This window comes from Bradyrhizobium erythrophlei, from assembly GCF_042430365.1.
GTDB lineage: Bacteria > Pseudomonadota > Alphaproteobacteria > Rhizobiales > Xanthobacteraceae > Bradyrhizobium > Bradyrhizobium erythrophlei.
Genome location: NZ_JBHMET010000252.1, coordinates 1 through 56003 on the forward strand (window position 1 = coordinate 1; position 56003 = coordinate 56003).

56 protein-coding genes (1 of these 56 running past the window's edge) are annotated in these 56003 nt (G+C 64.0%); 26 read left to right on the top strand and 30 right to left on the bottom strand.

What is annotated here, in order from left to right; all coding sequences use genetic code 11:
- Positions 1-322: 322 nt before the first annotated feature.
- Complete coding sequence (locus tag ACFFWD_RS37660) at positions 323-1306, top strand: putative zinc-binding metallopeptidase (protein ID WP_376974368.1); 984 nt, start codon at positions 323-325, stop codon at positions 1304-1306.
- A complete protein-coding gene (locus ACFFWD_RS37665) occupies positions 1303-2337 on the top strand; it encodes a D-alanine--D-alanine ligase family protein (RefSeq protein WP_376974370.1) in 1035 nt (344 codons plus the stop codon). The genes ACFFWD_RS37660 and ACFFWD_RS37665 overlap by 4 nt, the downstream gene beginning before the upstream one ends.
- A 330-nt stretch (positions 2338-2667) precedes the next feature.
- Here the strand turns inward: ACFFWD_RS37665 and ACFFWD_RS37670 are convergent, their stop codons facing one another.
- Both ACFFWD_RS37670 and ACFFWD_RS37675 read right to left on the bottom strand, forming a co-directional pair.
- Positions 2668-3063 (bottom strand): hypothetical protein, encoded by a 396-nt coding sequence (locus ACFFWD_RS37670; protein WP_376974372.1) that lies wholly within the window; start codon positions 3061-3063, stop codon positions 2668-2670.
- Between the two features lie 484 nt (positions 3064-3547).
- Positions 3548-3739, bottom strand: a complete 192-nt coding sequence (locus ACFFWD_RS37675; RefSeq protein WP_376974374.1) for a hypothetical protein — start codon at positions 3737-3739, stop codon at positions 3548-3550.
- 493 nt (positions 3740-4232) lie between these two features.
- Here ACFFWD_RS37675 and ACFFWD_RS37680 point away from each other — a divergent pair, with 493 nt between their 5' ends.
- On the top strand, positions 4233-4856 hold the full coding sequence (locus ACFFWD_RS37680) for a hypothetical protein (RefSeq protein WP_376974376.1): 624 nt from the start codon (positions 4233-4235) through the stop codon (positions 4854-4856).
- A gap of 96 nt (positions 4857-4952) precedes the next feature.
- Positions 4953-5645, top strand: coding sequence for a response regulator transcription factor (locus ACFFWD_RS37685; RefSeq protein WP_376974378.1), 693 nt, complete (start codon positions 4953-4955; stop codon positions 5643-5645).
- A gap of 264 nt (positions 5646-5909) precedes the next feature.
- Here the strand turns inward: ACFFWD_RS37685 and ACFFWD_RS37690 are convergent, their stop codons facing one another.
- The 13 genes from ACFFWD_RS37690 to ACFFWD_RS37750 all read right to left on the bottom strand — a co-directional run bounded on the left by ACFFWD_RS37690 (position 5910) and on the right by ACFFWD_RS37750 (position 16443).
- The gene (locus ACFFWD_RS37690; protein WP_376974380.1) at positions 5910-6557 is read right to left on the bottom strand and encodes a pyroglutamyl-peptidase I; all 648 of its coding nucleotides are present in this window, start codon (positions 6555-6557) and stop codon (positions 5910-5912) included.
- Positions 6554-7540 carry a methylmalonyl Co-A mutase-associated GTPase MeaB gene (gene meaB / locus ACFFWD_RS37695; RefSeq protein WP_376974382.1) on the bottom strand — a complete coding sequence of 329 codons (987 nt, stop codon included), beginning with the start codon at positions 7538-7540 and terminating at the stop codon, positions 6554-6556. The genes ACFFWD_RS37690 and meaB overlap by 4 nt, the downstream gene beginning before the upstream one ends.
- A gap of 48 nt (positions 7541-7588) precedes the next feature.
- On the bottom strand, positions 7589-7924 hold the full coding sequence (locus ACFFWD_RS37700) for a HepT-like ribonuclease domain-containing protein (RefSeq protein WP_376974384.1): 336 nt from the start codon (positions 7922-7924) through the stop codon (positions 7589-7591).
- Positions 7925-8239 (bottom strand): nucleotidyltransferase family protein, encoded by a 315-nt coding sequence (locus ACFFWD_RS37705; RefSeq protein ID WP_376974386.1) that lies wholly within the window; start codon positions 8237-8239, stop codon positions 7925-7927. It lies immediately after the preceding gene.
- Positions 8240-8313: 74 nt separating this feature from the next.
- Complete coding sequence (locus tag ACFFWD_RS37710) at positions 8314-9075, bottom strand: RsiV family protein (protein WP_376974470.1); 762 nt, start codon at positions 9073-9075, stop codon at positions 8314-8316.
- 77 nt (positions 9076-9152) lie between these two features.
- Positions 9153-11309 (bottom strand): methylmalonyl-CoA mutase, encoded by a 2157-nt coding sequence (scpA, locus tag ACFFWD_RS37715; RefSeq protein WP_376974388.1) that lies wholly within the window; start codon positions 11307-11309, stop codon positions 9153-9155.
- A 41-nt stretch (positions 11310-11350) separates the two neighbouring features.
- Positions 11351-11821 carry a GFA family protein gene (locus ACFFWD_RS37720; protein WP_376974390.1) on the bottom strand — a complete coding sequence of 157 codons (471 nt, stop codon included), beginning with the start codon at positions 11819-11821 and terminating at the stop codon, positions 11351-11353.
- Positions 11818-13692: a methylmalonyl-CoA mutase family protein gene (locus ACFFWD_RS37725; RefSeq protein ID WP_376974392.1), complete on the bottom strand. Its 1875-nt coding sequence runs from the start codon at positions 13690-13692 to the stop codon at positions 11818-11820. The genes ACFFWD_RS37720 and ACFFWD_RS37725 overlap by 4 nt, the downstream gene beginning before the upstream one ends.
- A 105-nt stretch (positions 13693-13797) precedes the next feature.
- The gene (folK, locus tag ACFFWD_RS37730; protein WP_376974394.1) at positions 13798-14289 is read right to left on the bottom strand and encodes a 2-amino-4-hydroxy-6-hydroxymethyldihydropteridine diphosphokinase; all 492 of its coding nucleotides are present in this window, start codon (positions 14287-14289) and stop codon (positions 13798-13800) included.
- A complete protein-coding gene (gene folB, locus ACFFWD_RS37735; protein ID WP_376974396.1) occupies positions 14282-14662 on the bottom strand; it encodes a dihydroneopterin aldolase in 381 nt (126 codons plus the stop codon). The genes folK and folB overlap by 8 nt, the downstream gene beginning before the upstream one ends.
- Positions 14659-15513 carry a dihydropteroate synthase gene (gene folP, locus ACFFWD_RS37740; protein ID WP_376974398.1) on the bottom strand — a complete coding sequence of 285 codons (855 nt, stop codon included), beginning with the start codon at positions 15511-15513 and terminating at the stop codon, positions 14659-14661. Before folP ends, folB begins: the two co-directional genes overlap by 4 nt.
- 88 nt (positions 15514-15601) lie before the next feature.
- Positions 15602-16009: a DUF4332 domain-containing protein gene (locus ACFFWD_RS37745; protein ID WP_376974400.1), complete on the bottom strand. Its 408-nt coding sequence runs from the start codon at positions 16007-16009 to the stop codon at positions 15602-15604.
- A 68-nt stretch (positions 16010-16077) separates the two neighbouring features.
- Positions 16078-16443 carry a DUF2267 domain-containing protein gene (locus ACFFWD_RS37750; RefSeq protein WP_376974402.1) on the bottom strand — a complete coding sequence of 122 codons (366 nt, stop codon included), beginning with the start codon at positions 16441-16443 and terminating at the stop codon, positions 16078-16080.
- 341 nt (positions 16444-16784) lie between these two features.
- Between ACFFWD_RS37750 and ACFFWD_RS37755 the strand changes: the two genes are divergently transcribed.
- Positions 16785-18404, top strand: coding sequence for a helicase HerA-like domain-containing protein (locus tag ACFFWD_RS37755; protein ID WP_376974404.1), 1620 nt, complete (start codon positions 16785-16787; stop codon positions 18402-18404).
- Positions 18405-18517: 113 nt separating this feature from the next.
- Positions 18518-19918 (top strand): M20/M25/M40 family metallo-hydrolase, encoded by a 1401-nt coding sequence (locus ACFFWD_RS37760; RefSeq protein ID WP_376974406.1) that lies wholly within the window; start codon positions 18518-18520, stop codon positions 19916-19918.
- A 146-nt stretch (positions 19919-20064) separates the two neighbouring features.
- On the opposite strand, the gene ACFFWD_RS37765 is transcribed toward ACFFWD_RS37760, so the two are convergent.
- Positions 20065-20844, bottom strand: coding sequence for a class II aldolase/adducin family protein (locus ACFFWD_RS37765; protein WP_376974408.1), 780 nt, complete (start codon positions 20842-20844; stop codon positions 20065-20067).
- Positions 20845-21028: 184 nt separating this feature from the next.
- A complete protein-coding gene (locus ACFFWD_RS37770) occupies positions 21029-22678 on the bottom strand; it encodes a glycosyltransferase family 39 protein (protein ID WP_376974410.1) in 1650 nt (549 codons plus the stop codon).
- 335 nt (positions 22679-23013) lie between these two features.
- On the opposite strand from ACFFWD_RS37770, the gene ACFFWD_RS37775 reads away from it, so the two are divergent.
- Both ACFFWD_RS37775 and ACFFWD_RS37780 read left to right on the top strand, forming a co-directional pair.
- Positions 23014-23913: a DUF308 domain-containing protein gene (locus tag ACFFWD_RS37775; protein WP_376974412.1), complete on the top strand. Its 900-nt coding sequence runs from the start codon at positions 23014-23016 to the stop codon at positions 23911-23913.
- 184 nt (positions 23914-24097) lie between these two features.
- Positions 24098-24511: a Ros/MucR family transcriptional regulator gene (locus tag ACFFWD_RS37780; protein ID WP_376974414.1), complete on the top strand. Its 414-nt coding sequence runs from the start codon at positions 24098-24100 to the stop codon at positions 24509-24511.
- Between the two features lies 1 nt (position 24512).
- On the opposite strand, the gene ACFFWD_RS37785 is transcribed toward ACFFWD_RS37780, so the two are convergent.
- Both ACFFWD_RS37785 and ACFFWD_RS37790 read right to left on the bottom strand, forming a co-directional pair.
- A complete protein-coding gene (locus ACFFWD_RS37785; RefSeq protein WP_376974416.1) occupies positions 24513-24941 on the bottom strand; it encodes a SufE family protein in 429 nt (142 codons plus the stop codon).
- Positions 24942-25031: 90 nt separating this feature from the next.
- Positions 25032-25415, bottom strand: a complete 384-nt coding sequence (locus ACFFWD_RS37790; RefSeq protein ID WP_376974472.1) for a DUF5330 domain-containing protein — start codon at positions 25413-25415, stop codon at positions 25032-25034.
- Positions 25416-25844: 429 nt separating this feature from the next.
- On the opposite strand from ACFFWD_RS37790, the gene ACFFWD_RS37795 reads away from it, so the two are divergent.
- Positions 25845-27662 carry a sensor histidine kinase gene (locus ACFFWD_RS37795; RefSeq protein ID WP_376974418.1) on the top strand — a complete coding sequence of 606 codons (1818 nt, stop codon included), beginning with the start codon at positions 25845-25847 and terminating at the stop codon, positions 27660-27662.
- Complete coding sequence (locus ACFFWD_RS37800) at positions 27655-28365, top strand: peptidoglycan-binding domain-containing protein (RefSeq protein ID WP_376974420.1); 711 nt, start codon at positions 27655-27657, stop codon at positions 28363-28365. Before ACFFWD_RS37795 ends, ACFFWD_RS37800 begins: the two co-directional genes overlap by 8 nt.
- A gap of 9 nt (positions 28366-28374) precedes the next feature.
- Here ACFFWD_RS37800 and ACFFWD_RS37805 read toward each other — a convergent pair whose 3' ends face one another.
- On the bottom strand, positions 28375-30018 hold the full coding sequence (locus ACFFWD_RS37805; RefSeq protein WP_376974422.1) for an ankyrin repeat domain-containing protein: 1644 nt from the start codon (positions 30016-30018) through the stop codon (positions 28375-28377).
- A 219-nt stretch (positions 30019-30237) separates the two neighbouring features.
- Between ACFFWD_RS37805 and ACFFWD_RS37810 the strand changes: the two genes are divergently transcribed.
- Entirely contained in the window at positions 30238-30582 is a 345-nt protein-coding gene (locus tag ACFFWD_RS37810; RefSeq protein WP_376974424.1) for a DUF1491 family protein, read from the top strand.
- Here the strand turns inward: ACFFWD_RS37810 and ACFFWD_RS37815 are convergent.
- Positions 30579-31505, bottom strand: coding sequence for a DUF2336 domain-containing protein (locus ACFFWD_RS37815; RefSeq protein ID WP_376974426.1), 927 nt, complete (start codon positions 31503-31505; stop codon positions 30579-30581). The genes ACFFWD_RS37810 and ACFFWD_RS37815 overlap by 4 nt on opposite strands.
- A 297-nt stretch (positions 31506-31802) precedes the next feature.
- On the opposite strand from ACFFWD_RS37815, the gene ACFFWD_RS37820 reads away from it, so the two are divergent.
- Positions 31803-31997 (top strand): hypothetical protein, encoded by a 195-nt coding sequence (locus tag ACFFWD_RS37820; RefSeq protein WP_376974428.1) that lies wholly within the window; start codon positions 31803-31805, stop codon positions 31995-31997.
- Positions 31998-32013: 16 nt separating this feature from the next.
- A complete protein-coding gene (locus tag ACFFWD_RS37825) occupies positions 32014-32784 on the top strand; it encodes a hypothetical protein (RefSeq protein ID WP_376974430.1) in 771 nt (256 codons plus the stop codon).
- Here the strand turns inward: ACFFWD_RS37825 and ACFFWD_RS37830 are convergent.
- A complete protein-coding gene (locus tag ACFFWD_RS37830; protein WP_376974432.1) occupies positions 32781-33641 on the bottom strand; it encodes a LysR family transcriptional regulator in 861 nt (286 codons plus the stop codon). The two genes, ACFFWD_RS37825 and ACFFWD_RS37830, sit on opposite strands and share 4 nt — an antisense overlap.
- 93 nt (positions 33642-33734) lie before the next feature.
- Between ACFFWD_RS37830 and ACFFWD_RS37835 the strand changes: the two genes are divergently transcribed.
- Together ACFFWD_RS37835 and ACFFWD_RS37840 are read left to right on the top strand one after the other, a co-directional pair.
- Positions 33735-34565 carry an MBL fold metallo-hydrolase gene (locus tag ACFFWD_RS37835; RefSeq protein ID WP_376974434.1) on the top strand — a complete coding sequence of 277 codons (831 nt, stop codon included), beginning with the start codon at positions 33735-33737 and terminating at the stop codon, positions 34563-34565.
- 204 nt (positions 34566-34769) lie between these two features.
- On the top strand, positions 34770-35873 hold the full coding sequence (locus ACFFWD_RS37840; RefSeq protein ID WP_376974436.1) for an IS5 family transposase: 1104 nt from the start codon (positions 34770-34772) through the stop codon (positions 35871-35873).
- Between the two features lie 108 nt (positions 35874-35981).
- Here ACFFWD_RS37840 and ACFFWD_RS37845 read toward each other — a convergent pair whose 3' ends face one another.
- Genes ACFFWD_RS37845 through ACFFWD_RS37855 form a run of 3 tightly spaced genes read right to left on the bottom strand, consistent with a single transcriptional unit; the run spans position 35982 to position 39458 of the window.
- The gene (locus tag ACFFWD_RS37845; protein ID WP_376974438.1) at positions 35982-36593 is read right to left on the bottom strand and encodes a DUF1254 domain-containing protein; all 612 of its coding nucleotides are present in this window, start codon (positions 36591-36593) and stop codon (positions 35982-35984) included.
- Positions 36590-37168: a DUF1214 domain-containing protein gene (locus ACFFWD_RS37850; protein WP_376974440.1), complete on the bottom strand. Its 579-nt coding sequence runs from the start codon at positions 37166-37168 to the stop codon at positions 36590-36592. The genes ACFFWD_RS37845 and ACFFWD_RS37850 overlap by 4 nt, the downstream gene beginning before the upstream one ends.
- Before the next feature lies 1 nt (position 37169).
- Positions 37170-39458 (bottom strand): transglycosylase domain-containing protein, encoded by a 2289-nt coding sequence (locus ACFFWD_RS37855; protein WP_376974441.1) that lies wholly within the window; start codon positions 39456-39458, stop codon positions 37170-37172.
- Between the two features lie 272 nt (positions 39459-39730).
- On the opposite strand from ACFFWD_RS37855, the gene ACFFWD_RS37860 reads away from it, so the two are divergent.
- From ACFFWD_RS37860 to ACFFWD_RS37875, 4 genes are all read left to right on the top strand, one after another.
- Positions 39731-40246 carry a YcgN family cysteine cluster protein gene (locus ACFFWD_RS37860; protein ID WP_376974443.1) on the top strand — a complete coding sequence of 172 codons (516 nt, stop codon included), beginning with the start codon at positions 39731-39733 and terminating at the stop codon, positions 40244-40246.
- A gap of 156 nt (positions 40247-40402) precedes the next feature.
- Positions 40403-41989 carry an MDR family MFS transporter gene (locus ACFFWD_RS37865; RefSeq protein WP_376974444.1) on the top strand — a complete coding sequence of 529 codons (1587 nt, stop codon included), beginning with the start codon at positions 40403-40405 and terminating at the stop codon, positions 41987-41989.
- A 790-nt stretch (positions 41990-42779) separates the two neighbouring features.
- Positions 42780-44156, top strand: a complete 1377-nt coding sequence (locus ACFFWD_RS37870) for a 3' terminal RNA ribose 2'-O-methyltransferase Hen1 (RefSeq protein ID WP_376974445.1) — start codon at positions 42780-42782, stop codon at positions 44154-44156.
- An 8-nt stretch (positions 44157-44164) separates the two neighbouring features.
- A complete protein-coding gene (locus tag ACFFWD_RS37875; protein WP_376974446.1) occupies positions 44165-46726 on the top strand; it encodes a polynucleotide kinase-phosphatase in 2562 nt (853 codons plus the stop codon).
- Positions 46727-46818: 92 nt separating this feature from the next.
- On the opposite strand, the gene ACFFWD_RS37880 is transcribed toward ACFFWD_RS37875, so the two are convergent.
- Positions 46819-48453, bottom strand: coding sequence for a thiamine pyrophosphate-requiring protein (locus ACFFWD_RS37880; protein ID WP_376974447.1), 1635 nt, complete (start codon positions 48451-48453; stop codon positions 46819-46821).
- 332 nt (positions 48454-48785) lie between these two features.
- Between ACFFWD_RS37880 and ACFFWD_RS37885 the strand changes: the two genes are divergently transcribed.
- The gene (locus ACFFWD_RS37885; RefSeq protein ID WP_376974448.1) at positions 48786-48950 is read left to right on the top strand and encodes a Flp family type IVb pilin; all 165 of its coding nucleotides are present in this window, start codon (positions 48786-48788) and stop codon (positions 48948-48950) included.
- 27 nt (positions 48951-48977) lie between these two features.
- On the opposite strand, the gene ACFFWD_RS37890 is transcribed toward ACFFWD_RS37885, so the two are convergent.
- Complete coding sequence (locus ACFFWD_RS37890; protein WP_376974450.1) at positions 48978-49199, bottom strand: hypothetical protein; 222 nt, start codon at positions 49197-49199, stop codon at positions 48978-48980.
- Positions 49200-49252: 53 nt separating this feature from the next.
- Positions 49253-50230 carry a non-homologous end joining protein Ku gene (gene ku, locus ACFFWD_RS37895; protein ID WP_376974452.1) on the bottom strand — a complete coding sequence of 326 codons (978 nt, stop codon included), beginning with the start codon at positions 50228-50230 and terminating at the stop codon, positions 49253-49255.
- Positions 50231-50479: 249 nt separating this feature from the next.
- On the opposite strand from ku, the gene ACFFWD_RS37900 reads away from it, so the two are divergent.
- Positions 50480-50638, top strand: a complete 159-nt coding sequence (locus ACFFWD_RS37900; protein ID WP_376974454.1) for a hypothetical protein — start codon at positions 50480-50482, stop codon at positions 50636-50638.
- Positions 50639-50700: 62 nt separating this feature from the next.
- On the opposite strand, the gene ACFFWD_RS37905 is transcribed toward ACFFWD_RS37900, so the two are convergent.
- The gene (locus tag ACFFWD_RS37905) at positions 50701-50859 is read right to left on the bottom strand and encodes a hypothetical protein (RefSeq protein ID WP_376974456.1); all 159 of its coding nucleotides are present in this window, start codon (positions 50857-50859) and stop codon (positions 50701-50703) included.
- A gap of 55 nt (positions 50860-50914) precedes the next feature.
- Between ACFFWD_RS37905 and ACFFWD_RS37910 the strand changes: the two genes are divergently transcribed.
- From ACFFWD_RS37910 to ACFFWD_RS37925, 4 genes are all read left to right on the top strand, one after another.
- The gene (locus ACFFWD_RS37910; protein ID WP_376974458.1) at positions 50915-51067 is read left to right on the top strand and encodes a hypothetical protein; all 153 of its coding nucleotides are present in this window, start codon (positions 50915-50917) and stop codon (positions 51065-51067) included.
- A 473-nt stretch (positions 51068-51540) separates the two neighbouring features.
- Entirely contained in the window at positions 51541-51825 is a 285-nt protein-coding gene (locus ACFFWD_RS37915) for a hypothetical protein (protein WP_376974460.1), read from the top strand.
- A 49-nt stretch (positions 51826-51874) separates the two neighbouring features.
- A complete protein-coding gene (locus ACFFWD_RS37920; protein WP_376974462.1) occupies positions 51875-52288 on the top strand; it encodes a hypothetical protein in 414 nt (137 codons plus the stop codon).
- Positions 52289-52526: 238 nt separating this feature from the next.
- Positions 52527-53537, top strand: a complete 1011-nt coding sequence (locus ACFFWD_RS37925; protein ID WP_376974464.1) for an NAD-dependent epimerase — start codon at positions 52527-52529, stop codon at positions 53535-53537.
- An 87-nt stretch (positions 53538-53624) separates the two neighbouring features.
- Here ACFFWD_RS37925 and ACFFWD_RS37930 read toward each other — a convergent pair whose 3' ends face one another.
- Positions 53625-54365 (bottom strand): metallophosphoesterase family protein, encoded by a 741-nt coding sequence (locus tag ACFFWD_RS37930; protein WP_376974466.1) that lies wholly within the window; start codon positions 54363-54365, stop codon positions 53625-53627.
- A 1114-nt stretch (positions 54366-55479) separates the two neighbouring features.
- On the opposite strand from ACFFWD_RS37930, the gene ACFFWD_RS37935 reads away from it, so the two are divergent.
- Positions 55480-56003 carry the start of an undecaprenyl-phosphate glucose phosphotransferase gene (locus tag ACFFWD_RS37935; RefSeq protein ID WP_376974468.1) on the top strand. It continues 916 nt past the right edge of the window, so 524 of the gene's 1440 nt are visible here — the first part of the coding sequence; its start codon is at positions 55480-55482; its stop codon lies beyond the right edge, outside the window.

Genomic DNA, 56003 nt, shown 5'->3' on the forward strand with positions numbered 1-56003 from the left:
GGGGCGTCAGGACCACACGACTTCACCGTCCGCCTCGCACGCACTCGTCAGTTGCGCGCTTAGCGACCACCGCATCCCACACCACGTTCGTGACGATCGCGATACGCCCCTCTTGCCGGGCGGGACGGCGGATTGATAGGCGTGATTTGGGGCGCGTGTCAAGATAATTTCTGAGAATCGGAAATGGCGGCGGCGGGCCGCGAAGACTCGGCGGTTGTTGCCAACAGCAACCTATGACACCATCCAAATGCCGACTTGTCATGACGTCTGGATAGCTATGCCGCGCCGGAAATATGCTTGGGAAAAGCTGTCGGATGAGCAGTTGCTCGAGCAACGCCTCAGTAGTCTGAGGGTTGGGGTCGAAGGCACCTGGCTCGAGGATTGTCTCAGCGCTCTCTATGAAGAGCTCGAAGGGCGGGGCATCCGGCTGCGGCCACACGCATGGATATCGAGCGAATGGTTTAGCCCGGCCGATGTGCCCGGCATTGCCATCCCATTCTATCTCGCCCATCCCCGCCTGATGAAGCTCGAGAAGAAAATGATGCTCGACGTCGAGGGTGGCACCTGGTCGCAGTGCATGGCCATTCTCCGTCATGAGGCGGGCCATGCGGTGCAGCACGGCTACCAGCTGCAACGCCGCCGGCGATGGCAGCAGCTGTTCGGCCCGTCTTCGAAACACTACCCGCGCTACTACCGGCCCAATCCGGCCAGTCGGCACTATGTCCAGCATCTTCGGCTCTGGTACGCGCAGAGCCACCCGGACGAAGATTTCGCCGAAACCTTCGCGGTGTGGCTGCGGCCGCGTTCGAACTGGCGGACGCGATACGCCGGTTGGCCGGCACTGAAGAAGCTCGAATATGTCGACGAGCTGATGGACGAGATTGCAGGGAAGCGACCGCTGCTTGCAACGCGAGAGCGCGTCGATCCGCTGCATGAGCTCAGCCAAACGCTTGGCGAGCACTACAAAAAGAAGCAGGCATTCTACGCCTTCACGCCACCGAAGACTTACGACCGCGACCTTTCCCGGCTCTTCTCCGCCGATCCGCGGCACCAACGGCAGCCGCCGGCGTCGGCCTTCATCAGGCGGCACCGCGCTCAAATCAGGCAGCTGGTCGCGCGATGGACGGGCGAGAACCAATTGACGCTTGATGCTGTGCTTGACGACATGATCTCGCGCTGCCGCGAGCTCAATCTGCGTGCTGTCGGCCCTGAACAGAAGCTCGTGATCAACTTCACCATCCTTTTGACCGCCAAGACCATGCACGCGCTGTTCGGCCCGTCACGGCGCAAATGGATTGCGCTATGAGACGCCTTCGCATTCTCGTGCTCATGCATCCCGACTGCGTGCCCCCGGACTCGACCGACGGATACACCGCGCAGCAAATCAACGCATGGAAAACGGAATACGACGTCGTGAGTACCTTGCGTGCAGCCGGCCATGAGGTTCGCCCACTCGGCGCGCAGGAGGAAATCAAGCCGGTGCGCGACGAGATCGAAGGGTTCAAGCCGCATGTTGTCTTCACGCTGCTTGAGGAATTCCACTATGAGGTCGTGTATGACCAGCACATCGCAAGCTATCTCGAGCTGATGCGGATCCCGTATACCGGGTGTAACCCGCGTGGCCTGATCCTGGCGCGCGGCAAGGACCTGTCCAAGACGCTGGTGCATCATCGCCGGATCGCGGTGCCCGCCTTTGCGGTGTTCCCGATGCGCCACAAGGTTAAACGGCCGGCGCGTCTTGCGTTGCCGCTCATCGTCAAGAGCCTGAACCTGGATGGATCGTTTGGTATCTCGCAGGCATCCATCGTCGATACGGACGAGAAGCTCGCAGAGCGGGTCGCCTTCATCCACGAGCGGATCGGGACTGCCGCTATCGCCGAGCAGTATATCGAGGGACGCGAGCTCTATGTCGGAGTGCTTGGCAACAATCGGCTGCGGGTTCTGCCGGTTTGGGAATTGAAATTTGGCAGCATGGGCGGTCGCGGGGCACGGCAAATAGCCACCGAGAAAGTCAAACACGATCCCAGTTATCAGGAACGCCTCGGAATTGAAGATGGGCCAGCCAAGGACCTCACACCGGAACTATCCGGCCGTATTCAGCGACTAGCGAAACGCATCTACCGAACACTGGGGCTCGATGGATATGCACGTATCGACTTTCGCCTCTCCGCCGACGGCACTCCGTATTTTATTGAAGCGAATCCCAATCCCGAAATCGCGAAGAGCCAAGAGTTCGCGACAGCGGCTCGGCATGACGGACTAGACTACCCGGATCTACTGCAGCGCATTCTGGCCCTCGGAATAAGCCGCGCAAAGGCAGGCGTATCCCTCGGCTGAAAGGCGACACGAGGCGGGCATGGACGGCGAAGGTGCGCGCTCACAAGTTGATTGCTGAGATGCCCGGACAGCATCGCATGGGATGGGAAGCAGTAAGGCCGCGTGCTTGGGGGCGTCGCTTACCCCGTTAACAGGCAGCCGACATATTGCCAAAAGAGTCGAAATCGTCCTTCGGCTTGTAGCCGGAATCGTGAAGGTTCCGGATACGCATCGCTCCCGCGGCGAAGCCTCGGAGTTCGCCCAGCCGCGTAGTGGCACAAACTGCATACCGCTGATCTAGGTGTGTCGGGAAAAACCAGCGCTCCGGTCGCAGTGATTCAAAGCTGTGACCTAGCTCATAGCGGCCGGGAAGACGCTGCGATATTTGAATTGCATCGCCATGTACTGAACGACTGCAATGTATTGACCATCACCTAACGCTTTAACGAACGAGGCAGGGATATGCTCACCGCCCTCATCCTCATTTGCTCCGTCGCGACAGCGCCCAGCCCCGACGACTGCACGCGCGACACTGCTGGGTCGATCATGCGTATTCCGGCAGAGTTTGGCAGCCCAGCCACATGCTTTATGCAAGCGCAAGCTTACTTCGCACAGAGTCCGGTCGGCCAAGAGCTCGACGGAAGCGAGCGTGTCAGGGTGATCTGCCTGCGGAGCGAAACTGTGGCCGGCGTGCATGTACAGCGCCTCAATAGCCCGTAGTTCTCCGGACATGAACGCCAGCGTCACCGGCCATCATCCCAAACGCGCGAGCCGCACTCGCATTTGAACAGGTGGACCAGCTCGCCCGTGCCGAGGTCCACAAATGTCCGCACCAATTCTAGCTGTCGGTTGCAGAACTGACATTTCCTGTCAGAAGTGCTTCGGAGTTCGACGACCTTCTCGGCTTTGTACAGATCCCATTGGCTCATCCCGTGACATAACCGAACTGCGGTTTTCTACTCCGTCCTCTTGGCGTCCCTCGACCTATCAGCCGACGCCGCGCATGCGCTACTGAAGTCACGCTGCATCCGAGCGTAGTTCACTCTCTGTCGGGAAAGTGTGGCAAAACGCGAGGGGCAACATGCCCAAATGTTCCTTACGTTAACGCATACAATAAATGGAAACTTGAGCAAGAATTTTATTCGTAGCTCTCCGCGCACCCAAGCGCGCTCGGCAGAGCGAACACGGGTCGCGCGATTGAGGCGAACGAGGCGCCTATGCCGGACCACTGTTACTTTTTCGGACCAGCCTTGTGATCGATATCTTTGTCGCGGCTGGGGATGATGAAAGCGAGCGAATACTCCGGTGCCGGATATTTCTGCCGCAAGAGACGCAGCGCCTCCGCTGCGGAATCCGCAGTTACATGCACTTGGAAAATGCTCTGATCGCCTTTCTTCTGAAGGCCCACTGCAAAGACTGGCATGCGTTCTCTGTCGCTCGCTGGGACGCGACCCGTTCGCTTCCTCCTGGAGAGCATGCGCCGTGCCAGAGTTTGGTGTGCCGGATTGAGGCGGTCTGCACCGGGTCGGTGCACATCGTGCCTAATCGGTTCGATCGCGTCGGGAACGCGGTGCAGTTCACAAGGACTGGAGGGCATGACGCATGTGATCGGCTTCATACGTCTGTGGCACATCCCTTGCTACGCTTTGGATGCTGGGATTGCAGGGCCAGCTTGAAACAGGTCGCCGTCGGGACAGTGTATTTCGAGCCCGGCGGCGTAATTTTTTGAGACGAGCGGGACAAGCTGCCCCGACGTCCCGCCGCGCGTCGTCAAGCCGATCCTAGTAACACTAACTTGGATGTCAGAATCTGTCACATTAGTCATTTGACGTTTCAGAAATAGTTTCGGCCTCCTCATTGTTGTTCTTCCTGCGACAGGCATTCTCGCTGTCGCGTCAACAACGGAGGATTCTTCGATGAGCAACAAGTTGTTTGGTTACCTCATCGCAGGTGCGCTCGCCTCCGCGCTCGCCATTGCCTCGCCGGCCCTCGCCCAGCGCGGCGGTGGAGGCGGTGGCGGCATGGGTGGCGGTGGCGGGCATGGCTTCGGTGGCGGTGGCGGCTTCGGTGGCGGGCATGCTATCGGCGGCGGTGGTGGCTTCGGTGGCGGGCATGCTATCGGCGGCGGTGGTGGCTTCGGTGGCGGGCATGCCATCGGCGGCGGTGGTGGCTTCGGCGGCGCCCGCTTCGGCGGCGCGGGCCTAGGCCCTCGTACCGGAGGCATGATAGGCCCGCATTTCGGCGGCGCCCGCTTCTTCGGCACGGGCATAGGCCCGCGCACCGGAGGCATGATAGGCCCGCATTTCGGCGGCGCTCGTTTCGCGGGGGCGCCCTTTGCGGCACGTGCGGCATTCGTGCCGGGTCAACGCTTCGCGTTCCACCCCGGCTTCCATCACCGCTTCCATCACCGCTTCCATCGCTTTGCGTTCATCGGCGTACCTTTCGTCTACGCCGCCTACAACTACGACTATTGCTGGCGCAGAGTATGGACGCGATATGGACTGCAGTGGGTCAACGTCTGCTACGACTACGGCTACTAACCGCTGGCGAACCGACGTCATTGTGATGATCGCCATTGGCGCATTTTTTGGCGCAGAGAAACCGGACAGGCTGGTGGCGATCGTCGGAGAAAGACCATGACGGGTGGCCACCGCCGCATTCTGGTCGTCGAGGACGACCCGGAAACCGCCGGTCAGCTCCTGGAACAGCTCACGACCAGCGGCTACCAGGTGGATTTGGCTTCCAGCGGCAACGAAGCGCTAAGCCACGGGGTGGCACACGACTATGCCGTGATCACGATCGACCGCATGCTTCCCGACATCGATGGCATTGCGGTGATGCGCGAGTTGCGCGAAGGCGGCGTTGCCGCGCCCTTCCTGATCATCAGCGCGCTCGGAGAAGTCGACGACAAGGTCCGTGGCCTGCGGGCCGGCGGCGACGACTATCTGGTCAAGCCTTTCTCCTTCCTCGAGCTGTTGGCGCGACTGGAAGCGCTTGGCCGCCGCAGCGACACCGTCGCCAGGGATACGATCCTGCGCGTCGGCGATCTCGCAATCGACCTGATCTCGCGGACCGTCAGCCGGCGCGGCGAGGAGATTCTCCTTCTGCCCAAGGAATTCCAGCTTCTGGAATATCTAGTGCGCAACGAAGATCGCATCGTGTCGCGGGCGATGTTGCTGCAGCACGTCTGGGATCTTCATTCCGATCAATCGATGAATATCATTGACGTCTATGTCGGACGCCTGCGCCGCAAGGTGGACGACCAGCAGGCCTATCCGCTGATCCATACGATTCGCGGTGTTGGATACTGTCTCCGTGCTCCTGGCTAAGACGCTCAGCTCAACGACTTTCAAGCAGGCGCTGATCGCGATCGGCGGGAGATTGAGGTCCTGGTGCCTCCATCCCTGCTCGCCAGCGCCCACGAGCTGATCGAATAGAAGGTAATTTGCTGCGATGCATGAGTCCGGAAGTGGCCCGACTCGGACCTCCGGCGATGTCCGCTTTCGCGCCGCCGTTGAGGCATTAGCAGACCTCAAACGACGCCCTGATGCACAGCGTCCCGGTTTGTGAGTACACGGCCCAATCCGCATCGCTCACGCGAGCGTGGCCTGCCGGGTCAGTTTCACCAATTCAAGCAGCATTGCTTCGCCGGCATCGACCAGATGTTCCAGCGTGATGTGCGAGAGGCCGCGCGCAGCCGTGCCTTCACGCGCGAGCGGCGGAACATGGACGAACTGCGCCAAGCGAGGGCCGCCATCCGCTGCCACGGCTTCGATCGCGCGCCAGCTCAAATAGTTGCAGAGATAGCTGCCGGCATCGCGCGACAGCCGTGCATCGATCCCGGTCGCGCGCGCCGCGCGCAGGAGCTTCTCGGTGTGCGGGCCGAAGGCTCGCGCATCGGCGCCGTCGACGATCGATCCCTTGCGCGCATGCTGGCGGCCGGCATCGGGAAAGCGGGTCGTCACGGCATTGCGCGCCCGGGTCTCGATCCGCAAATGCGAGCTGCGACCGGCGAGGCCGAACATCAGCAGCGCCTGCGGGCGGTGCCTCGTGATGAGTTGAGGCAATTCGCGGTCCACCGTGTCGTAGGTGACGTGGAAGATATGGCTCGTCAGCGCGACGTCGTCGAAGGCCGGGCGGCGCAGGCCGGTCAATCGCTTCACCAGCGGCATCGTCGGGTTGAATGGCGCGCCCGGGAACGGGCCGAACCCAGTAACCAGGATGCGCAGCTTCCCGCTCACCTCAGCATCTCCGCGATCTGCTCGGCGGCGACGGCCGGAGAGATGCGGCCGTCCGCGACCTCGGCCTCCATCTTCTTCACCTTGGCGCGGATCGCGGCGTCCGCGCGCAACCGCGCCATCATCCGCTGCTCCAGCATCGACCACATCCACTTCACCTGCTGCTCGCGGCGGCGGCCGGCGAATTCGCTCGAGGCGATCATCGCGGTGCGATGGTCGAGGATCTTCTGCCAGAGCCGGTCGAGCCCTTTGCCCGACAGCGCCGAATAGGTCTCGACCGGCGGATGCCAGTGCTCGGAGCGCGGCGAGAGGATGTGCAGCGCGCTGCGATATTCGGCGGCCGCAAGATTGGCACGCTTGATGTTGTCGCCGTCGGCCTTGTTGATCGCGATCATGTCGGCAAGCTCGACGAGCCCCTTCTTGATGCCCTGCAACTCGTCGCCGGCGCCCGGCAGCATCAGCGCGAGGAAGAAATCGGTCATGTCGCAGACCGCAGTCTCGGACTGGCCGATGCCGACGGTCTCGACCAGCACGACGTCGAAGCGGGCGGCCTCGCACAGCAGCATCGCCTCGCGGGTCTTGGCGGCGACGCCGCCGAGCGTGCCCGAGGAGGGCGAGGGCCGGATAAAGGCGCCGTCGGAGGCGGCGAGCTGCGCCATGCGCGTCTTGTCGCCGAGGATCGAGCCGCCGGTGCGGGCCGAGGAGGGATCGACCGCCAGCACCGCGACCTTGTGGCCGCGCTCGATCAGGAACATGCCGAGCGCATCGATGGTGGTCGACTTGCCGACACCAGGCGAGCCGGTGATGCCGACCCGCACCGCCTTGCCGGTGTCGGGCAGCAACGCCTGCACCAGCTCGCGCGCCGCCGCCTGGTGGTCGCTGCGCCGGCTCTCGATCAGCGTGATCGCCCGCGCCAGCGCGGCGCGGTTGCCGGCACGGAGGTCCTTGGCGAGGGCGCGGATGTCGATGGGCTTCGGCAGGTTCATGCCTTGATCTACTATGGTCAGATGCCCGAGGCGAGGGGAGTGGGTCGGCTAGGGGCCTATCTTGCGGCTCACAAAGGCCTTTAGCGCGGGCAGGTCGGTACGAACAACGTCCCAGACGATATCGACTTTGGTCGCGTGATAGGCATGCCGCAATACGTTGCCAAAATCGATCATCTTTCGCCAGTTGATACCGACGTCAGGATCCTTGACGCTATCTGGAATTCTTCGCGACGCTTCGCAGACGATCTCAAGCAGACGTTCGGTCGCCAGACGCCGCATCTTGTCGGCGGAGAACTGCTCAAAGTTGCTGCCGGCGACAATGCCCTCGATTTCGATGATGGCTTCCAGAATGTCCCTCAGCCGATCCTCTACGGTAGGCGGCATTCAGAAGACCTCGATCAGATCATCGGCGATCCGCTCCGCGACGCGCGGTTTGAGCAGCTCACGCATGGATAGCTGCACCTGAAGGCCGGTCGCATCTTCGATCAAATGCAAGACCTTGAAGAAATCGAACGGCGGCAATTCACCGCGAGCCGTCGTCTCGACAAGGACATCGAGATCGCTATCGGGACGCGCATCGCCGCGGGCGCGTGATCCGAACAGGGTCAGTCGCTTGACGCCCTCGGCTCTCAGCGCGGGGGCAATCTCACGCAACTGGCCGATGACGGTATCAAGGGGAACGTCCGCGACGTCGATCATGGATTAACACTAGCACATCTGCGGGGAACCGCACAGCATCCAGGCCGGGGGGGGGCCGCCGCCGGGACGAGGGACTATTGCTGCTCCTCATCGCCCTTCGGCCGCGTGCCGCCGAATATCCTGGTGCCTTCCGGCGTCAGATATGGCTTGAGCGTCTCCCAGGGTACGAAGGCGACATACTGGCCTTCGGCATAGGGGCCGACGGCATAGGGCGGGTAGTGGAACGTCAGGCCCGAACTCTTGCCCGCCGCCGTCGATGGCGCGAACGTGACAGCGCCGATCTTGAGCAGGGTCGGCTTCAGCTCCTTGTACCACTCGGCGGTCGCAGTCTCGCCGGCGTCGCGCTTCCGCTTTTCCACATTCAGGGAGGCGATGACGGCTTTCAGCATCGCCTTCATGGTCGGGCCATCGTCTGATGTCTCGGTGAAGAAGGGGCGGATGCTGATGCGCTTCTTGTCGGTCGCATCCCACAGGATGGTGTTGACGTCGGAGTTCGGATGCGCGCCGCGGGTGTCCACATAGTCGTCGCGCAGCACGCTCACATAGCGGCCGTCGACGACGGAGCGCACGGAGTATTTGCGCTCAAAACTCCAGCCGCCGTCCTTGAAGAGCTGCGGGTCCTGCTTGCGGGAATCCGCGGCGTCGGCCGCGTTCTTGTCGATCCACTTCCTGCCCTCGGCGAGGCAATCGGCGGCCAGCGCCGCGTCCGCCTTGATCTTGCTGTCGAGCACGACATTGGCCTCGACGCTTCTGTTCTTGACCGAGGCGTCGGGCTTGGGATCGGCGGCGAGGGCCGGAAGGCTGAGGCAGACAATCGCGCCGGCAACGCAGAGAATGCGGGCAGGCGTCAGTGAGCGAACGGCGCGCACGGAGAATTTCCTTCGGGTTGTGAAAGAGGCTGACAGCGGCGGAGCTATTCCGCCGCCTCGCTGTGGCCGAGTCGGGCGTTGAGCTTGCGGATCAACTCCTCGGCGGCATCAGAGATCACGGTGCCGGGCGGGAAGATCGCCTCAGCCCCGGCGGCATAGAGCGCCTCGTAATCCTGCGGCGGGACGACGCCGCCGATGATGATCATGATGTCCTCGCGGCCGTGCTTCTTCAGCGCGGCCTTGAGCTCCGGCACCGCGGTGAGGTGAGCGGCGGCGAGCGAGGAGACGCCGAGGATGTGCACGTCGTTCTCGACCGCTTGCCTCGCGGCTTCGTCGGCGGTCGCAAACAGCGGTCCGATATCGACGTCGAAGCCGACATCGGCAAAGGCCGATGCGATCACCTTCTGGCCGCGGTCATGGCCGTCCTGGCCGATCTTCGCCACCAGGATGCGGGGACGGCGGCCTTCGGCCTCCTCGAACGCATCGATCAGCGCCTGAACCTTTTCGACCCGGTTGGACATGGTCGCAGCCTCTCGCTTGTAGACGCCGGTGATCGACTTGATCTCGGCACGGTGCCGGCCGAACACCTTTTCCATCGCGTCCGAAATCTCGCCGACGGTGGCCTTGGCACGCGCAGCGTCGATGGCGAGCGCCAGCAAATTGCCGTTGCCTTCGCCCGCGCTGCGGGTCAGCGCGGCGAGCGCCTGCGCGACATCCTTCTCGTTGCGTTCCTTCTTGAGCCTGGCGAGCTTGTCGATCTGCAGCCGCCGCACCGTGGAATTCTCCACCTTCAGCACCTCGATCGGCTTCTCGTTCTCGGGCTTGTACTTGTTGACCCCGATCACCGCCTGGCGGCCGGCATCGATGCGCGCCTGGGTCTTGGCGGAGGCTTCCTCGATCCGGAGCTTCGGCACGCCGGCCTCGATCGCCTTCGCCATGCCGCCGAGCGCCTCGACCTCCTGGATATGGCCCCAGGCCTTCTCGGCGAGATCGCGGGTCAGCCGCTCGACGTAATAGGAGCCGCCCCAGGGATCGATGATGCGGTTGGTGCCGCTTTCCTGCTGCAGGAACAATTGCGTGTTGCGGGCGATGCGCGCGGAGAAATCGGTCGGCAGCGCCAGCGCCTCGTCGAGCGCGTTGGTGTGCAGCGACTGGGTGTGGCCTTGGGTCGCCGCCATCGCCTCGATCGTGGTGCGCATCACATTGTTGAAGACGTCCTGCGCGGTCAGCGACCAGCCCGAGGTCTGGCAATGCGTGCGCAGCGACAGCGAGCGCGGATCCTTCGGGTTGAACGGCTTCAGGAGCTTGGCCCAGAGCAGCCGCGCGGCGCGCATCTTGGCGACTTCCATGAAGAAGTTCATGCCGATCGCCCAGAAGAACGACAGCCGCGGCGCGAACCGATCGACGTCGAGGCCGGCGGCAAGGCCGGCACGCAGATATTCGACGCCGTCGGCAAGCGTGTAGGCGAGCTCGAGGTCCTGCGTCGCACCCGCTTCCTGCATGTGGTAGCCGGAGATCGAGATCGAGTTGTATTTCGGCATCTTCTGCGAGGTGTAGGCGAAGATGTCCGAGATGATCCGCATCGAGGGCGCCGGCGGATAGATGTAGGTGTTGCGCACCATGAACTCTTTCAGAATGTCGTTCTGAATGGTACCCGACAGTTTCTCCGGCGGCACGCCCTGCTCTTCGGCGGCGGCGACGAACAGCGCGAGGATCGGCAGCACCGCGCCGTTCATGGTCATCGACACGCTCATCTGGTCGAGCGGGATGCCGGCAAACAGCGTGCGCATGTCGTAGATCGAATCGATCGCGACACCAGCCATGCCGACGTCGCCGGAGACGCGCGGATGATCCGAGTCATAGCCGCGGTGGGTGGCGAGATCGAACGCCACCGACAGGCCCTTCTGGCCGGCCGCGAGGTTGCGGCGATAGAAGGCGTTGGAATCCTCCGCCGTGGAGAAGCCGGCATATTGCCTGATGGTCCAGGGCTGGTTGACGTACATCGTCGGGTAGGGGCCGCGCAGATAGGGCGCGATCCCGGGCCACGTCTCGAGGAAGTCGATGCCTTCGAGGTCGGCTTCGCTATAGGCGGATTTGACCGGGATGCCCTCGGGCGTCAGCCACGGCTCCGCGCCCGCGGCAGAGATACCACTACTGACTTTCTCAAATGCGATATCAGCGAAGTTCGGTATGCGGCTCATGGCGGTCCATCATAGCATGGGTGAGCGTTTTCAGGCTCAGTTCAATCATGGTCCGGATGCTGGTGGCTGACGATGGTCGCCATCTTCTCCGGACCGTAATTCTGCATCGTGGTCTGGCTCGGCAGATTGGCGATGCCGACCACCCAGCCGAGGCGGGACTCGGTTCCGAATTGCTGCGTCGGCACCACCCGGTCCGGCCGGTCGAAGGCGCCGGTCATGATCTCGATCCGTGGCCCATCGATCCGGCGGAAGCTCAAGGGCGTTCCGCAAGCGGAACAGAAGTCGCGCTCGGCGATCGAGGACGACTTGAATGCAGCCGGCTTGCCGCGGGTCCATGCGAAATCGGTTTTCTCGATGTCGGCAAAGGAGGCGAACGGCGCGCCGGAGGCCTTCTGGCACATCCGGCAGTGGCAGATGCTGATCCGCGCGGGCAAGCCCGAGACGGCGAAGCGGACCGCGCCGCATTGGCAGCCGCCGGTCAGAACGGTTTTTGCTGGTGTCTCTGCCGTCATGCTTGCTCCATCCGCCGATAGGCGTCGCGCAACGTGGCCAGGGCATCACCGCCGGCGAAGACGAATTCGCCAATGCCGGCCGCCCGCAGCGTCGCTTCCTGGGCGCCGGGACGCCCTGCCAGATAGATATGCTTGGCGCCGGCGCCGTGAAGGGCCTTGGCGGCCTCCGCGGCGCTGATGGCGTAAACCTTGTCCGAGGAGCAGATGCAGGCCATCGCCGCGCCCGAGGCCTTGAAGGCCGCGGCAAGTGCGGCCGCGTCGGCAAAGCCCTCGCTGTCGATCGCCTCGATGCCGCCGGTCTCGAAGAAGCTCTTGGCGAAGGTGGCGCGCGCGGTGAAGTCCGCGGGCGTGCCGAGATTGGCGAGGAAGATCTTGGGCCGCGCGCCGTTAGCCTTCAGCGCCGCGTCCGATCTGTCGCGCAGCGCTTCGAACGGCTCGGCGAGCCGCATCGGCGCCAGCGCGTCGAAGGTGATCTTCGCGTCGGCGAGAGCGACCGGAGCTGCCGGCTTCACATCCAGCACCGCGATCTCGGCCTCGTGCAGGTTCGGGAATTCGCTGGCGCCGGTCAGCACGTCACGGCGCTTGGCGACGTTGGTCTCGCGCGCCGCCCGGGTCGCGGCAACCTTGGTCTGGATCAGGCCTTGCTCGAGGGCAGGGAAGATGCCGCCGGCCTTCTCGATCTCCTGGAACAGCGCCCACCCCGCCTCGCAAAGCTCAGACGTCAGCGTCTCGACGCCGCCGGAGCCCGCCGCGGGGTCGGAGACCTTTGCAAGATTGGATTCTTCGAGCAGGACGAGCTGGGTGTTGCGCGCCACCCGCCGGGCGAAATCATCGGGAAGCCCGAGCGCCAGCGTGTGCGGCAGCACCGTGATCGCATTGGCGCCGCCAAGCCCGGCCGCGAACGTCGCCATGGTCGCGCGCAGCATGTTCACATAGGCGTCGCGCTGGGTCAGCATGCGCCATGCGGTCTGCGCGTTGACGAAGATCGGCTTCGGCGCCAGCCCGCAGGCCTGCTCGACCCGCGCCCACAGCCGTCGCAGGGCACGGAATTTTGCCAGCGTCAGGAACTGGTCGGCGTCGGCGCTGAGCCGGAACGAGATGCCTGCGCGCGCCGCATCCAGCTCGATGCCGGCGGCTTCAAGCATGCGGAGATAAGCAAGCGCCACCGCCAGCGTGAAGGCAAGCTCCTGCACCTCGGAGCCGCCGGCATCGTGGACCGGCCGGCCGTCCGCGAGCACGAACGGTCCCTTGAAGCCGCGCTTGATCAGCCCGTTCACCACCTTGCCGAACGGCTTCCCGTACTCGGCCCAGGCGGCCGCCGCGGCGCCCCGCACCGCGACGGTCGAGAGCGCCTGATAGTTGAAGTGAAGATCGAGCTTGGCGGGATCGATCTTGCGGGCCTCGATCATGTCGGCAAAATTCTCGCCGGCATTCTCGCGCCCGAGCACCGGGTTGAGCGCGATCATGATGCCGGCGTCGAGATGGATGCCGTCGCACACCCGCGCCAGCGTCTCCTTGCTGGCCTCGGCGAGGCCAAAGCCGCGTGTGCCTGGTCCGCCGGCGAATTCGAACTCGAGGCCGGTCGCGCCGTTCTCGAGATCGTTCAGCGCCTGCGTATTCGCCACTGCGGCATCCGGATGGTCGACCCGCTGCAGGACCTGCCATGGCGCCGCGGCGGCACGGCCGGCGATCGGGCTCGCATTGGTCGCGCGGCGGTAGATCGGGTCGATCTTCAGCCCGTCATAGGTCTTGCCGACCAGCTTCTCGAACGACCCGCCCTTGAGCACGCCGTCGACCAGCTTGCGCCAGTCGTCATAGGTCGCCGGTTGAAAATCCGCTGCCAGCCGCAAGTCGTCAGTCGTGGTCGTCATCCGCCCAAAATGTCCTTCGTCGGCCCCTGGGGGCCCGCTTGATTTGGCTGGAAATTGCCACGGGCGGGCGGCCAAGCCAAACCTTTGTTTGGGGTCTTCCTGGCCTCAATCGAGGTCCGGTAGCCGTAAAATACCGTCGGTCGAAATTCCTACCAGCGCGTCGGCGACCCGGCGCCCGGCGATGAGGCGGTCGGGAACGATCTCGGCGAGCGGCACCAGCACGAAAGCGCGCTCGAACAGCCGCGGATGCGGCAGCGTCAGCTCCGGTCGGTCGAGCGTGACGTCGTTATAGGCGATCAGGTCGAGATCGAGCGTCCGCGAGCCCCAGCGCCGTTCGTTGGCGCGGTCGCGGCCGAATTTTTTCTCGATCTTGTGCAGCGTGAACAACAGCGCGTGCGGGTCGAGGCTGGTCTCGATCTCGATGCAGGCGTTGATGAAGCTCGCCTGCTGCTCCTCGCCCCAGGGCGGCGTCGCATAATCCGACGAGCGCGCCACGAGCGCCGCCTGCGTCATGCCGCAGATGTTGGCGATCGCTGCCCTGAACGTCGTGCGGACGTCACCGACATTGCCGCCAAGCGCGATCAGGACGCTAGCCATGGGAGGGTGAGTGCCGCGAGCGCGTCAGCACCACGCCGACATCCTCGAAAATCGCGGCGATCGGCGCGTGCGGCTTGTGGACGGCGACCTTGACGGAGCTGACGCGCGGGAAGGCCGACAGGATTGCGTCCGCCACGGCGCCGGCTGCGCGCTCCAGGAGCTTGTAATGGGTGTTCGTGAACGCGGCCTCAGCAGTGGCCACAACGTTGGAATAGGAAACGGTGTCAGCCAGGCGGTCGGTGCGGGAGGACTCCGACAGGTCGATGATCAGTTCGAGGTCGATGACAAAGCGTTGTCCCACCTCGGTCTCGTGCGCCATCACGCCATGCCGCGCATGGGTGACGAGACCGGTGATGAAGATCGTGTCGGTCATTGCTGGTCCCTGATTGCCGCTGCCACCCGCAGCGCCTGAACGGTTTCCGCCACATCATGGGTGCGGATGATGCGTGCGCCATTTTGCGCGGCGATCAGATGCGCCGCGATCGAGCCGCCGAGGCGCTGTTGCGGCTCAGAGGGGACCACTGTGCTGATGAAGCGCTTGCGTGAGGCGCCGACCAGCACCGGCAGGCCGAACGAACTCAGCTCGGCAAGCCGCGCCAGCGCCGTCATGCTCTGCTCCGGCGTCTTGCCGAAGCCGATGCCGGGATCGAGCACGATCCGGTCGGGCAAAATGCCGGCCTTGGCCGCGATGTCGAGCGAACGTGCGAGGAAGTCCGCGATGTCCTGCATGATATCGATCGCGGGATCGGCGCGGTCGCGATTATGCATGACGATCACGGGCGCGCCGCGCGCGGCGACCAGCGCCGCCATGCCGGCATCGCGCTGCAGGCCCCAGACGTCATTGGCGATGACGGCGCCCTGGTCGAGCGCCCAGGCCACCACCTCGGATTTCATGCTGTCGATCGAGACGGGAACGCCGAGCGCGACCACATCGGCCAGCACCGGCTTCAGCCGCCTCAACTCCTCCTCGGCCGAGACCGGCTGCGAACCGTAGGGGCGGGTGGATTCGGCGCCGATATCGATGATGTCGGCGCCGCCGGCCACCAGCTTCCGGGCCTGCGCCAGTGCCTGCTCCGGAGCGACGAACTGTCCGCCGTCCGAAAAAGAATCGGGCGTCACATTCACCACGCCCATGACCGCCGGATAGGGCCGGGACAGCAGCGCCGGCAGCACCGCGCCCCCGGTTGGGACTGACGTCACTGACGGTTTGGGCTTGCTCGCCATCATGCGGTCGCTTTGCGCGGTCCGCGAGGCCAAGTCAAGGTGGAGGGAGGGGAGCGGGCCGGCTGCGGCCCAACGCTGCCCTGACAGGCTAGTAGGTGATCTTCGGTTGCAGCTTCCGTGCCTGCTCGATGATCAGCTCGACCGACTTCTCCGACGGCAGGACGCGGACGAGCTTCCGCCTGGTGTTGGCGTCCTTCATGCTCTGGGCGAGCCGCGACGGGTTGCGGTGTGCGAGTTCACGCACCGTGGTGACGCCGGCAGCGCGCATCAGGCCGACCTTGGCCTTGCCCATGCCGGGAATCCGCATGTAATCGGAGATGTTGGCCCATTCGAGCAATTGCTGCTCGCTGATGCCGGTCTTGGCTGCGAGCGCCTTGCGCCCCTTGACGGTACGGGCAGCTTCAAGCAGGCCTTCGGTGGTGCGGATACCGTGCGACTTCAGTTTTGCTGCGCAGTAGGCAGGCAGGCCTTCGATCTCTGAGAGGGGATATGTCATGATACTCGTGAACAAAGAGAAGGGAGCGTACGCCCAAAGGGTGCTTCAGCGGTGTTTCAGGTGCTGTTTCAGGCAAACTGGCTGAGGCCCGGCGTCCCCGAGATGATCTCGCCCATTTGATCCGCTCCGATTTTGTCGCGCCCGAACACAAAAAGTTCACGCGCGACCTTCTGAATCTCGCCCATGCTCAAACCAAGCGCCATCAGCCGGCTGCCGACGGCCATCAGGCCGCCACCCATCAACCGCGACAGACCGCCGCCGTTGTTGGAGGCAGCGATCGCCGCCTCGGCACCTGGGATCTGGTCGATCAGAGCCTGGACCTTGTCGGAAGGCCCCTCGTTACGGAGGAAGCCCAGCACGATGCCGATGGTTTTTTCGGCGACAGCACTATCGATGCCGGCCTTTGCAGCCAGCCGTCCGACCAGTTCGTCCATATTACCCCGCCCTCGACCGGTTCTTGCCGGATCGTTCTTTGAGGATTGATCTTGAGCGCCTGCGCACTGAAATTCAAGCGATCAGCGCATGGCAACTCGTTTTTCTTCCTGATCGCATTGTGAGTGTTGCATCGGTGCAAGAGTGAGTGCGGGATTGACGCTATCCTGTCGCAGCGCGCAATGTTTTTCTTCGCTTGGCGGGAGGAAAGTATCAGGAACATGGTTTCCGAATGATGAGGCACGTCGGCGTCGACGGTTTCAATCGATCGGCAAGATGCAATATGATGGCTGTGTGATCCCCCTGGATCGAACCAATCTCATGTGCGCGATGAGGCGAAGCGATGGCGACCTCGGACAACAAGTTGGCCGATACCGACGAGAAGATCTTTATCGGCAAGGGTGAGGAGACGGCCTGGCTGACGCTCGCACTGGCCAACCGACACGGCCTTGTGACCGGCGCGACGGGAACCGGCAAGACAGTGTCGCTGCAGGTCATGGCCGAAGGATTTGCGCGCGCCGGCGTTCCGGTTTTTGCCGCTGACATCAAGGGCGACTTGTCCGGCATTTCCGAAGTCGGCGAAGCGAAGGATTCTATTGTCAAGCGCGCGCAGGAGATGGGGCTGACCTTCCAGCCCGACCAGTTCTCGACGGTGTTCTGGGATGTGTTCGGCGAGCAGGGCCATCCGGTGCGCGCCACCGTCACCGAAATGGGGCCGCTCCTGCTGTCGCGGATGCTCGATCTCAACGACGTGCAGGAAGGCGTGCTCAACGTTGCCTTCCGCGTCGCCGACGAGAACGGGCTTGCGCTGATCGACATGAAGGATCTGCGGGCGTTGCTGGACGCGATCGCTCCCGACGGCAGCAAGAAGGCCGCCGACGACGAGGAGGATCCGCTGGCGCCGATCCGCAAGGCAGCGCAAAGCTACGGCAATGTGTCGAAGGCGACGGTCGGGACCATTCAACGTCAGCTGCTGGTCCTCGAGAACCAGGGCGGTGCGAAGTTCTTCGGCGAGCCGGCGCTGACGCTGAAGGATTTCATGAAGACCGACCGCGACGGCCGCGGCATGGTTAACATCCTCGTTGCCGACAAGCTGATGCAGAGCCCGCGGCTCTACGCGACCTTCCTGCTCTGGATGCTGTCGGAACTGTTCGAGGAGTTGCCGGAGGCCGGCGACCTGCCGAAGCCGAAGCTGGTGTTCTTCTTCGACGAGGCGCACCTCCTGTTCAACGATGCGCCCAAGGCGCTGATGGACAAGATCGAGCAGGTGGTGCGGTTGATCCGCTCCAAGGGCGTCGGCGTTTATTTCGTCACGCAGAATCCGATCGACGTACCGGACAAGGTGCTGGCGCAGCTCGGCAACCGCGTGCAGCACGCGCTGCGTGCCTTCACCCCACGCGACCAGAAGGCGGTCGCCGCGGCGGCGCAGACGTTCCGGCCCAATCCGAAGCTCGATACCGCGCGCGTCATCATGGAGCTCGGCAAGGGCGAGGCGCTGGTGTCCTTCCTTGAGGGCGGCGGCACGCCGTCGATGGTCGAGCGCGTCATGGTGCGGCCGCCGTCGGCGCGGATCGGGCCGATCACGCCGGAGGAACGCAAGGCGATCATGGATGCGAGCCCGGTGAAGGGTAAATACGACACCGCGATCGATGCCGAATCCGCCTATGAGATCATCCAGAAGCGCCTCTCCGGAGCGGCGGCAGCGCCCGAAGGGGGAGGCGGTGGCGAGGGCGGCATCCTCGGTCATATCGGCGCGATCGCCGCCGAGATCTTCGGCACCAATGTCAAGCGCGGCAGGTTGTCCACCGGCCAGGTGATCGCGCGGAACGTCACGCGTTCGGTCACCGACAAGGTGGTCGGCGGCGTGGTCGCCGATCTCGGCAAGTCGGTCGGCGGCTCCGTCGGGAGCTCGATCGGCCGCGCGCTGGTGCGCGGCGCGCTTGGCGGATTGCTGCGCCGATAGCCTCTCGCGCTCGCCAAGGGGGAACGATCGAGGCAAAGCGCTCCGCCGCTTTGCCTCGGGCGGCCGGCGGGCTACAACCTGCGACAACGTCCAACAGCCAGGGAAAACCAGCGATGTCCAACGCCAAGCTTCAGCCGGTCCTCGATCATATCGACGCCGATTTCGACAACAGCCTTGAACGGCTATTCGCGCTGCTCCGCATCAAGTCGATTTCGTCCGAGGCGGAGTTTGCTGACGACTGCAAGGCGGCCGCCGATCATCTGGCGAAGGACATCGCAACCCTGGGTTTTAGCGCCGAGGTGCGCCCGACCGCGGGCCATCCGGCGATCGTCGCCAAGGCCAATGGCAGCACCGACGGCCGCCCGCACGTGCTGTTCTACGGCCACTACGACGTGCAGCCGGTCGATCCGCTGAGCCTCTGGCACCGGCCGCCGTTCGAGCCTGTCGTGACCGACCATGCCGACGGTCGCAAGATCATCGTCGCGCGCGGCGCCGAGGACGACAAGGGACAGCTCATGACCTTCGTCGAGGCCTGTCGCGCCTGGAAGAAGGTAACCGGCTCGCTGCCGGTCGACATCACAATGCTGATCGAGGGCGAGGAGGAGATCGGTTCGAAGAACTTCGTGCCGTTCCTCGAAGCCAACAAGGCCGAGCTCAAGGCCGACTTCGCGCTGGTCTGCGACACCGGCATGTGGGACCAGAACACGCCGGCGATCACGACCTCGCTGCGCGGGCTCGTCTACGACGAGGTCAAGATCAAGGCGGCCAACCGCGACCTGCATTCCGGCGTGTTCGGCGGCGGCGCGCGCAACCCGATCCGGGTGCTGACCAACATTCTCGGCGGCCTGCACGACGAGAACGGCCGTGTCACCATCCCCGGCTTCTACGATGGTGTGAAGGATCTGCCGCCGGACATCCTGGCGCAATGGAAGAACCTCAATCTGACACCGGAAACCTTCCTGAAGCCGATCGGCCTGTCGGTGCCGGCCGGCGAGAAGGATCGTCTCCTGATCGAGCAGGTGTCGTCGCGCCCGACCTGCGACATCAACGGCATCATCGGCGGCTATACCGGCGAGGGCTCGAAGACGGTGATCCCGGCGGAGGCGTCGGCGAAGATCTCGTTCCGCCTGGTCGAAGGGCAGGACCCGGAGAAGATCCGCAACGCGTTCCGCGACTATGTGAAGGCGCGCGTGCCGGCGGACTGCAAGGCCGTGTTCACCGACCATTCCAGCGCGCCGGCGATCGCACTCGACTGGGACATGAAGCCGCTCGCAGCCGCGAGGCAGGCGCTGACCGACGAATGGGGCAAGGAAGCGCTCCTGGTCGGCTCCGGCGCCTCGATCCCGGTTGTCGCGGACTTCAAGCGGACCCTGGGTCTCGACAGCGTGCTGGTCGGCTTCGGCCTCGACGACGACAACATCCATTCGCCGAACGAGAAGTACGACCTCAAGAGCTACCACAAGGGTATCCGCTCCTGGGCGCGTATTCTGGCGGCATTCGCCGACGCCAAATAGCGTTACCGCAAGGCGGCCGCGTCGCCCTCAACGTAAAAACGCCGCCCGGAATTGGGCGGCGTTTGATTCGGTCGTGCAGAGGGGGTTGCACCCAACATAGTCCGAAATCGTGAAACTTCAATGTCGGAGCCGACTGGATCGCTTCGTCAATCCCGGTAACCGGGATTGACGCGGTCGAGTTTGCGCAGCAGAGGCGGCCACACCAGCTGCGTCGAGCGCAGTTCCGCACGGTCCGGGTTGGAGAACAGCTCGGCGTTCTTGTCGATCGCGTGCTGGTCGACCGGATAGGCGATCGGTCCGAGCGCGCGGGTGCGCACCTGCATCGAGCAGGCCCGCTCCAGGTGATACATGCGCTCGAAGGCGGAGGCGACCGAGCGGCCGACCGTCAGCGTGCCGTGATTGCGCAGCAGCATGTGGTTCCTGGTGCCAAGGTCGCGTTGCAGCCGCGGGCGCTCATCGTGATCGAGCGCGATGCCTTCATAGTCATGATAGGCGAGATCGTGGGTGACGAGCTGCGCGGTCTGGTTCAGCGGCAGCAGCCCTTCCGGACAGCTCGACACCGCGGTGCCGTCGATCGTGTGCAGATGGAGCACGCAGCCGGCGTCCTCGCGCACCTCGTGGATCGCGGAATGGATGGTGAAGCCGGCCGGGTTGATGCTGTAGTCGCTCTTCGAAAGCTGGTTGCCGTCGAGGTCGACCTTGACCAGGCTCGACGCCGTGATCTCGTCGAACATCAGCCCGTAGGGGTTGATCAGGAAGTGATGGTCCGGCCCCGGCACACGCGCCGAGATGTGGGTGTCGACCAGGTCGTCCCAGCCGTAGAGGGCGACCAGGCGATAACAGGCGGCGAGATTGACCCGCTGCTCCCATTCCGCGGCGCTGATGTCCGACGGCACTTTCTTCACGCGCGCTTCTGCTGGCGACATGGCCGGTTCCTCCATTGATGGCTGATGCTCGAGCGAGCCTAGCGCTGCCTAAGGCGCGCAGCAAGGCGGCGGGCCGGCGTGACAGTCATGCCAACGAGGGGAGGTGACTACAGGTCATTTCCGAGAAGATCATGCTCAAACAGCGAGGCTAAAGCGCGATGATTCACTCGGAGGTCATCGCGCCTCAGGGCGCCGGGATCGCGAGCAGGCTGGAGATGCTGCGGCCGCGGATGTCGTAGACGCGCGCGAAGACGACATCGTCGCGCTTGATCTCGACCATCACGGGCGCGGTCAGGCCCTTGCAGTAGAATTCGCCGAGCGTCATCGCGAAATCGGCAGCGTGGCTGTCCCAGCCGATGGTGAAGTCGGGGCCGAGCGCGACCTGGGCCGGCCGCTGCGGTCCGCACACCGCGACCTTCCACTTGCGGTTATGCGGTGGGACTTCCTGCCGTTCGGCCAGTTGCTCGCGCAGCCCCTCGGAGGCCTGCTTCAGCGCCAGCCCCCAATAATCCAGCATGAAATAATTGTCGGCGGACCGCACCGTGCCTGCGACGTGGTTGAAGTGCGTATATTGATAGGGATGCAGGCGGATCATTTCGCTGAGCGGCAGCAGCAGGCCGAACGCGAACACCGCGAGCGCGGCCGGCTGCCAGGCGCGGCGGTTCTCGCCGAGCCAGTTCATGCCGCGCGCGAATGCGACGCCGCCGAGCACGGTCATCGGCGGGATCACGAAGATGAAATGGCGGATGCCGTTATAGAGCGCCGGCCGTTTCACCATCGCGATGACGAGCGGCAACGTCGCCGCAAGCGTCAACATCAGCATGATGGTCTTGCGCTGGGCCGGCACGTCCTTGCGCGACAGCGACATGAAGGTGCCGACCACGGCCGCGAACAACAAGGCCAGCAGCACTTCGGGAAGCTGCAGCGCGAACAGCGTCGGCAGGTAGGACCACGGCATGTCGGGCACGGAGACCAGCGCGCCGTCGAACATTTCCTTCCACGGCTTCTCGAAGAAATGCGAGAAGTAGGTGACCGCCTCGAGCGGATGTCCCGGCTCCATGATCGACCAGGGCCAGATCAGGCCCATCACGAGATAGCCGAAGACGAGGCCCGGCAGCAGCACATAGACCACATGCGCGAAGCGATGCGTCGCCTCGCGCGCGCCCTGGCTGCGGAAATCCTCGAGCAGCAGCGGGACGAAGCCGATCGCCGCATAGATCAGCGCAAGGCCGCCGAGCACGCGGCAGCCGAGCGAGAGGCCGGCGCCGAAGCCGACGATCAGGATCGTGCGCGGCGAGGGGGCCGGATATTCTTCCGCGAGACGGACGAGGCCCATCATCAGGATCATCATCGCCACGGCGAATGGCGCATCCTTCGGGTTCATGAACATGTGGCCGTAAAAGGTCGGACACAGCGCCAGCAGGAGCAGCGCGGCGAGCCCGGCCAGCGGGCCGCCGATCCGGCGCGCCAGCCGCCAGGTGACGGCGAGCCCGATTACGCCGACGACCGCCCCGAGCAGCCGGCGCGTCTCGAACAGTTCCAGCGGGATGACCTTGTGCAGCAGCGCGGCCAGCATGTCGAAGCCGCCGCCATACATGTAGAGATTGGCGAACGACAGCGCGCCGGTGTCCTTGAAACCGGACCCGTACATGCGCAGCAACAAATCGGCGTATTCAGCGTGGGTGTAGTCGTCCCAACCCAATCCGTAATCGCGAAATGTCAGACCGGCGATCAAGGCGACCACGCCGAGAATCAGCATGGCGAGATCGTCGCAAGTCTTCTCCACCGAGCGCCGTGCGGGCGTATCGATGACAGACGTCGTAATGGATGACATGGCTAATGGTACCGGCGTCCCTGTGGCCCAGCTTGGCGCTCTAGGGCCTCATTCCCCGGCATCCATATAGCGCAGTTCCCTTTCCGAGTAATTGGCAATTGTGGCGTAATTTCCTGATGCATTGCAATAAATTGGCAGCAATTCGTAGGCGGTAGAATTACGGGCTGGGAGACGCGGCGCTGGGTCGCGGCCGGTCCGGCGATCGACATCTCGTTGCTGCCGGATTTTTAGGGAACTCTGTCTACAATTGGCGGTTGGCGATGGGGACAATATGACGGTATCGTGGCGTCGGCTGCCTGGTGGATTTTCAAGCGGCCCTTCCGGGGGTTAGTTCGATGATGGTTGCTCTGTTGGTCGCCGGTGCAGGCCTGGTGGTGGCGGGCCTGGCGGCGGTCGGCTTTGGAATTCCGTACAAGGAATTTGCGGTTGGCAGCACGTTGATCGTGACTGGTGTGACCGGCATTTGCTCCGGAGCGATCGTGCTTGCGCTGGCCGCCGCCGTCCGGGAGTTGCAGACCATCGCCAGTCGGCTCGGCCCGGTTGCAGTCGCCGCCCGGCCGGAGTTTCCGCTGCCGGCGTCAAGCCCTGCAATTTCTCCGCGCAATCCGCCCCCGGTCGAGGTTGGCTTCCCATTCCCGCGCGACCAGCGCGCTGCCGAGGCGCCTCCGGTAGCCCCCGCGGCGCCGCCGCCCTGGCACGAGGAGGCCGCCCAGCGCGGCACTGCGAGCGAAGTTCCGCCGCCGCTGGTGGCGGCGGCACCGCCAGAGCCGGCCGCAGCGCCGGCCAATCGGCGCAATCTGCTGTTTACGTCAACGTCGCGGAAGGAGCGCGAGCGCGCCCAGGCACGTGCGGCCGAGCCGTTGCCGCCGGACCTGCTGTCGCCGGAGCTGCGTCCAAACCCGCCGGCGTCGCCGTCGCCGGCATCCGAGCCGGCCCCGGCGAGCTTCGATGACGCCTGGCCAAAAACCGAGCGCGCGCGCTCTGTCGACGTCGCGCCACGCCGCAGCGCACGCACGCCCTCGACCTTTAGTGAGGCCAATGACGCCGCGCCGTCGCCCGGCCATCCCCCGCCGCCGCAGGAGCAGCCGCCGGTGACCGTGCTCAAGTCGGGCGTCGTCGACGGCATGGCCTATTCGCTCTACTCGGACGGCTCGATCGAGGCGCAGATGCCCGAGGGCATGATGCGGTTCGCGTCCATCGACGAGCTGCGGTCGCATCTCGAGCAGCGGCCGTAGCCCCGCCAATACTTGGCCAGGGGGCTGCCGCGAAAATAAAGCGCGGCCGTTCTTGTCAGAATCCCGGCAATCCGCTCATATTCGTCAAGTAGTACGGGGACTCTGCAAATGTATTGCCGCGGCCGGATACTGTCCGGTCGGCGCGCCGTGGGGTGCCCGTCGAGATCACGGGGAAGGTTGAACCATGTCCGATGCGCCAGGCAAAAGCCCGGTCGAGCTGACCGCCAACATCGTGTCGGCCTATCTCAGCAACAACCCGACGCCGGCGTCGGACATTCCAAACCTAATCAGTCAGGTTCACGCTGCGCTGTTGCGCGTGTCGACCGGGCGTAACGACGCGCCGCTCGAGCCGGCCAAGCCTGCGGTATCGGCCAAGAAGTCGATCACGCCGGAATATCTCGTGTGTCTGGAGGACGGCAAGCGCTTCAAATCGCTCAAGCGCCATCTGCGCACGCAGTACAACATGACGCCCGAGCAATACCGCGACAAATGGGGCCTGCCGACCGACTATCCAATGGTGGCGCCGAACTACGCGGTGGCGCGCTCGCAGCTCGCCAAGAAGATGGGGCTCGGGCAGCAGGCGCGGAAGAGGAAATAACCTACGCGGTGGCCAGCGCCTCGCGCGCGTCGTTGCGGATCCGCTCGACCATCGAGCGCAGGCCGTTGGAGCGCTGGGGCGTCAGGTGGTCGCGGAAGCCGAACTCGTCGAACAGCGCAAGCGCGTCCGCCGCAAGGATCTCCCGCGGCGTGCGGCCCGAGAACAGCGAAAGCACGATCGCGACCAGGCCGCGCACGATATGGGCGTCGCTGTCGCCGAGATAGCTCAGCCGGGGCTCGCCATTGCCGTCACGGTCGATCCGCTTCGACAGCCAGACCTGGCTGACGCAGCCCTGCACCTTGTTATCAGGGGAATGCTCTTCCTCCGGCAGCGGCGCCAGGGCGCGGCCGAGCTCGATGACATAGCGGTAGCGGTCGTCCCACTCGTCGAGCAGCGCAAAATTGTCCCTGATTTCGTCGATTGAGGTCATCGTGGCCCGCGTCCCGTGTTCAACGGCTTATATAGGAAGGCGGGCGCCGAAAGCGACGAAAATGGAACCGGTTCCGCGCTTAATTTGCGGTCACGGCATAGGCGGCAGGCGGAATTCGATGGCCTGGTCGTCTGACGTCAGCGTGTCGCGGGATGCGGCCACGAACGCGTCCGGATCATTCCCGCCGATCGAGCCGGTGTGGTCGGGCGCCTTCTTGTCGGTGATGATCTGGTACAGCTTGCGCGCCCCTTCGGTTGCGCGCTGGCCGATGACGGTCGCGGCCTGGCCGCCGACCTCGCATGCGGCCGGCTGACGCTTGCAGAACTGGCCCATGTCGCCGACAGCCGCGGTTGCGGCCGACACCGCATCCGATGCGCTGATCTGCGGCAGCTTTTCCGATTCAGGAGTTTTTTCCCTCGGCAGCAGCACGAGCACAAGCCCGAGCCAGAATGCCAAACGCAGCAGGAAAAACATCGCGCGACCCCGGTCGTCTGTTTGATCTTTTGCTTCATGCGGTCGATGCCGCAGTTGGCTCAGGCGTAGCACCGCTGGATAAATCGGAAGTGTTTGCCTTGAGGTAAACTCGCCGAAAAATCGCTGAAAATCCGCCTGATTTGATTCGGCGTAAATTTTCGATTGATGGTCGTTGGAAGTGACGGATTGGCCAGGTCGCGACGCGTGCACGATTTCGAAACCATAGATCGCGCGATCCGGAAACCCGCCGTTCACCATCCTGCTCAAATGCGCGCCGAATGATGTGCGAAATCTTCGCGAATGCACGGTGATTGGTGGCAGGCCGGCGCGCCTTAGCGTTCGCTTAAGTTCGCTCTGACACGTTGACCGCAATGATCAAGGAGGCGTTCCGGCGCGTCTGTGTGACGACCAAGCCGAAGCGCGAGTGATGTGAGTGTTTTGAGTCTCATCCGCGATTGCCTCGATGCGCTGCTGCATCCGTCGGCACGATACGATGCGCTGACGCGTGCGCGCCATCGTGCGTTCATGGCGCCGCGGCTGCTGGGCAGCCTGGCGGCGTTCGCTGCCTTCCCGGCCTATCTCGCCGTGCGCGGCGCGCCCTCGGCGATCGAGGTCGCGGCCTTTGCGTGGCTGATCGCCCCAATTCTGCTGTCGTGGTACCTGTCCCGCACCGGGCGCTATGAAGGCGCCCACGTCCTGTCGTCGCTGGCGCTAGCCGGTCTCGTGATGATGATTGCGGCAACGACCGGCGGCATCGGGTCCTTCGCCACGGTCTGGCTCGTCGTTATCCCGATCGAGGCGGCGCTGTCGGCGTCGCGGCGCGTAGTGGCATTTGCGTTTGCGCTGGCGATGACCTGCGCTGCGCTTCTGAGCATACTCGGCCATTATCATCTGCTGCCGGCGCCCGACTCTGCCCTTGCGACGAACGGGATGCTGGCCGGCTTCGGCGTGGTGTCGGCGATCTTCTATGCGGCGGGGCTTGCCTTCGGCGCCGAGTCGCTGGCGCGCATCAGCGTGGCGCTGCTCTATGTCGAGGAGGACCGCTACCGCCTGCTCGCGCACAACATGAGCGACGTGCTGTCGCGACACAGCCGCAACGGCGCGGTGCAGTTCATTTCGCCGGCGGCCGAGAGCATGCTTGGCGCGCCGGCGTCGCGGCTCTTGGGGCATGGCCTGTTCGATCGCGTCCATGTCGCCGATCGTCCGGCCTATCTCACCGCGCTGTCGGACGCCGCGCGCGGCGGCGAGTCGCGTAGTGTCGAATTCCGCCTGCGTCGCGATACCTCGCGGGCGCAGGACGTCGTCGCGGATTTCATCTGGGTCGAGATGCGCTGCCGTCCGCTCGATCAGGCCTCCGGCGAGGGCGAAGTCGTCGCCGTGATCCGCGACGTGACCGATCGCAAGCTGCAGGAGCAGGCGCTCGAGCTCGCGCGCAACGCCGCCGAGCAGGCGGATGCCTCGAAGACGCGCTTCCTGGCCACGATGAGCCACGAGCTGCGTACGCCGCTCAACGCCATCATCGGCTTCTCCGAGATGATCGCGCAGGAAGATGTGCTGATGCTCGATGCCGCGCGCCGCAAGGAATATGCGCAGCTCATCAACGATTCCGGCCAGCATCTGCTCGCCGTCGTCAACGGCATCCTCGACATGTCGAAGATGGATTCGGGCAATTTCGAGATCTCGCCGGAGCCGTTCGCGCCGCGTCCGGCCCTGGTCAATTGCTGCAATCTGCTGGCGCTGAAGGCGCGCGAGAGCGGCGTCGATCTGGTCACGCGCGCGGCTGACGATCTGCCGGTCGTGAACGGAGATCCGCGCGCGTTCAAGCAGATCGTGCTCAATCTCGTCTCCAACGCCATCAAGTTTACCGAGCGTGGCGGCAAGGTGATGGTGTCGGCCTCGGTCGAGGGCGCGCGGCTCGTGCTGCGCGTGTCCGACACCGGCGTCGGCATCGCCGCCGACGATCTGAAGCGGATCGGCGACCCGTTCTTCCAGGCCGGCAAGACCTATCAGCGCCGGCACGAGGGCACCGGCCTCGGTCTCTCGATCGTCAAGGGGCTGGTCAGCCTCCACCAGGGCGAATTGGGCGTGCAGAGCAAGGTCGGCGAGGGGACCACCGTGACGGTTGCGCTGCCGCTTGCGTTCACGCCGCCTGTCGTGACCGATCCGCCGAGCAAGGTCGCGACCCTGAAGCCTGCGCTGCGGTCCGGATTACAAGAGCAAGCCCATCAGGTGAAGAAAAGTGCCTAGACAAACTCTGGATGACGACGAGACGCCGCGCCGCCGCCGTGGAGCCAAGGCGGTGGCCCTCGAGGCCGAGGAAGAGCGCGGCCTCGTCATGCGTCTGTTGTTGCACAGCCCGAAGGACATGGTCGCGGGCTTGCTGGCGGCGTCCGCCGTCGTTGCCATCCTCACCAACGCCCTGTTCCTGCAGGCCGGCCGCCATCCGTCGCCGATGTTCGGCGGCTCGGTGGTGACGCTGCCGGCTCCGGCTCCGGTCGCGGCGGTTGCGAGCCCCTTGCCGCGTCCGCGTCCGCCGGAAGCGACTGTGCGAGCCGAGCCGGTGGTCGTCGAAGCGAAGCCGGTCGAGACGAGGCCCGTGGAAACGAAACCGGTGGAGACGAAGCCGGTCGAGGCCAGACCGGATCCGATGACCAATCTCGTGGTCAAGTCGACCAATGCGGCGCCGGCCGCCGCGCCGTCCAACGTCGTGCGCCCGCCCGCGCCGATTCCAGCCTCGAATCTGAACGCGGCCGGGAAACGCATCGCGGCGGTGCAGCGCGCGCTGACCGAATATGGCTACGGTCAGCTCAAGCCGACCGGCACGATCGGTGCGGACACGCAGAATGCGATCGCGAAGTTCGAGAAGGCACGCAAGCTGCCGGTGACCGGACAGATGTCCGATCGCCTGGTCCACGAACTTTCCGCGATGATCGGTCGTCCGATCGAGTAGCTCGGGCCTTCACGGCGCGTCGCCGAGCAGGACGTCGCTGACCTCGTCGGAAAACATCTTCCCGCGTCCGGCGATCAAGACCCGGTCCAGATCGTCGCGATCCGGAATGGCGCGCGGCATGCCGTGATCGAGCAGGGCCCGTGCGCAGCCGGCCCAATCGCCGCCTTCGATCGGCTCGTTAAGGGAAGCCCAGGACAGCGTGCCGCAGGCGTTGTCGCCGAAGCCATGTTGTTCGGTCCATTGCGCGCCGTGCTCGAGCAGGAACCGCGTCAATTCGCTGTCGCCGCGGAACACCGCGTGATTGAGCGCCGATGCATCCCAGTCGCCGCCGCGCACCGCGATCGGCCAGCCGAGCCGGACCATCACCCGCACCCCGGCATCGCCGCCTGAAGCGGCGATCTCGGGAAGCAAGCGCAACTGCGCGGCCGAGAGCGCGCCCGGAAGGTCGGGCCGCTCGGCCTGGATGCGGTGCGCCTCGCGCTCGTCGCCGCTGGCGCAGGCTGCGATGAACCGTTCCTCGTCGGTAAGCGGTTCAGGTCCGGTCCGCTCGCGCAAGAGATCGGCGACGTCGGTCAGCCCGAATTGCAGTGCCCACCTGTAGGCGCTGATGCCGCTGGGCGTCGTCATCTTCGGATTTGCCCCTGCATCCAGCAGCGCCGCGATGCACTGGCGCGATCGACGCCGCCGGATCGCCCACATCAACGGCGAACCGCAATCGGACAACGGCGCGTTGCGCGCGGGCTCGTTCGGATCACCGCCGTGCCGGAGCAGCAATTCGAGCGCGGCGACGTTTTCGGCATCGAGGACCTTGTACATCGCGTTGGTGCCGTCGATGCGCGCGCCGTGCTCGAGCAGCAGGCCGGTGGTCACGAAGGCTTCCAGTGAATGATAGAGCGACTCATTGTCGTTGGGATCGGCGCCCGCTTCGAGCAGCAACCGCGTCAGCTCCAGATCGTGGTTGCGCCCGGCCGCGCCGTAGAGCGCCGACAGGGGATGGCGATCATCGGGTTCGCGCAGCGACGCCAGCGGCCAGCGGCTTGAGATGCGCTGATCGGGATCGGCGCCGGCCTGCAGCAGGAAGCGTGCCGAGCGATGCAGGCGAGGGCGGAATTCCGCCAGCTGCAGCAGGCTGGAATGCGTGACCGCAACAAGCGGCGGCAGCATCAAGGCGCCGCCCTGCCGATTGACCCACGCGGGATCATCGGCCACAGCTCGTCGCAATTTGCCCACGTCGCCGATGGCGCATGCGAGATAGGGATCGTCGGCCGCAAGATCTGGATTTTCGGCGAGCATCCTCGCCGCAACCCGCGGGCTGGCGCGATTGGTCGTGCCGTCAACGTCCCCGGCATAGGCAAGCTGGAGCCATCGCCGCACGCGATCGGCCTTGGTCTTGCCGGGAGGCGATTGCGCCTCGATGTAGCGTCGCATGTCCTGCCACGAAGCGAAGCCGCGTTCGCTCGCGAGACATGACCGCGCGTCGTGGAGACGAAGATCAAGCGCGGCGATGTCGGCATCGCCGCGTCCGGCTGCGGCCGGATGCGCTTGTCGAAAGCGGGCCAGCGCCTCCGGCGCCTGCTGCCGGTACAGGCGCATGAGCGCCTTGGCCTGCTTCTTCAGATGTTCGAGATTCAATCGCGCGGGCGATCGTGCCATGGAAACCTCCGTGCATGAATCGCCGATGGTCCACAAAACCGGCTGCACAAAGGCTTGATTTGCCGCTTCAATACTGCAAGTGGGTTCAACCCTTCCCGTGGACCCGGGTGCGGCTTGCACCGCGGCTGTGACGATATGACCAGCACAAGAGGCGGTCAACCTGCTCGGCAAATTATGACGATTGGACGACCAAGCGCGGCTGGCCTATAGGATCGGCGCATGCGATTGAAGTCGAGCATATGGGTGGCCGCATATTTGCGTCGCTGCCAGACAGAAGGTGTCTTCGGCGCCGTCCGCAAGAAGGGTGCTGAGGAAGCCGGGGCCGTGTTCGTCAAGGTGGCGCTGATGGACGGCAATGCGATGCTTTATGCGCCTGCGCCGCAGACCGTTTATGATGACAGCCGTCCGGTCGAGCGGCTGTTTGCTCCGATCGCGCCGCAGCCGGTGCCGGAGTACTCGGTCGAACAGCGATTGGCCAAGGAGATCCGCTTCGATCCCGACGCATGGGTCGTGGAGACCGAGGACCCGGCGGGTCGCCATTTTCTCGACCTAGCGGGAACCTAGCTTCCGGATTTCTGTCCGCGGACGGCCGGCGCGCTGCCGGGCTGCACCGCGGGGCGCGACGGCGCCTGGCGTGCGCGATGACGCTCATCGTCATAGAGCGCGGCGCGGTACTTGGCGCGCGTCACCGCCATGGTCGAGCCGCGCCATGCCGCCAGCATCACCAGCGCGGAGCGCTCGCTCAGGCGATCGTAGAGCCGCGACAGCCGATAGACGTAATTGACCGACGAGCCCGCTTCCGGATTGAGGAACATCAGGATCCGCTGAAACGCGGCGCTCGACACGTCGAGCGACTTCATCGCGCAGGCGAGCGGCTCGCCGCCGGGATCGTTCACCACCTGCGCCGCGATCCGCGCCGGCAGGATCAACGCCTCGCCGAGTTCGAGCGTGAAGCTCTCGACATCCTCGGCGAACGCCGCCATCTCGAGAATATGGATCGCGCGCGCGGCGCGGGCGACCGGAATCCGTGCGGAGGCCTTCAGCGGCGTGTCCTGCAGATTGTGCAGGATCAGCGCGCGCTCGCTCGCGCTGGCGGCAAAGAACATGTCCGAGATCTCGGCCGCATCGTTCGGCCGCATCGACAGGCTCGATGCCATCCGCAGCTCCGCCTCGGTCGGGATCCGTGCCGGCGGGGCCGGTGGTGGGGCGGCTTCGATTGCGGCGGCAGCCGGCATCGGCTGGGCGGGATGGGCGCGCCGCAGCCCGAGCTTGTCGAGGACCGCAACCGGCGTCGCCGGATAGATCGCGAGCCGGGCGCGCACCGCGGCGCGCGTTGCGTCGTCGACCTCGTCGATCAGGCGGGAGGTAAGCTCGACGAACTGCCGCTCCTCATCGGCGGAGTGGGCGCTCGCCTGCACATAAAGGTCGGTCAGCACGCGCAGCAGCGTGGGGCGGATGTCGACGCCCTCGCGGCGGGACAGCGTCATCAGCCCATCGAAGCCGGAAAATAGTGGAGCTGCGCTCATCTCGGGCGTGTACGCGACGTGGAATGGATTCGGGTTCGGAAAGCTGTAACAGCGAGCCTACGCAGGCGGCTTTAAGAGGTGGTTAAGGAAAACAGGGCGTGAAGGCGAACGTTCAAATTTGCGCGTGTCGAATAGGGCACAGCGGCATATCCGTAACCGCCCGCATAGGGGGACTTAAGATGTCGTTAACCATGCGCGTTCTTAATTGAGGCATCGCAGGGCAAATCATGTCCGTGCGGGGGCCAGAGAGAACGGAACATGGGCACCATCATCGAATTTCCGGCGGATGCGGCAACGCGGCGTCCTGCCATGATGGGCGCTGCAGGCGAAGGCATGGGAACCGTGCTGATCCTTCCCGTCGTCCGGATCGAGCGCGTCACCGACGAAACCGGCGGTGGTCGTGGACCGGAAGAGGGGACGGCACCGGGCCGTCGTCGCCGACGGCGCTCCTGATACCGGACATTATGTCATGCCGGAGATCGCGACATGGACCGCTGATCGGCGGTCGTTCCCGGCACTGATCCTGCTGTTGGCGTGCGCCGCGCTTGGCGGCTGCAGCGGCGGCGACTTCGGCCGCACCCGCGCCGACTTCCGCAACGACGACATGCATCGCTGGCTCGGCGTCGAGGCGACCGGCAGCGTCGGCGCGAAGGCCTCGCAGTTTCAGCTGACCGAGAGCGAACGCCAGCTCCGCGACCTTGCCTATCCCTTCATCGAGCCGCCGCATTCACGGCCCGCCTGGAAGAGCGTGTTCGGCGATTACCAGCCGCTGCCGTCGCCGTGGCGGCAGAGGGTGGTGTTCGATCGCACCGCTTACGGGCGCAACCTGATCGACGAGCCGCACCGTTCGCACGCGTCGCGCTATTCGCTTTTGATCGATGACGTCCGCGACGACATTACCCGCTTCGAGCCGTTCTTTGCCACCGCGGCGCGGGTGTTCGAGCTCGACAGCAAACGCAACGCCAGCCTCAACATGGTGTCGGAGCTATCGCCGCGCGAGCGGGATGACGCGATGGCGCGGATGCGGGAGAACTCGCTGATCGTGCAGTGGGTCCAGCAATGCCTGGAGCGGCGGATCTCGTCCTATCGCTGGGCGCTGGAGCGGCTGGTGATCCAGGCGCCCGACGGCATGGCGGCGGACGCCGACCGGCTGATCGGTGAGCTGGCGCGTCTCGCGGCCAATCCGCCTGTCGTCGCGGAGCCGCCAGTCATCGGCCGCGCCGTGGTGTCGAAGGGCTAGGCACGCGTCCTTCTTGACACGCGCCTGGCGCGGCCGGGCTTCGACCGTTGCCGCGGCAATGTTGCGATGAAATCCTTCAGCGCATCCGATGGCGCGCGGGACGCGGGATAGGCAAGGCCGACCTGGCGCGTCACCTCGACCTCGATCGCACGCACCGCCACTTCGGGATTGCTGCGCGCCACGCCTTCCGGGACGATCGCAACGCCGACGCCGGCGGCAACCAGGGCCATCGCCCAGTCCTCCGATTCTGCGATCGCCACCGGTTTGCGCGGCGGCGAGGTTTGCTTGAAGAACTCGTGCTGCTCGCAATGGCAGCGGTCGATCATCGGCACGCCGGCAAAATCGGTGGTGCGGAGCCGCTCCTTCAGCGTGAGGGGATGCGACGGCGGCAACGCCGCAACGTAACGCTCGGTCCACAGCGGGATGAAATGCTCGCCGGCGTCGGTGATGTTCTTCGCGACGATCCGCGCATCCGCCTTCTCGTTTGCCCCTACCAGCCGGAGCGCGAGATCGGCATTGCCAGTCAGCGGCCGCAACAGCGCAATCGTCCTCGCCTGGTCGAGCGTCCGCATCAGCCCGAGCGTCAGCGTGCGCTGCGTCGCAGGCTTCCTGAACAGCTTTCGCGCGGCGTCGGCCTCGTCGATGATGCGGCGCGCGACGGCGTGGAACTGCTCGGCCGATTCCGTCGGCGCCATGCCCTTCTGGTGGCGGATGAACAATGTCGTCCCAAGCTCGGCCTCGAGGTTGGTGATCGCCGCCGAAATCGACGGCTGCGAGATGAAGCAACGCCTGGCCGCGGCGGTCAGGTTGCGCTCCTGGTAGACGGCGGCGAAATACCGGAGCTCGCGGATATCCATAGGTCAATCCTATCGAATACATCGATATAAAATATTTTATCTATGCCGCAGCCGATGGCAAGCCATGCGCTGATTTCAGCGAAGGGTTTTGACATGCGCATCCACCATCTCAACACCGGCACCATGTGCCCGATCGGCAAGCGGCTCGTGAACGGCACCGGCAGCATCTTCCAGCGCGCGCGGATGGTCTGCCATTGCCTCTTGGTCGAGAGCAATGACGGCCTCGTGCTGGTCGATACCGGCATCGGGCTCGACGACATCGCCAGCCCGCCGCGGCTCGGGCGCAAATGGGTGCGGCAGACCACGCCGCGGCTCGACCCGGCCGAGACCGCGGTCCGCCAGATCAAGGCGCTTGGCTTCTCCCCTGATGACGTGCGGCATCTGTTGCTGACGCATCTCGACCGCGATCATGCCGGTGGCCTCCCGGACTTTCCGAAGGCCAAGGTGCACGTCCATCGCAAGGAGCACGCGATGGCAGTAACGCATCAGCTCCCGCCGCCGGACGGGCGCTACATCACCGATCAGTGGAAGCACGGGCCGGACTGGGCGTTTTACGGCGATGACGGCGAAGACTGGTTCGGCTTCAAGGGCGTGCGCGCGCTCGGCGATCGCGAGGGCGACATCCTTATGATTCCGCTTCCGGGGCATACGCTGGGCCATTGCGGCATTGCGGTGCGCGGCAAGGACAAATGGCTGCTGCACGCCGGCGATGCCTACTTCCATCATGCGCAGCTCAACCCCAGGCCGCGGCTGCCGCTCGTGCTCGGCATGTTCCAGCGCCGCGCCGATATGGATCGCGCAACCCGCATCGCGAACCAGGAGCGGCTGCGGCAATTGAAGGCCGCGCATGGCGATGTCGTCACCATCGTCAACAGCCACGATCCCGTCGACTACGAGAGCTGCCGCTGTGGCCGACCACACTAAAGCGCGATGAGATTGGGATGAATCGTCATCGCGCTTTAGATCCTTGTTTGAGCATGATCTCCGCGCAAACGCTTCGCGTTTGTCGCGAGGGAAAACCGCTTCACACTTTTCCGGATCATGCTCTAGCAGGCTGCGAAAAAAGTATCGCGGATCGGCTGCGATTGTGATTCCTTTGTCGCGTTGAATCGGGGCAGAGGATAGCCGATGCGCGGAGAAGATGAGGCGTCAGAAGGCCTGTTTTCGTATGTGAGCTGCTCGGCGCGGGTTCCCAAAGATCACCCCCTGCGGGCCATTAGACGGCTTGTCGATGGAGCACTCGAGACGCTCTCAGGCGATTTCGCGAGGCTCTACGCCAAGCTTGGCCGTCCTTCGATTCCGCCAGAGAAGCTGTTGAGGGCGCTGCTTTTACAGGCGTTTTACTCGGTGCGCTCAGAGCGCCAGTTGATGGAACAGCTCGATTACAATTTGTTGTTTCGCTGGTTCGTCGGGCTGTCGATGGACGCGCCGATCTGGGACGTGACTGTCTTCACCAAGAACCGCGAGCGGCTTCTGGAGGGAGATGTGGCTGCGAAGTTCTTCGGCGCGGTGTTGGACCAAGCCGAGGTGAAGCAACTCCTGTCGAACGATCACTTCTCGGTCGATGGCACGCTGATCGAGGCGTGGGCATCAATGAAGAGCTTCCGGCGCAAGGACGGCAAGGACAAACCGCCGGGTCCAGGCCGCAATGGCGAGCGCGGCTTCCACAAGGAGAAGCGCTCCAACGAGACGCATGGATCAACCACCGATCCGGACGCCAGGCTCTATCGCAAAGGTGACGGCCAAGGCGCCAAGCTCTCCTTCATGGGGCATATCCTCATGGAGAACAGGAATGCCCTTATCGTCGAGACCGAGCTGACCCAGGCCTCCGGCACCGCCGAACGTGATGCAGCCCTTGCGATGATTGACCGTCATTCTCCCGCTGCCAAGCGCATCACGCTTGGCGGCGACAAGGGCTTTGATGTGACCGGTTTTGTCGGCGAACTCAGGGAACGCAATGTAACCCCGCATATCGCCGTCGATGCACATCTCACAAAGACCGGAAAAACACGCAAGACCGCGATCGACGGCCGCACTACCCGCCATCTCGGTTACGCGATCAGTCAGCGCATCCGCAAACGGATCGAAGAAGGCTTCGGCTACATCAAGACAGTGGCCGTCTTGCGCAAGACAAGGCACCGCGGAACAGCGCGTGTCGGCTTCATGTTCACGCTTGCCGCAGCCGCCTACAATCTCGTGCGAATCCCGAAGCTACTGGCGGCCATACCATAATGAGGAACGGGAAAGTGGCGCCTCACCAAGAATGATCCCCGCAAGAGGCAGCACAGATCGCGCCGAACCTGCCAAAAACCCGCAATCAGCGACTTTTTCCGCAGCCTGCTAGCGCTTGCGGGCCGGTGGAGGCGGCGGTGGCGGAGGCGGCGCCTCCTGCTTCGCAGGCGGCGGCTCGGTCTGCACCTTGCAGCTCGCGGCCGCGAGCGAGGCCTGCGCCTGCGGCATCAGGCCGGGCTCCGGCGCCAGCGCCTTCAAAAGGATCAGCCCCGTCGTGGTCGGCGAATCGATGATCAGCCGGTCGGCCGCGGTGACCTCTTCGTCCTCCGGCAATTCGTTGTGCTGCGCTTCCGTCATCAGGTCGAGCTCGATCACCTTCTTGCCGGCGGAGCGATCGTTGATGGCGTAATAGGCAACCTCATTGCGGGTGTAGAACGACACCGACGTATAGGCCTGGCTGACCGGCACCGTGAGCTTGATCGGTCCGCCGGAGAGATCGTAGCGGCAGATCGCCATCGCAAAGGCCGGATCCATGAACGGCATCGGCGAATTGCCGGGCTCGGCGAGCGGCAACTGCGTCACCGCGTTGAGCTTGGTCGCCGGCGTCAGCCGCGAATAGGCGTCCTGCGATGCGATCCGCGGCAGTGCGAGCACGCTGACGAGGTGCACGATGCCGCCGAGCAGCACACCCGCGAGAATCGTGAACACGATGCGGATCATGGGCAGCCCACCGTCGATATCGCGGGCATCGGCGCGTCGCGCTGCGTCCGCGTCGCAACCCCGACCGGCGTGTCGTAGAGCCGCAGCATCAGCGCGTAGCGCTCGATGCCGCCGGTCGGCAGCCAGTTGCCGGCGCGTGAGCGCGAGGCGATGTGGATCTCGAAGGTGCCGTCGGACGCGCGGATGATCTCCTGGCTGGTGAAGCCGTAGCGCTGCAGCGAATTGGCGACCAGTTGGCCCTTGCGGTCGAACAGCGTCAGCGTCCAGAACCGTGCCGCCGGCGTCACGCCGCTGACGACGATGTCGCAGCGCCCGTCGAGTGTTTTCTTGTTGTCGTCGGCGGTGGCCGTGAACGCGATGCCGTCGCCGGTGCCGATCGGCAATTCGCCGCTGCGGGCGATCGTCGCCCGTGAATAGGGATCGACGTCGGAGGTGCCGTTCTTCGGCCGCGCGGTCCAGGCGCCGATCTTGAGCGTGCCGAGATCGGTACCGCGCGTCGCGGTGGCGTAGGTCAAGCCGAGCCCGACAGCGGTGGCGATCACGAGCGCCAGCAAGGTGGTGAGGATCAGCCGCACGTTAGTTCTTGCGTGGCACGGAAGCCGTCGTGCCGTCCGGCCCGGCGGCGGCAATGTAATTCTCGGGGAAGGCCAGCGCGCTCGAGGATTCCGCCTTGTTCGTGCCCTTGGCCGGCTCGTTCAGCGTGGTCTTGCCGGTGGTCTTCGCCGCGTCGTCGAGCAGCTTCTCGACGCGCACCAGGATATCGGCGCCGCGCTTGGTCAGGACCGGCGGCGGACCCGGCTTGGTCTCCAGCACCTTCGGCGCCGCGTTCGCCGCGACGTTAGGCGCCACCGGCTGCGGCGGCAGCTTTTGGCCCATGCCGATGCCGGGGATTTCCCTGACCTCGACGCCCTGATGCGCGGCGACCATAATGTCGTGCCAGGTCTGCGCCGGCAGCGAGCCGCCGGTCATGCGGTTGGTCGGCGAATAGTCGTCGTTGCCGTACCAGACCGCGCAGGTGAAGTTGCCGGTGTAGCCGACGAACCAGGCGTCGCGATAGGCGTTGGTGGTGCCGGTCTTGCCCGCGGTCGGAATGCCGTCCAGCGCGGCGCGGCGCGCGGTGCCCTCGCTGACGACGTGGCTCATCATGCCCGCCATGTCGGCGGCGATATTGGCCGGGATCGCCTGCCGCGGCTTCGGACCGTCACGGTCCCAGCGCCAGACCAGATCGCCGGCGCCGGTGCGCACCTCCAGCACCGAATGCGGCGTCACGGAGCGGCCCTTGTTCGGGAAGGTCGCATAGGCAACCGCGTGCTCGAGCACGGTGACTTCGTCGGAGCCGATCGGCAGCGACGGCGTGTCGGGCAGCGGCGCCTTGAGCCCGAAGCGGCGCGCCACCTCGACGATCTTGGCGCGGCCGGCCTTGGGCCCCTCCTTGCCGCCGAGCGCGATCGACAGCTTCACCGGCACGACGTTGATCGAGCGCGTGATCGCCTGCGTCAGCGTCACCGAGCCGGAATAGGAGTGGCCATAATTCTGCGGACACCAGTTGCCGATGCAGACCGGGCCGTCGACCACGATCGAGGTCGGCTTGAAGCCGTTCAGCAGCGCCGTGGTGTAGACATAGGGCTTGAACGACGAGCCGGGCTGCCGATAGGCGTCGGTCGCGCGGTTGAACTGGCTCGCGCCATAGTCGCGTCCGCCGACCATGGCGCGGACGCCGCCGTCGAGATCGGCAACCACGGTGGAGGCCTGGGTCGCGTGGTAGTCGCGCCCGAACTGGCGAAGCTGGTTCTCGATCGCTTCCTCGGCCGCGCGCTGCACATTCATGTCGATCGCGGTGCGAACCACGAACACGCGCTCGGTGTAGGATTTCGGGAAGGTGTCGACGAGCTTGCGCATCTCGTCGAAGGCGTAGTCGAGATAGTAGTTCGGCGAGTTCTCGTCGCGCCGGTCGACGGCGACGGCGGGGTTGCGGCGGGCGCCGAACACCTGGCCGTCGGTCATGAAGCCGGCATCGACGAGGTTGTCGAGCACGACGTTGGCGCGGGCACGCGCCGCGGGCAGGTTGATGTGGGGCGCATATTTGGTCGGGGCCTTGAACAGGCCGGCGAGCATCGCGGCTTCCGCGAGGTTCACATCGCGCGCCGACTTGTTGAAATAGAAATGCGCCGCGCCGTCGACGCCGAAGGTGCCGCCGCCCATATAGGCGCGGTCGAGATAGAGCTTCAGGATCTCGTTCTTGGTCAGGCGGAATTCGAGCCATACCGCCAGGAACGCTTCCTTCACCTTGCGTTCGATGGTGCGCTCGTTGTTCAGGAACAGGTTCTTGGCGAGTTGCTGGGTGATCGACGAACCGCCCTGGCGCACGCCGCCGGCCTGCGCGTTGGTGACGAGCGCGCGGGCGAGGCCCGGGAAGTCGATGCCGTAATGGTCGTAGAAGCGGCGGTCCTCGGTCGCGAGCGTCGCCTTGATCAGATTGTCCGGGAAGTCTTCCAGCGGGATCGAGTCGTTGTGCTTGATGCCGCGGCTGCCGATCGGATTGCCGTAACGGTCGAGGAACTGCACCGCGAGGTCGGACTTCTTCAGCCAGTCCTCGTCGGCGGTTTCGCGGAAGGCGGGGATCGCCAGCGTCAGCATCAACACCATGCCGCCGAGCCCGATGGTGGCGGCTTCCGACAGCGGCTCGATGAACACCCAGCGCTTCCAGCGGCCGACATAGAAGCGGTCCATGGAGGTCGAATAGCGCTCGTAGAGCTCGCGCAGGCCCTTGCCCGACGAAAACAGCGTCGAGTCGATACGCGCATCGAGATCCAGGAAGAAATTCCGGATCTTCTGCTTCCAATGCGGCGGTAGGATCTGGCGCACGGGGCCCTTGAGTTCGACAGCGCTGCAAGCGCCCAAAATGGGCACCAACCAGCGTCTTGCTTCGATGTTGCGGCAAACCCAAGGCGCTTTTGCGTCATTGGGGACTCGCTCGCTGTTCTAACCGAGCGCCGGCCATAAACCAATGGCGCGGCTGGTGAATTTAACGATAGGCTGGACGCTGCCCACCGGCTTTTTCGGCCCCGCAAAACCACCCCCTTGCGCAGCCCAGCCCGGGCCCCCAAGAAGGTGGAAGCCATCAACACAAGGGAATCATGACCGCGCCGCCCAAGCATTCCTCGCCCCAGGAGGGATTCTTCTGGAAAACCAAGACGTTGGAGGAGATGTCCAGCGCCGAATGGGAGAGCCTGTGTGACGGCTGCGCGCGTTGCTGCCTGGAGAAGCTTGAAGACGAGGATACAGGCAAAATCTACTTCACCCATATCTCCTGCAAGCTCCTCGATGCCGGCCTTTGCACCTGCAAGGACTACGAAAACCGCTCCGACAAGGTTCCGGACTGCGTCCGCCTGACGCCGGAAAACGTCCGCAGCCTGAACTGGCTGCCGCCGAGCTGCGGCTATCGGCTGGTCGCCGAGGGGCGCGACCTCTACTGGTGGCATCCCCTGATCTCCGGCGATCCCAACACCGTGCATGAGGCCGGCGTCTCCGTGCGCGGGCGGGTGCAGGGCACCGAGATCGACGTCAACGACGCCGATCTCGAGGATCACATCGTGCAGTGGCCCGCGCTGCTGCCGAAGCGGGCGCGGTTGAAGAAGCGGCCGAAAGCCTGACATCGCCTCCGGCCTGATCACGTCATCGCGAGGACCCCCTCGTGGGATGCACCCATGCGCGGAGGTGCCTGCCTCAGCAACGAATTGCTGCCTAAATTGCAAATAAGAGAATGATTCCCTCGCGGCCGCACGCCGCGCAGCCGCATTACGCCTCCAATGAACAAATACGAACGGCAGAGCCGTTTTCCTGCCGACCAGCAGACATTGCCCGACGACATTGCCGAAGAGCTGTCCCGCCTCCCGAGCGAGGTGATCGAACTCAGCGATGCGCCGCCGATCGCGCCGCCGGCACCGCTCAATCAAGACGAGGTCCGCACCATCGTCATCAGCCTGATGCTGACGATGTTCCTGGCGGCGCTTGACCAGACCATCGTCGCGACGGCGCTGCCGACCATCGGCCGCCAGTTCCACGACGTCACCAATCTCTCCTGGGTGATCACGGCCTATCTCCTGGCGTCGACCGCCGTGGCGCCGGTGTTCGGCACGCTCAGCGACATCTATGGCCGCCGCGCCATGATCATCACCTCGCTCAGCCTGTTCGTTGTGGGCTCGGTCCTGTGCGCGATCGCGCCGAACATGACGGTGCTGATCCTCGCGCGCGGCCTGCAGGGCCTTGGCGGCGGTGGCATCATGCCTGTGGTGCAGACCGTGATCTCCGACGTGGTGTCCCCGCGTGAACGCGGCCAGTATCAGGCCTATTTCTCCAGCGTCTGGATGGCCGGCGGCATTCTCGGGCCCGTGATCGGCGGCGTGTTTGCCGAGCATCTGCACTGGTCGATGATCTTCTGGATCAACCTGCCGCTCGCGGCCGCCGCGCTCGCGCTGCTGTTGCCGAAGATGGGCAAGATCCCGGTGTTCCACCGCAAGCGCAAGGTCGACTGGCTCGGCGGCATCCTGCTGATGGCCTCGGCTGTCGTGCTCATGCTGGTGCTGACCTGGGGCGGCACCCGCTTCTCCTGGCTCTCGCCCACGATCACCGCGATGGTCGGTGCGTCGGTCGCGCTCGCCGGTGCCTTCGTGTGGCACGCAAGGCGCGCCGACGAGCCGTTCCTGCCGCTGTCGCTGCTCGGCGGTTCGGTCGTGCCCTTCGCGATGGGCGCGGGCGGCTGCGCACTCGGTGCAATTGTCGGCCTGACCGTGCATCTGCCGCTGTATTACGAGGTGGTCTATCACCTCAGCGCCAGCGAGGCCGGCCTCGCGCTGATCCCGCTTGCCGCGATCTCGACCTGCGGCGCGGCGATCGCCGGACGGACCATGGCGAAAGCCAAGCACTACAAGCGCGTCGCGATCGTCGGCACCTCGCTTGCCGCGATCTGTGCCGTGGCGATGGCGCTGACCACGCTGCCGCTGTGGGGATTGCTCGCGCTGATGAGCGTGTTCGCACTCGGGCTCGGCACCACGTTCCCGGTCAGCGTGGTGTCGCTGCAGAATTCGGTGGCGCGCGCCCAGGTCGGCACCGTCACCGGCGCGATGAACTTCTTCCGCGCGCTGATGGCTTCGTTCACGGTGGCCGTCTTCGCTGCGATCCTGCTGATGGCGCTCGGCGCCGACATCTCGCTCGCCAGCGAGCACCATGGTGCGGGCGCGGCGAGCGCGATTCCCACGGCCGACATGATCACCGCCTTCCGCTACGTGTTCGGCGCCGCCGCCGTGCTGCTGACCACTGCCTCGATCTGCATGATCACGATGGAAGAGCGCCCGCTCGCAGGGCCCGGTACGCCGCCGGTCGAAATGGCGGAGTAGGGCGGTCGCCACGTCATTGCGAGCGAAGCGAAGCAATCCATGCTTCAGCGTATGAAGAGCGATGGATTGCTTCGTCGCTACGCTCCTCGCAATGACGGGGTTGGTTTCTAATTCAACTCTCAAGCAGCGCCGAGGATTCGAGTTCGCGTTCTCGCGACATGTTCTGTCCGAGCTTTGCATTGCATTTCACCCTCTCAATCAACAGAGGGCGCAGGGAAAGCCGGGTGCCGATTGCACCCATGGGTCCCGTGCAACAAAAAGCACGGGGGTAGGACCACAGGTGAAATAACCGGAAACTCCGGCTTTCCCTGCGCGATGGTTTTACGGCTTCCTTCGTGCTCTCCCCGGCGAGACGGGCTTGTTTGTCACCGTCTTCGCAAAGACGCTTTCGCGTCTTGCGAGGAGACACCAACCACTGGGGCGTCAGGACCACACGACTTCGCCGTCCGCGTCACGTGCACTCGTCAGTTGCGCGCTCCGCGTCCACCGCACCTCGACCCAACACTCGTGACGATTGCGCAGCGCCCCTCAGGCGGGTGAGACGGGCGGAGTCATACACTGATTTGCGCTTCTCAAAAACAGAAATATTTTTTCGAGGAGGGCTTGCGCCGACGGGCAAATCAGTGATTGGCGTGCAGAGGAATATCCGACGCGTTGTTGTCGCATACTTTTCATCCGGCCGAGTCAATTCGGCAAAAGCCGTCTATCGCGGTGGTCGAGCAGGGGCGTCATTTCGCCCTTAGGTGAAATTGAGCTGGATCGACACGTCGCAGTCGGCTATCTGACAATCATGTTTCTCTCGATTGCAACGACACATCAGCCCGCTACGGATCTTGGCTTCCTGCTTCACAAGCATCCCGACCGGATACATGAGGTGGAGCTCGCCTTCGGCAAGGCATTGATCTTATACCCGGAGGCCGTCCCGACGCGCTGTGAGGTGGTGTTGGTTCTTGATGTCGATCCTGTTGGTCTTGTCCGCGGAAAAGGTAACGGCGAGGGTTTGCTCGATCAGTACGTCAACGATCGCCCCTACGCGGCGTCGTCATTTCTTTCGGTCGCGTTGAACAGGGCGTTCCGGACCGCTATGGCGGGTACCTGCCACGCACGTCAGGAGCTTGCCAACGAGGCCATCCCGCTCGAAGCGGTCGTCACGCCTTTGCCGATGCGCGGCGGCGAAAAGCTGGTCCGTGCGTTATTCGAGCCCCTCGGCTGGCATGTCGAGATCGAGCCGATCGAGGGCCCGGGCGCGACCGGCAATCTGTACGCGCGAGTGAAGCTTGGTGGAACTGCGCGCCTCAGCTCTCTTCTCAACCATTTGTACGTGCTCATCCCGGTGATGGACGACGCCAAGCACTATTGGGTTGGAGATGACGAGATCGACAAGCTGCTCAATCGGGGCGAAGGCTGGCTGAGCTCGCACCCCGCAAAGGAGTTGATCGTCCGTCGTTATCTTCGGCACCGTGGGATGCTCGCCCGAGCGGCCCTGGAGCGACTGGTGCCGGAAACCCAAGACGAGAGCGCTCAAGCTGATCCGCGTGGAGCTCAAGAGGAAGTGCTTGAGGCGCCGATCCGGCTGAACGACCAGCGCATGGATGCGGTTGTCGACGCGCTTCGCGCGACCCGAGCCAAGACCATCGCGGATTTGGGTTGTGGTGAGGGGAAACTCTTGCAACGCCTGCTTCGAGAGCCTTGGGCGCAACGGCTGATCGGCCTCGACCCGGCCTCCCGTGCGCTGGAATGGGCAGCAAGGCGGCTAAAATTGAATATGGCTGGTGGTCCTCCGGAGGGGCGGGTGACGCTTCTCCATGGATCGCTGACGTATCGGGACGAGCGCTGGTCAACCGTCGACGCCGCGGCGCTGGTTGAAGTGATTGAGCATCTGGATCCCGACCGACTGCCGCTTGTCGAACGCGTCGTGTTCGGCGGGGCGCGTCCTCGCGCGGTCGTCGTGACAACCCCGAACGCGGACTACAATCGGCTCTTCCCAAATCTCGCTGATGGCGGCTTTCGCCATCCCGATCATCGCTTCGAGTGGACGCGTGCCGAGTTTCGCTCGTGGACTGAGAAGATTGCGTCGACTTACGGCTATCAGCCGATCCTCAGCGGAATTGGGCAGCAGGATGATGCGCAGGGGGCGCCGACGCAAATGGCGGTGTTCACGCGATGAGCGCGACCATGACGAACATCCAGATTCCCGATTTTTCCCTCGTCATCCTGATTGGCGCGACGGGGTGCGGCAAGTCGACCTTTGCAGCGAAGCATTTTCTGCCGACGGAAGTGATTTCGTCCGACTACTGCCGCGGACTTGTCTGCGACGATCAGACAGATCAAGGGGTTACAGCCGATGCCTTTGACCTGGTGCGCGAGATCGCCGGCAAGCGGCTGAAGAACAGGAAGCTCACCGTGATCGATGCCACGAACGTTCGCGCGGCGGAACGCAAGGGCTGGATCGAGCTGGCGCGGAAATGGCACGCCCTGCCGGTCGCAATCATCCTCGATCCAGGTATCGATGTCTGTATCGAGCGCAACAAGACGCGCCCTGATCGCCCATTCGGCGCTCAAGTGGTGCAGCGGATGGTGTCTGAGGTGCGACGCGGCCTCGGTGGACTTCAGCGCGAGGGCTTCCGCCAAGTATGGAAGCTCGCCAGCGCCGAAAGCATCGAAACCGCCGTCGTTGCACGGCAGCCGCTTTGGACCGACAAGCGAACCGATGCGGGTCCATTCGACATCATCGGCGATGTCCACGGTTGTTCCGACGAGCTCCAGACGTTGCTGGTCAAGCTTGGCTATCATGTCGCGTGGTCGGAGGACGAGGGGAGGCGAACGGTCAGGGTCACGCCACCCGAGGGCCGCAAAGCGGTCTTCGTGGGTGATCTCGTCGACCGCGGGCCAAACTCGCCTGATGTCTTGCGCATCGTGATGAGCATGACGGCGGCCGGTCACGCCTACGCCGTTCAGGGCAATCACGACCGCAAGCTCGAGCGTTGGCTGTCGGGCCGGAAGGTCACGATTGCACATGGCCTTCAGCAGACGATCGACCAGCTCGAAGGACAAGATCTCGGCTTTCGCGAGACCTTGCGGATTTTCCTCGGGGATCTGCGCAGTCATGTTTGGCTCGACGGTGGGCGGTTGGCAGTGGCCCACGCAGGGCTGAAAGAGGACATGATCGGCCGTGGATCCGGCGCGGTGCGCGAATTCGCGCTCTATGGCGAGACCACGGGAGAGATCGACGAGTTCGGGCTGCCTGTTCGCGCGGATTGGGCAGCGAACTATCGAGGAGCGACTACCGTCGTGTACGGTCACACGCCGATCCCGCGCGCAGACTGGGTCAACAACACGCTCTGCATCGATACTGGTTGCGTCTTCGGCGGAAAGCTGACCGCGTTGCGCTGGCCGGAAAAACAGCTTGTCGAGGTTCCCGCCGAACGGACGTGGTCCGAGCCGATCCGTCCGATTGCCGCGGCTGATCTGACGTCGGGGCAGGCCGAGGCGGACTCGATCCTAGACTACAAGGATGTGAGCGGACGGCGCTGGATCGATACGGCACTGAAAGGCCGCGTGGTCGTCGCGGAGGAGAATGCGTCTGCCGCACTGGAGGTCATGAGTCGATTTGCGTTGGCGCCTCAGTGGCTTGCATATCTGCCGCCGGCGATGTCGCCTTCCGAGACCAGCGAGCGCGAGGGCTGGCTGGAGCGACCGGAGGAGGCCTTCGCGCATTTTCGCGATCGTGGCGTCTCGGAACTGGTGTGCGAAGAGAAGCACATGGGGTCGCGTGCGGTGATCGCCATTTGCAAGACGGCGAGCGCAGCCCGGGCGCGCTTCGGCGTGGCGGGCGAAGAAACCGGGGCGATCTGGACACGTACCGGACGGGCGTTTTTCGGTAATCCCGCAACGACCGAGGAACTTCTGGGCAGGTTACGCAACGCAATCGAAGATGCTGGTTTGTGGAATGAGCTGGATAGCGACTGGTTGCTCCTCGATACGGAAATCATGCCCTGGTCTGTCAAGGCCGGCAGCCTGATCGAATGCCAGTATGGGCCGGTCGCCACGTCGTCCCGTGCCGGACTGGCAGCGTCGATCGACGCCTTTGCGCGCACCGGCAATCGCGGGCTCGACGTCGCGGCCTTGCGCGATCACTTCGCAGATCGGGCAGAACGGGCGGCGCGATACGGCAGCGCTTGGGCCCCCTATGTTTGGCAAGTCGATGCTATCGGCGACTTGAAAGTTGCACCTTTCCATCTGCTTGCGAGCGAGGGACGTGTCTGGTTCGAGCGTGACCACGTCTGGCACATGGAGCTGGCAGATCGCCTGGCGGCGGCAGCAGATGGGGTCGTCACACGCACCCAATGGCGAAAGGTTTCGCTTGCGGACGAGAGCGAGATGCTTGGAGCCATCGCTTGGTGGGAGGCGCTGACGGACAATGGCGGTGAAGGCATGGTCGTCAAGCCGCGCGAATTTGTCGCCCGAGGCAACAAGGGCCTCATTCAGCCGGCGCTCAAGGTGCGCGGTCGTGAATATCTCCGCATCATCTACGGTCCTGAATATGATGCGCCGCGAAACCTTGTTCGTCTGCGTGAGCGGAGCCTGGGCGGCAAGCGCAATTTGGCGCTTCGGGAGTTCGCCCTTGGCCACGAAGCCTTGAAGCGTTTTGTCGCGCGCGAGCCGCTGAGGCGCGTTCATGAATGTGTATTCGCGGTCTTGGCGCTGGAAAGTGAACCTGTCGACGCACGGCTCTGACCGATGGCGGCGAGCCTTGCGCTGTCCTGCGGCTCGGCGAGCGAGCTGACGAAGCCGGTTTCGATGTTGGTGACGTGTGGCATTGGCTGAGTTCACGTCCCCGGCTGCGACACCTCGGTCTCCTTGCTGGTGATGAACTCCAGCAGCACAGGCACGCCTTCCTTCGTCTTCTGGATGCCGCGCTTGATGGCGGGGATGATGTCCTCAGGCTTGGTCACCCGCTCGCCATAGCCGCCGAAGGCAAGCGCCATCGCCGCGTAGTCGCCGGAGATGTCGGTCGAGCGGTATTTCTCGGTCGAGATCGGCATCACCTTCAATTCGATCGCCATCGAGAAGTTGTTGAGCAGGATCGACATGATCGGGATCCGCTCGCGCACCGCGGTCTCGAAATCCATGCCGGTGAAGCCGATCGCGGCATCGCCCCAGACGTTGATGCAGAGCTTATCGGGCTTCGCGAGCTTGGCGCCCATCGCGAGGCCCAGGCCGTAGCCAAGCTGGGTGGTCTTGCCCCAGCCGATATAGGACAAGGGTTCGACCGATTTCCAGAACGGTGACAGCTGGTCGCGCGGGCTGCCGGCGTCGTGGGTGATGATGGTGTTGTTGATGTCGACGGTGTGCTGCAGGTCCCACAGCACGCGATAGGGATTGAGCGGTGCATCGTTGTGGGTGAGCTTCGGCAGCCATTTCGCGAGCCACTCCTTGTGGCTGGCGGCAATTTCCGCAGCGACCGCGCTGGCGTCGCGGTCCGCGGTGACTGTCTTGCCGATCTCCTCGAGCAGCGCGTCGAGCACCAGCGCGGCGTCGCCGACCAGGCCGACCCTGGCCTCGACATCCTTGTTGAGATGGTTCGGATCGAGCGTCGAATGGATGATGGTCTTGCCCTTCGGCATCGCGATCCCGAACGACGTCTCGGTGAAGGAGCAGCCGATGCCGAAGATCACGTCGGCCTCGCCGAGGAATTTCGGCACCGCGCGCGGCACGGCCAGGCCGCCGGAGCCGAGCGACAGCGGATGCGTTTCGGGGAACGACGACTTGCCGCCGAGGCTGGTGGTGACGGGGATCGCGAGCCGCTCGGCAAGGCGCTTGAGCTGCGGCCAGGCCTTGGCGTAATGCACGCCCTGGCCGGCATAGATGACCGGACGCTTGGCGCCGATCAGGAGTGCCGCAGCCTCCTTGATGTGAACGGGGTCGGCGCCGTAGCGGGTGCGCAGCACCGGCGTGTAGTTGAGCGGCTCCGGCACTTCCTCGTTCCACATATCGGCGGGGATTTCGACGATGACGGGCCCGCCGCGGCCGTTCTTCAGCCTGGTGAAGGCGCGGCGGAAGATGTTGCAGACCTCCGAGGCGAGGATGATCGGCTCGGACGATTTCGAAAACGGCTTCATCGCCTGGCTGGAGTTGAAGTTCGGGTCGATATTGGCGAGCCGGCGCGCATAGCCCATCGGCAGCACCAGGACGGGGACGGATTCGCCGTAGCACTGCGCCACGCCGCCCATCGCGTTCTCGGCGCCGGGGCCATGCTGCATGCAGAACGCGCCGATCTTCTCGCCAGAGGTGACGCGGGAGATCGCGTCCGCCATGTGGACGCCGATGCGCTCCTGGCGCACCATGACCGGGCGGATATCGGCATTGGCGGCATATTCGATCAGGTGGTTGACCGGGTAGCCGCAGAGGATCTCGATGCCCTCGCGCTTCATGATTTCCGCGATCGCGGTGCCAAGCTTCATGACGGTGTCTCCCCTGGATGCGGCCGGTTTGCTCCGACCTCATTGTCGCCCCGAAGGCCAGAGGAACAGGATTCTGCGGACCGGTAAAGCACGCCCCGCGCGCCCGTCTGGTAGTGCTGATATGCGTTTACGGGGAATAACGGCCCCCGGGGCGGGGCGATGTCGAGCCCCGGCGGGAGTAGGCCGGGGATGCCGATACCGCGGAAATCGCATGCACCTCTTAAGCGATCGTTCATCTTCTCCTTCAATGGCCCGTCAACCAATGCGGCCTAGCCTGATACAATCATTTTACGGCGCGAGAGAATATCCGCAGGCGTCGACGGGAGTTTTCAATGCGATCGTTGCTGGCAAGATTCATTGGCGATGAGGCAGGCGCGACGGCGATCGAGTACGCCATCATCGCAGGCGGCCTCAGTATCGTGATCGTTGCCGCCGTAAATGGCATCGGCATCAACCTCAGCGGCCGCTTCGACGCGATGAGCACGGCGCTGAAGTAGCGCCGCCCCGACGCGCGCGCCGCGGCCTTAGCCGCCTCTCAGCGCGCGCAGCATCGCGATCCGCGCGAACATCAGCCAGCCGCCGCCGCGCTCCGCGGCGTTGATCAGATGCGCGACCGCGACCTGCCAGCGCTCCTCCTGCTGGAGGTCTTCCGGTAACTTCATGATGTAATCGGCCGCCTGCTGCAGCGTCTCCAGCCTGCCGCGGTGGAGCGCGATCGGATCGTCGAAGGGCGTCGACCAGGGCATCTCAGGCGCGGCGGGTCAGGATCATCAGATAGCAGCCGCGCGCCCTCAAAAAATCAGCTCGCCTTCTTCGACCGCGCGGAGGCTTGCGCCCGCACCGCCTTCTCCGCCTTCTTCGGCTCGGGCTTGGCGACTTCCTTCGGCTCGCGCTTGCCGCTGCCGGAGATCGGCAACAACATCTCGCGCTGGCCCTCGATGCGCTTCTTCGGCTTCTTTCCCTTGGCCTTGCTCTCGGCCTTGGCGGCGGGAGCGGCATGCTTCTCGTTGGCAACGCTCTTCTTGAGCGCGTCCATCAGGTTGATGACGTTGCCGCTCGACTTCGGCGCGGGCTTGGTGATCTTGATGCCGTTGCGCTTCTGGTTGATCAGGTCGATCAGCGCCTGCTCGTAGCGATCCTCGAACTCCTCCGGATCGAAGTCGGCGGACTTCTGCTCGACGATGTGCTTGGCGAGATCCAGCATGTCCTTGGTGATCTTCACGTCCTGGATGTCGTCGAAATACTCTTTCTCGCTGCGCACCTCGTAGGGGTAGCGCAACAGCGTGCCCATCAGCCCGTTGTCGAGCGGCTCGAGCGCGATGATGTGCTCGCGGTTGGTCAGCACCACGCGGCCGATCGCGACCTTGTCGAGGCTGCGGATGGTCTCGCGGATGACAGCGAAGGCGTCATGGCCGACCTTGCCGTCGGGGACGAGATAATACGGGCGGATCAGATAGCGGCTGTCGATCTCGGACCGCGGCACGAACTCGTCGATCTCGATGGTGCGGGTGGATTCCAGCGCGATGTCGTCGAGCTCGTCCTTGGTGACCTCGATATAGGTGTCGGTGTCGACCTTGTAGCCCTTCATGATGTCGTCGGCGGGAACTTCCTCGCCGGTCTCCGCGTCGACCTTGGCGTATTTGATGCGATGGCCGGTCTTGCGGTTGATCTGGTTGAAGGAAACCTTCTCGGTGTCCGACGTCGCCGGGTACAGCGCGACGGGGCAGGTCACGAGCGAAAGGCGCAAAAAGCCCTTCCAGTTGGCGCGGGGGGCCATGGGATACTCCGATAACGCAACCGACGGAACGGGCAAGGATACCACCGGGGGTCCCGGTTTGGAACATCACGTGTCCCGGATTCTCTCAACGGCGTTAATCGAGATCCGGTCCAATGCGAGGTGCGACTTTTTGCAGCCGCCGTCGCCGCACGCCCGTTCCTCCGGAACATCGCTCCCCATCAGGCGTTGGCTCTTCGAAAGGCGGGCGGCAATAGCCGAGATTACAGGCACTTAACGCAAGAGGTTGCCATGGCAACGGAACGACACGGTCAGATCGTCGACCCCCCAAGCGCAGCGCGCCAGGCCGCGCCGGGCCCGTCCATTCTTGCGCTGCTTGCGGTATCAACCGGCCTCGCGGTCCTGATCCTCGGCCTTGTCTGGTTCGTGTTCTTCCATGTCGGAGCGTGACAGGGGATGACGGGCCAAGACAGGGTGATGCCGGGCCAACGGGACGACGGCACCCGGCGCACCTAGTCGAGACGCGCGATTGTTTGAGACGACGGGACCGCAAGCCCCAGCCGTCTCGCCTCATAGCCGGACTGCTGGATCGACTGCCACCACGACCGGTTCGCGAGGTACCAGCGAACGGTCTTGGCGAGCCCGCTGTCGCCGTCGCGACGTCGCGTCACGAGATTTCCGAATTTGATCGGTAGCGCTTTGCGGCGACGTGGGGGAGCCTGACGCATGGTCTATCGATTCAAGTTTCCTCTGCTGACGCAGTTGAAAGAACGAAGTCTTTCCGGCGTCTTTGTCGGATTGGTGCTGCTCGCGATGACCGGATGGGTCTATCTCTTGAGCACGATGTTCCTGAAGTTCGCCTTGTGGTTCTTCTCCTGAAATGCAGGAGATCAATGCGCGGCTGATCAGTTCTGCGTCGTTGAGGTGCACAAAAAATTCAGCGGATGAACAATCTTTCGGCGCGCTGAATCATGATGCGGTCACAACTTCCGACTGAAGATGCGCACCAGGGTGAATTGGGAAGACGGAAAATGCTTGGTAGTCTTGTCTTGCTGGTGACGTTCTTCGCGGGCTTCTTCGCCGGATTTGGCATGCGCGTCTGGCGATCATACAGGCGGCGCACGGCGCACCTGACACCAGACAGATCGCGATTGCCCCTCACCACATTCGGACATGCCCGCCGGGCATTCTAGCCATGCAGATGTTGTGCCCCCGACAGCGGCGCTCATTGCATGACGGCGACGAGACGGCTGCGCGGATCGACCACCGGCGTGCGTCGTCGTATCTCGGCCCTCGCGCTGACAGTTGATCGAGGGGTGAGACGTGTTAGATTGCAGACGGGCTTGTGCAAGATGACTGATCTCAGGAACAACTCGCCGCGGCGCTACTTTATCGACGATGACGGACGGCGCGTCCTGATCGGCCTCACCTTCGAGGAGACTTTCGAGTTCGAGCGCCTCGACCATCAGTCGGGTCTGCAGGATGCCGGGCACGTGCTGTGGGACGCCAGCGGCCGGCCGGCAAGCAAGCCGGCGCAGCGCTGGCTCGAGCTCTATCGCAAGCACGACCGGGCCTGGGGGCAGTGGATGGCCGCGAGCCGCACCGGACGTCGCGGGAATTTACCGTTTCTTAACTAAGGCAAGGCGATTTTGGCCCATTGGCTGCGCCTGACTTGGACACACGCGGATGTTTCAGCTGTTCCTGCGCGCTCGCGCGCACAACTACATCAAGGGCCGCCTGGGTGACCAAGGCTTCCGGGCGCGCTCGCCGGAGCGCGACGCCGAGACCGATCGCGCCCGGATCGGTGCAATCGTGGCTGCGATCGAAACCGCGCTGCATGCGGCCGAGAGCGAGCAGACCGGCCTCAGCCGCCGGGTCGACGACGTGCTGGCCCGCGCCGCCGTGACGATCGGCAACGGCACCGACGAGTACCTGGAGCGCGAGGACCTCGACAACTACCACCAGGACCTGTTCACGGCCGAGATCTCCAACGGACAGCGCCGGCTGAAGGAGCTGGCGGCCGAAATCGCGCATTTCAAGTTCATGAAGGCGGCGGTGCTGAGCCGCTTTCCGGATTACAAGGCCACGATCCCCGGCTAGCGCGCGCCAAGGGCCTTCAAGGCGGCGGCAAGACGGGGCTTTTCCACACATGACCCGGCCTTCCGCGGCCCGGCCGACACCGTTCGCGCTTGATCGTTGCTGCAATATCGGTAGGAATGGCCTCCCTGTTCGGCGCATCCGGGGATTGGACCCGTGGAATTGTGTCCCGGGGATGCCCGGTTGACGCAAAGTTGTGATCCGGGCGTCGGCCTTCGGCAACATTGGTGGGAAGCGGATCGTGGCCAATTTGCTAGTTACCGGCTGTGCGGGCTTTATCGGCTTTCATCTCGCGCGACGGCTGCTGGGCGAAGGCGGGTCGGTCGTCGGCATCGACAATCTCAACGACTATTACGATCCGCGGCTCAAGCTGGCGCGGCTCGAGCAGCTCACGACGTTCTCCAACTTTGCGTTCGAAAAGCTCGATTTGGCCGACCGGGCAGGGATGCAGGCGCTGTTCCTCCGGCATCGGTTTCCCGTCGTGTTGCATATGGCCGCGCAGGCCGGCGTGCGGTACTCGCTGCAGAACCCGCATGCCTATGCCGATTCAAATCTCGAAGGCTTCCTGAACATCCTGGAGGGATGCCGGCAGGGCGATTGCCGGCATCTCGTCTTTGCCTCGTCGTCGTCGGTCTACGGCGCCAATACCAAGCTGCCGTTCTCGGTGCATGACAATGTCGATCATCCGGTCAGCCTCTATGCCGCGACCAAGAAGGCCAACGAGTTGCTGGCGCATTCCTACAGCCACCTCTATGGCCTTCCGACCACCGGCTTGCGTTTCTTCACCGTCTATGGGCCGTGGTATCGTCCCGACATGGCGCTCTATCTGTTTGCCGACGCGATCACCGCGGGGCGGCCGATCAATCTGTTCAACCACGGCAAGATGCGGCGTGACTTCACGCATATCGACGACGTCGTCGAGGCGATCAAGCGGGTCATCGACCGTGTGCCGCAGGGCAATCCGGACTGGTCCGGCGCAAGCCCAGATTCCGGATCAAGCAACGCGCCGTGGCGCATCTACAATGTCGGCAACAGCAAGCCGGAAGAGCTGATGCATGTCGTTGCGCTGCTCGAGCATGGATTCGGGCGCGTCGCGCAGAAGAATCTGCTTCCGATGCAGCCGGGCGATGTGCCGGAGACCTTTGCCGACATCGACGATCTCGTGCGCGACGTCGGATTCCGGCCGGATGTCGCGATCGAGCAGGGCATCGAGACATTCGTCGCGTGGTATCGCGACTATCATCGCGTCTAAAGGGATGTTCGCCTGGGACCCCCGGTCCGGACGACTTCGTGCCACTCGCGCCGCGGGCGGCGAGGCCTTAGGCGAACCGCAGCGCCCTTACACCGCGAGCATGCTCGATCCCTGGATCGAGAGCAGCGTCAGGTTTCCGGTCGCGTAGGCGCCGGTGTCGATGTTGGCGCGATTGGGCAGGATCTCGGCGCTGCGAACCGGCGTATGTCCGTGCACGATGTACTTGCCGAAATTCTTCTTGCTCTGGAGAAACTCGTCGCGAATCCACAACAGGTCCGCCTCGCGCTGCTCGGTCAGCGGCGTGCCCGGGCGCACGCCGGCATGCACGAAGAAGAAATCGCCGCAGGTGAAGCTGAGCCGCAGCCGGCCGAGAAATTCGCGATGCAGCGGCGGCATCGCCGCGGCAAGCTCGCGGATCAACGTCCGCTGCTCGTCCTCCTGCGGGGCCGGCGACGGCGAAAGGCCGTAGGACAACAGCGTCTGCAATCCGCCGACCCTGAGCCAGTCGGGAAGGCGGGACGGGTCGCGAACCACCTCGCCGAGAAAGGCCTCGTGATTGCCCTTCAGGAAAACCACATTGCCGCGGCGGGCCCGCTCGACCAGAAGATCAAGGGTGCGCCGCGTGTCCGGACCGCGGTCGATATAGTCGCCCATATATACCTCGATCGCGCGATACGGCCTGCTGTGCGCGACGTCGGCGTCGATCACCCGGAACATCTGCCTGAGCAGATGCGCGCAGCCGTGAATATCGCTGATCGCGTAGATGCGAACTCCATCCGGAAGCCGGGGTTTTGTGGTCGACGTCAGTTGTCGCAGCGCTGACAGCATCAGGTGGATAAGGACTCTTTATACGGCGGCGACCCGAGCGCCCGGCCGAAGAGGCAAATCGCAAGGTAAGAAGGATTCGCCAGGAACCCTCTCTTTTAACTTTGAATTGCTCCGCGCGCGAGGTGAGTTTTCAGCGGCTTGATGCCGCCAAGTCCCGCTCTCGTGCTCGTTTTGAGGATCAATCAGTCGGCGCCGCCTTGCATGGGGCGCCGATTGTGGCGGCCGGACGACGAGCGGAAGGCAAAATGGCCCGCGCTGGCCTCAACGGAGCTCCGGGCTCTCGAGCGGTGCCGCACGGCCGACCATCACGGCGGGACCGACCGCATGTCTGACGAACGCGCTGACGAGATATCCGATCTGGAGAGGCGCAACGAATGCGGCAACCGCCGACAGCGCCTGAACAAATGACCAATTCTGGCCGATTGAAGCCACGGCGACGGCGACACAGCCAAGGAGCAGGACCGGTATCAAGACAAAAAAGCGGAACCGAATTCCCAGAACCAATCCGATCAACGCACTGCAAACAACCAACGTGGTCACAACACTTACTCCTTGACGCCACATTGCTTAACGATGGCCGCCTAAGATTGGTTTAAGTGCTTAAGTCAATTTGTTCTTACGCCAGAGTTGCAGGCGGATCGATCTGCATGCGCGGACCGCAGAATCGACGCGTTTCTTTCGCAATGCCGTGATCACCGATGCGAAGCAGTTGCTCAACGAAATGTCATTCGCGTGATGTCAAGTCGTGCAGCCGTTCAGTCTTCGTTGCGCGATGATTTTCGCGCGCAAATTCTGTGCGCTTGTGAACAATCACACATCACGAATTGATTGCTCGTGCATCATGCTGTGAATGATCGCAGTCACAATTTTGCAATGCGAAGAACGAAATTGATTTTCTTGGTGCGGTGCCACAATATCGCTGTGTTTGGTAAACAACTTCCGCAGGCATTTCGCGCAAATCCCAAACTTCGTCGACCACGTTTTGGTGCAAGCCGTTTCGCAGTGTCCGAGTTTTTTCCGCCGCATCTAGTGTCCGATTTTTTCCGCCCGCATCTGTTGTGTTTGTTTGTTGTTGTTCGCGCGGCCTGCGGCCGTTGAAGTAAAGAGGTTCGAGATGTCTGCAACCACGTATGGCTCCGATGGTCTCCGCGTATTGGCGTCGAACCGCGGCACCTCATTGCAACGGCCGTTTCAGCTCTTCATCATCGCCGGCGACTTCCTCGTGATCCTGCTGAGCTACGTGGCTGCCAGCGCGCTCTATCGCGAGTTCATGAATTCGCCGACCGATCCGGATAATTCGCTCGGTGCAGGGCTGATTGTCGGTATCGTGTTCGTCATGGCCGCTTACTTTCAGGGCGTCTATGACAACCATAGGTTGCTCAGCACCTTGTGGCAGTCACGCAAGGTCGTCGTGATCTGGTTGTTCGCGCTCACGACGCTCGCGGTCGCCGCCTTTCTCTTGAAGTCGACGGCGAACCTGTCCCGCGGCACCATCATCACGTTCACGCTGCTGGGGGCGGGCGGGCTGCTCACGCATCGCGTGATCTGGCGCTACTGCCTGTCGTCCGCCTTTGCGAAGGAGCGGCTGATCGACCGCAAGGTCATCCTGCTCAGCCTCCGCGCCCTGGATTTCACGTC

Coding starts and splice junctions, on each gene's coding strand:
- ACFFWD_RS37665 (WP_376974370.1), top strand. CDS start 1,303: ATGAGACGCCTTCGCATTCTCGTGCTCATGCATCCCGACTGCGTGCCC.
- ACFFWD_RS37675 (WP_376974374.1), bottom strand. CDS start 3,739: ATGCCAGTCTTTGCAGTGGGCCTTCAGAAGAAAGGCGATCAGAGCATT.
- ACFFWD_RS37680 (WP_376974376.1), top strand. CDS start 4,233: ATGAGCAACAAGTTGTTTGGTTACCTCATCGCAGGTGCGCTCGCCTCC.
- ACFFWD_RS37685 (WP_376974378.1), top strand. CDS start 4,953: ATGACGGGTGGCCACCGCCGCATTCTGGTCGTCGAGGACGACCCGGAA.
- meaB (WP_376974382.1), bottom strand. CDS start 7,540: ATGAACCTGCCGAAGCCCATCGACATCCGCGCCCTCGCCAAGGACCTC.
- ACFFWD_RS37700 (WP_376974384.1), bottom strand. CDS start 7,924: ATGCCGCCTACCGTAGAGGATCGGCTGAGGGACATTCTGGAAGCCATC.
- ACFFWD_RS37705 (WP_376974386.1), bottom strand. CDS start 8,239: ATGATCGACGTCGCGGACGTTCCCCTTGATACCGTCATCGGCCAGTTG.
- scpA (WP_376974388.1), bottom strand. CDS start 11,309: ATGAGCCGCATACCGAACTTCGCTGATATCGCATTTGAGAAAGTCAGT.
- ACFFWD_RS37720 (WP_376974390.1), bottom strand. CDS start 11,821: ATGACGGCAGAGACACCAGCAAAAACCGTTCTGACCGGCGGCTGCCAA.
- ACFFWD_RS37725 (WP_376974392.1), bottom strand. CDS start 13,692: ATGACGACCACGACTGACGACTTGCGGCTGGCAGCGGATTTTCAACCG.
- folK (WP_376974394.1), bottom strand. CDS start 14,289: ATGGCTAGCGTCCTGATCGCGCTTGGCGGCAATGTCGGTGACGTCCGC.
- folB (WP_376974396.1), bottom strand. CDS start 14,662: ATGACCGACACGATCTTCATCACCGGTCTCGTCACCCATGCGCGGCAT.
- folP (WP_376974398.1), bottom strand. CDS start 15,513: ATGGCGAGCAAGCCCAAACCGTCAGTGACGTCAGTCCCAACCGGGGGC.
- ACFFWD_RS37745 (WP_376974400.1), bottom strand. CDS start 16,009: ATGACATATCCCCTCTCAGAGATCGAAGGCCTGCCTGCCTACTGCGCA.
- ACFFWD_RS37750 (WP_376974402.1), bottom strand. CDS start 16,443: ATGGACGAACTGGTCGGACGGCTGGCTGCAAAGGCCGGCATCGATAGT.
- ACFFWD_RS37755 (WP_376974404.1), top strand. CDS start 16,785: ATGGCGACCTCGGACAACAAGTTGGCCGATACCGACGAGAAGATCTTT.
- ACFFWD_RS37760 (WP_376974406.1), top strand. CDS start 18,518: ATGTCCAACGCCAAGCTTCAGCCGGTCCTCGATCATATCGACGCCGAT.
- ACFFWD_RS37765 (WP_376974408.1), bottom strand. CDS start 20,844: ATGTCGCCAGCAGAAGCGCGCGTGAAGAAAGTGCCGTCGGACATCAGC.
- ACFFWD_RS37770 (WP_376974410.1), bottom strand. CDS start 22,678: ATGTCATCCATTACGACGTCTGTCATCGATACGCCCGCACGGCGCTCG.
- ACFFWD_RS37775 (WP_376974412.1), top strand. CDS start 23,014: ATGATGGTTGCTCTGTTGGTCGCCGGTGCAGGCCTGGTGGTGGCGGGC.
- ACFFWD_RS37780 (WP_376974414.1), top strand. CDS start 24,098: ATGTCCGATGCGCCAGGCAAAAGCCCGGTCGAGCTGACCGCCAACATC.
- ACFFWD_RS37785 (WP_376974416.1), bottom strand. CDS start 24,941: ATGACCTCAATCGACGAAATCAGGGACAATTTTGCGCTGCTCGACGAG.
- ACFFWD_RS37790 (WP_376974472.1), bottom strand. CDS start 25,415: ATGTTTTTCCTGCTGCGTTTGGCATTCTGGCTCGGGCTTGTGCTCGTG.
- ACFFWD_RS37805 (WP_376974422.1), bottom strand. CDS start 30,018: ATGGCACGATCGCCCGCGCGATTGAATCTCGAACATCTGAAGAAGCAG.
- ACFFWD_RS37810 (WP_376974424.1), top strand. CDS start 30,238: ATGCGATTGAAGTCGAGCATATGGGTGGCCGCATATTTGCGTCGCTGC.
- ACFFWD_RS37815 (WP_376974426.1), bottom strand. CDS start 31,505: ATGACGCTGTCCCGCCGCGAGGGCGTCGACATCCGCCCCACGCTGCTG.
- ACFFWD_RS37820 (WP_376974428.1), top strand. CDS start 31,803: ATGGGCACCATCATCGAATTTCCGGCGGATGCGGCAACGCGGCGTCCT.
- ACFFWD_RS37825 (WP_376974430.1), top strand. CDS start 32,014: ATGCCGGAGATCGCGACATGGACCGCTGATCGGCGGTCGTTCCCGGCA.
- ACFFWD_RS37830 (WP_376974432.1), bottom strand. CDS start 33,641: ATGGATATCCGCGAGCTCCGGTATTTCGCCGCCGTCTACCAGGAGCGC.
- ACFFWD_RS37835 (WP_376974434.1), top strand. CDS start 33,735: ATGCGCATCCACCATCTCAACACCGGCACCATGTGCCCGATCGGCAAG.
- ACFFWD_RS37840 (WP_376974436.1), top strand. CDS start 34,770: ATGCGCGGAGAAGATGAGGCGTCAGAAGGCCTGTTTTCGTATGTGAGC.
- ACFFWD_RS37845 (WP_376974438.1), bottom strand. CDS start 36,593: ATGATCCGCATCGTGTTCACGATTCTCGCGGGTGTGCTGCTCGGCGGC.
- ACFFWD_RS37860 (WP_376974443.1), top strand. CDS start 39,731: ATGACCGCGCCGCCCAAGCATTCCTCGCCCCAGGAGGGATTCTTCTGG.
- ACFFWD_RS37865 (WP_376974444.1), top strand. CDS start 40,403: ATGAACAAATACGAACGGCAGAGCCGTTTTCCTGCCGACCAGCAGACA.
- ACFFWD_RS37870 (WP_376974445.1), top strand. CDS start 42,780: ATGTTTCTCTCGATTGCAACGACACATCAGCCCGCTACGGATCTTGGC.
- ACFFWD_RS37875 (WP_376974446.1), top strand. CDS start 44,165: ATGACGAACATCCAGATTCCCGATTTTTCCCTCGTCATCCTGATTGGC.
- ACFFWD_RS37880 (WP_376974447.1), bottom strand. CDS start 48,453: ATGAAGCTTGGCACCGCGATCGCGGAAATCATGAAGCGCGAGGGCATC.
- ACFFWD_RS37885 (WP_376974448.1), top strand. CDS start 48,786: ATGCGATCGTTGCTGGCAAGATTCATTGGCGATGAGGCAGGCGCGACG.
- ACFFWD_RS37890 (WP_376974450.1), bottom strand. CDS start 49,199: ATGCCCTGGTCGACGCCCTTCGACGATCCGATCGCGCTCCACCGCGGC.
- ku (WP_376974452.1), bottom strand. CDS start 50,230: ATGGCCCCCCGCGCCAACTGGAAGGGCTTTTTGCGCCTTTCGCTCGTG.
- ACFFWD_RS37900 (WP_376974454.1), top strand. CDS start 50,480: ATGGCAACGGAACGACACGGTCAGATCGTCGACCCCCCAAGCGCAGCG.
- ACFFWD_RS37910 (WP_376974458.1), top strand. CDS start 50,915: ATGGTCTATCGATTCAAGTTTCCTCTGCTGACGCAGTTGAAAGAACGA.
- ACFFWD_RS37915 (WP_376974460.1), top strand. CDS start 51,541: ATGACTGATCTCAGGAACAACTCGCCGCGGCGCTACTTTATCGACGAT.
- ACFFWD_RS37920 (WP_376974462.1), top strand. CDS start 51,875: ATGTTTCAGCTGTTCCTGCGCGCTCGCGCGCACAACTACATCAAGGGC.
- ACFFWD_RS37930 (WP_376974466.1), bottom strand. CDS start 54,365: ATGCTGTCAGCGCTGCGACAACTGACGTCGACCACAAAACCCCGGCTT.